General features: G+C 71.3%; 53 protein-coding genes and 2 pseudogenes (1 of these 55 cut by a window edge). 15 read left to right on the top strand and 40 right to left on the bottom strand.

Annotated elements, in window-relative coordinates:
• Positions 1-101 precede the first annotated feature (101 nt).
• Together ABZU91_RS02055 and ABZU91_RS02050 are read right to left on the bottom strand one after the other, a co-directional pair.
• Positions 102-941 (bottom strand): GNAT family N-acetyltransferase, encoded by an 840-nt coding sequence (locus ABZU91_RS02055; RefSeq protein WP_355233072.1) that lies wholly within the window; start codon positions 939-941, stop codon positions 102-104.
• A gap of 57 nt (positions 942-998) precedes the next feature.
• Complete coding sequence (locus ABZU91_RS02050; protein ID WP_355233071.1) at positions 999-2,222, bottom strand: MFS transporter; 1,224 nt, start codon at positions 2,220-2,222, stop codon at positions 999-1,001.
• A gap of 112 nt (positions 2,223-2,334) precedes the next feature.
• On the opposite strand from ABZU91_RS02050, the gene ABZU91_RS02045 reads away from it, so the two are divergent.
• On the top strand, positions 2,335-2,922 hold the full coding sequence (locus tag ABZU91_RS02045) for a PadR family transcriptional regulator (RefSeq protein ID WP_355233070.1): 588 nt from the start codon (positions 2,335-2,337) through the stop codon (positions 2,920-2,922).
• Between the two features lie 63 nt (positions 2,923-2,985).
• Here ABZU91_RS02045 and ispG read toward each other — a convergent pair whose 3' ends face one another.
• The 7 genes from ispG to ABZU91_RS02010 form a co-directional block, all read right to left on the bottom strand.
• On the bottom strand, positions 2,986-4,158 hold the full coding sequence (gene ispG / locus ABZU91_RS02040; RefSeq protein WP_355233069.1) for a flavodoxin-dependent (E)-4-hydroxy-3-methylbut-2-enyl-diphosphate synthase: 1,173 nt from the start codon (positions 4,156-4,158) through the stop codon (positions 2,986-2,988).
• Between the two features lie 8 nt (positions 4,159-4,166).
• Positions 4,167-5,417, bottom strand: coding sequence for a site-2 protease family protein (locus ABZU91_RS02035; RefSeq protein ID WP_355233068.1), 1,251 nt, complete (start codon positions 5,415-5,417; stop codon positions 4,167-4,169).
• A complete protein-coding gene (dxr, locus tag ABZU91_RS02030) occupies positions 5,417-6,628 on the bottom strand; it encodes a 1-deoxy-D-xylulose-5-phosphate reductoisomerase (RefSeq protein ID WP_355233067.1) in 1,212 nt (403 codons plus the stop codon). Before dxr ends, ABZU91_RS02035 begins: the two co-directional genes overlap by 1 nt.
• A 147-nt stretch (positions 6,629-6,775) precedes the next feature.
• Positions 6,776-7,417, bottom strand: a complete 642-nt coding sequence (locus tag ABZU91_RS02025) for a Uma2 family endonuclease (protein WP_355233066.1) — start codon at positions 7,415-7,417, stop codon at positions 6,776-6,778.
• 179 nt (positions 7,418-7,596) lie between these two features.
• Positions 7,597-9,573, bottom strand: coding sequence for a PQQ-binding-like beta-propeller repeat protein (locus tag ABZU91_RS02020; RefSeq protein ID WP_355233065.1), 1,977 nt, complete (start codon positions 9,571-9,573; stop codon positions 7,597-7,599).
• 111 nt (positions 9,574-9,684) lie between these two features.
• Entirely contained in the window at positions 9,685-9,882 is a 198-nt protein-coding gene (locus ABZU91_RS02015) for a DUF397 domain-containing protein (protein WP_355233064.1), read from the bottom strand.
• Positions 9,872-10,753 (bottom strand): helix-turn-helix transcriptional regulator, encoded by an 882-nt coding sequence (locus ABZU91_RS02010; RefSeq protein ID WP_355233063.1) that lies wholly within the window; start codon positions 10,751-10,753, stop codon positions 9,872-9,874. Before ABZU91_RS02010 ends, ABZU91_RS02015 begins: the two co-directional genes overlap by 11 nt.
• Before the next feature lie 136 nt (positions 10,754-10,889).
• Here ABZU91_RS02010 and ABZU91_RS02005 point away from each other — a divergent pair, with 136 nt between their 5' ends.
• Positions 10,890-11,132, top strand: a complete 243-nt coding sequence (locus ABZU91_RS02005) for a hypothetical protein (protein WP_355233062.1) — start codon at positions 10,890-10,892, stop codon at positions 11,130-11,132.
• A complete protein-coding gene (locus ABZU91_RS02000; protein ID WP_355233061.1) occupies positions 11,129-11,452 on the top strand; it encodes a hypothetical protein in 324 nt (107 codons plus the stop codon). Before ABZU91_RS02005 ends, ABZU91_RS02000 begins: the two co-directional genes overlap by 4 nt.
• A 19-nt stretch (positions 11,453-11,471) precedes the next feature.
• Here the strand turns inward: ABZU91_RS02000 and ABZU91_RS01995 are convergent, their stop codons facing one another.
• Both ABZU91_RS01995 and ABZU91_RS01990 read right to left on the bottom strand, forming a co-directional pair.
• Complete coding sequence (locus tag ABZU91_RS01995; RefSeq protein ID WP_355233060.1) at positions 11,472-15,128, bottom strand: CARDB domain-containing protein; 3,657 nt, start codon at positions 15,126-15,128, stop codon at positions 11,472-11,474.
• A 242-nt stretch (positions 15,129-15,370) separates the two neighbouring features.
• A complete protein-coding gene (locus ABZU91_RS01990; RefSeq protein ID WP_355233059.1) occupies positions 15,371-15,922 on the bottom strand; it encodes a GNAT family N-acetyltransferase in 552 nt (183 codons plus the stop codon).
• A gap of 51 nt (positions 15,923-15,973) precedes the next feature.
• Here ABZU91_RS01990 and ABZU91_RS01985 point away from each other — a divergent pair, with 51 nt between their 5' ends.
• The gene (locus ABZU91_RS01985; RefSeq protein WP_355233058.1) at positions 15,974-16,804 is read left to right on the top strand and encodes a YhjD/YihY/BrkB family envelope integrity protein; all 831 of its coding nucleotides are present in this window, start codon (positions 15,974-15,976) and stop codon (positions 16,802-16,804) included.
• Here ABZU91_RS01985 and ABZU91_RS01980 read toward each other — a convergent pair whose 3' ends face one another.
• From ABZU91_RS01980 to ABZU91_RS01965, 4 genes are read right to left on the bottom strand one after another with little or no spacing between them, the layout of a single operon-like run.
• Positions 16,805-18,022 (bottom strand): ABC transporter permease, encoded by a 1,218-nt coding sequence (locus tag ABZU91_RS01980; RefSeq protein ID WP_355233057.1) that lies wholly within the window; start codon positions 18,020-18,022, stop codon positions 16,805-16,807. It abuts the gene before it with no gap.
• The gene (locus ABZU91_RS01975; RefSeq protein ID WP_355233093.1) at positions 18,019-18,717 is read right to left on the bottom strand and encodes an ABC transporter ATP-binding protein; all 699 of its coding nucleotides are present in this window, start codon (positions 18,715-18,717) and stop codon (positions 18,019-18,021) included. Before ABZU91_RS01975 ends, ABZU91_RS01980 begins: the two co-directional genes overlap by 4 nt.
• Before the next feature lie 44 nt (positions 18,718-18,761).
• On the bottom strand, positions 18,762-19,859 hold the full coding sequence (locus ABZU91_RS01970) for an efflux RND transporter periplasmic adaptor subunit (protein WP_355233056.1): 1,098 nt from the start codon (positions 19,857-19,859) through the stop codon (positions 18,762-18,764).
• Positions 19,846-20,445: a hypothetical protein gene (locus ABZU91_RS01965; RefSeq protein ID WP_355233055.1), complete on the bottom strand. Its 600-nt coding sequence runs from the start codon at positions 20,443-20,445 to the stop codon at positions 19,846-19,848. Before ABZU91_RS01965 ends, ABZU91_RS01970 begins: the two co-directional genes overlap by 14 nt.
• Before the next feature lie 112 nt (positions 20,446-20,557).
• Here ABZU91_RS01965 and ABZU91_RS01960 point away from each other — a divergent pair, with 112 nt between their 5' ends.
• The 3 genes from ABZU91_RS01960 to ABZU91_RS01950 all read left to right on the top strand — a co-directional run bounded on the left by ABZU91_RS01960 (position 20,558) and on the right by ABZU91_RS01950 (position 24,768).
• On the top strand, positions 20,558-21,259 hold the full coding sequence (locus ABZU91_RS01960) for a response regulator transcription factor (protein ID WP_355233054.1): 702 nt from the start codon (positions 20,558-20,560) through the stop codon (positions 21,257-21,259).
• On the top strand, positions 21,249-23,078 hold the full coding sequence (locus ABZU91_RS01955; protein ID WP_355233053.1) for a HAMP domain-containing sensor histidine kinase: 1,830 nt from the start codon (positions 21,249-21,251) through the stop codon (positions 23,076-23,078). Before ABZU91_RS01960 ends, ABZU91_RS01955 begins: the two co-directional genes overlap by 11 nt.
• A 94-nt stretch (positions 23,079-23,172) precedes the next feature.
• Complete coding sequence (locus ABZU91_RS01950) at positions 23,173-24,768, top strand: NAD(P)/FAD-dependent oxidoreductase (RefSeq protein ID WP_355233052.1); 1,596 nt, start codon at positions 23,173-23,175, stop codon at positions 24,766-24,768.
• A 156-nt stretch (positions 24,769-24,924) separates the two neighbouring features.
• On the opposite strand, the gene ABZU91_RS01945 is transcribed toward ABZU91_RS01950, so the two are convergent.
• Positions 24,925-26,514, bottom strand: coding sequence for a Rieske 2Fe-2S domain-containing protein (locus tag ABZU91_RS01945; RefSeq protein WP_355233051.1), 1,590 nt, complete (start codon positions 26,512-26,514; stop codon positions 24,925-24,927).
• A gap of 198 nt (positions 26,515-26,712) precedes the next feature.
• Here ABZU91_RS01945 and ABZU91_RS01940 point away from each other — a divergent pair, with 198 nt between their 5' ends.
• Entirely contained in the window at positions 26,713-26,937 is a 225-nt protein-coding gene (locus tag ABZU91_RS01940) for a DUF2631 domain-containing protein (protein WP_234584241.1), read from the top strand.
• 88 nt (positions 26,938-27,025) lie between these two features.
• Here the strand turns inward: ABZU91_RS01940 and ABZU91_RS01935 are convergent, their stop codons facing one another.
• The 8 genes and pseudogenes from ABZU91_RS01935 to ABZU91_RS01900 all read right to left on the bottom strand — a co-directional run bounded on the left by ABZU91_RS01935 (position 27,026) and on the right by ABZU91_RS01900 (position 36,167).
• A complete protein-coding gene (locus ABZU91_RS01935) occupies positions 27,026-28,351 on the bottom strand; it encodes a DivIVA domain-containing protein (RefSeq protein WP_355233050.1) in 1,326 nt (441 codons plus the stop codon).
• Positions 28,352-28,382: 31 nt separating this feature from the next.
• A complete protein-coding gene (gene rlmN / locus ABZU91_RS01930) occupies positions 28,383-29,540 on the bottom strand; it encodes a 23S rRNA (adenine(2503)-C(2))-methyltransferase RlmN (RefSeq protein ID WP_355233049.1) in 1,158 nt (385 codons plus the stop codon).
• 104 nt (positions 29,541-29,644) lie between these two features.
• Positions 29,645-30,901, bottom strand: a complete 1,257-nt coding sequence (locus ABZU91_RS01925; RefSeq protein WP_355233048.1) for a phosphatidate cytidylyltransferase — start codon at positions 30,899-30,901, stop codon at positions 29,645-29,647.
• A gap of 436 nt (positions 30,902-31,337) precedes the next feature.
• Entirely contained in the window at positions 31,338-31,895 is a 558-nt protein-coding gene (gene frr, locus ABZU91_RS01920) for a ribosome recycling factor (protein ID WP_355233047.1), read from the bottom strand.
• Between the two features lie 55 nt (positions 31,896-31,950).
• Positions 31,951-32,718, bottom strand: a complete 768-nt coding sequence (gene pyrH / locus ABZU91_RS01915) for a UMP kinase (RefSeq protein WP_355233046.1) — start codon at positions 32,716-32,718, stop codon at positions 31,951-31,953.
• Between the two features lie 163 nt (positions 32,719-32,881).
• Positions 32,882-33,709, bottom strand: coding sequence for a translation elongation factor Ts (gene tsf / locus ABZU91_RS01910; protein ID WP_355233045.1), 828 nt, complete (start codon positions 33,707-33,709; stop codon positions 32,882-32,884).
• Between the two features lie 134 nt (positions 33,710-33,843).
• Positions 33,844-34,764: a 30S ribosomal protein S2 gene (rpsB, locus tag ABZU91_RS01905; protein ID WP_355233044.1), complete on the bottom strand. Its 921-nt coding sequence runs from the start codon at positions 34,762-34,764 to the stop codon at positions 33,844-33,846.
• 229 nt (positions 34,765-34,993) lie between these two features.
• A pseudogene (locus tag ABZU91_RS01900) lies at positions 34,994-36,167 on the bottom strand (hypothetical protein).
• Positions 36,168-36,321: 154 nt separating this feature from the next.
• Between ABZU91_RS01900 and ABZU91_RS01895 the strand changes: the two are divergent.
• From ABZU91_RS01895 to ABZU91_RS01875, 5 genes are all read left to right on the top strand, one after another.
• Positions 36,322-36,681 carry a YraN family protein gene (locus ABZU91_RS01895; RefSeq protein WP_355233043.1) on the top strand — a complete coding sequence of 120 codons (360 nt, stop codon included), beginning with the start codon at positions 36,322-36,324 and terminating at the stop codon, positions 36,679-36,681.
• A 30-nt stretch (positions 36,682-36,711) separates the two neighbouring features.
• Positions 36,712-38,232, top strand: coding sequence for a YifB family Mg chelatase-like AAA ATPase (locus ABZU91_RS01890; RefSeq protein WP_355233042.1), 1,521 nt, complete (start codon positions 36,712-36,714; stop codon positions 38,230-38,232).
• Complete coding sequence (locus tag ABZU91_RS01885; protein ID WP_355233041.1) at positions 38,229-39,425, top strand: DNA-protecting protein DprA; 1,197 nt, start codon at positions 38,229-38,231, stop codon at positions 39,423-39,425. Before ABZU91_RS01890 ends, ABZU91_RS01885 begins: the two co-directional genes overlap by 4 nt.
• Positions 39,426-39,498: 73 nt before the next feature.
• A complete protein-coding gene (locus ABZU91_RS01880; RefSeq protein ID WP_355233040.1) occupies positions 39,499-40,512 on the top strand; it encodes a tyrosine recombinase XerC in 1,014 nt (337 codons plus the stop codon).
• 44 nt (positions 40,513-40,556) lie between these two features.
• Positions 40,557-41,738, top strand: a complete 1,182-nt coding sequence (locus ABZU91_RS01875) for an aminotransferase class V-fold PLP-dependent enzyme (RefSeq protein ID WP_355233039.1) — start codon at positions 40,557-40,559, stop codon at positions 41,736-41,738.
• Between the two features lie 30 nt (positions 41,739-41,768).
• Here the strand turns inward: ABZU91_RS01875 and ABZU91_RS01870 are convergent.
• Both ABZU91_RS01870 and ABZU91_RS01865 read right to left on the bottom strand, forming a co-directional pair.
• Positions 41,769-42,362: pseudogene (locus ABZU91_RS01870) on the bottom strand (peptidoglycan DD-metalloendopeptidase family protein); the annotation flags it as partial.
• Between the two features lie 204 nt (positions 42,363-42,566).
• Positions 42,567-43,013, bottom strand: a complete 447-nt coding sequence (locus tag ABZU91_RS01865) for a DUF4240 domain-containing protein (protein WP_355233038.1) — start codon at positions 43,011-43,013, stop codon at positions 42,567-42,569.
• A gap of 128 nt (positions 43,014-43,141) precedes the next feature.
• On the opposite strand from ABZU91_RS01865, the gene ABZU91_RS01860 reads away from it, so the two are divergent.
• Positions 43,142-44,302 carry a sulfite oxidase gene (locus ABZU91_RS01860; RefSeq protein ID WP_355233037.1) on the top strand — a complete coding sequence of 387 codons (1,161 nt, stop codon included), beginning with the start codon at positions 43,142-43,144 and terminating at the stop codon, positions 44,300-44,302.
• Between the two features lie 45 nt (positions 44,303-44,347).
• Here the strand turns inward: ABZU91_RS01860 and ABZU91_RS01855 are convergent, their stop codons facing one another.
• The 12 genes from ABZU91_RS01855 to proS all read right to left on the bottom strand — a co-directional run bounded on the left by ABZU91_RS01855 (position 44,348) and on the right by proS (position 52,611).
• Positions 44,348-44,671, bottom strand: coding sequence for a DUF2469 domain-containing protein (locus tag ABZU91_RS01855; protein WP_018218957.1), 324 nt, complete (start codon positions 44,669-44,671; stop codon positions 44,348-44,350).
• The gene (locus ABZU91_RS01850) at positions 44,668-45,480 is read right to left on the bottom strand and encodes a ribonuclease HII (RefSeq protein WP_355233036.1); all 813 of its coding nucleotides are present in this window, start codon (positions 45,478-45,480) and stop codon (positions 44,668-44,670) included. Before ABZU91_RS01850 ends, ABZU91_RS01855 begins: the two co-directional genes overlap by 4 nt.
• Positions 45,474-46,031: an NUDIX domain-containing protein gene (locus ABZU91_RS01845; protein WP_355233035.1), complete on the bottom strand. Its 558-nt coding sequence runs from the start codon at positions 46,029-46,031 to the stop codon at positions 45,474-45,476. The genes ABZU91_RS01850 and ABZU91_RS01845 overlap by 7 nt, the downstream gene beginning before the upstream one ends.
• 14 nt (positions 46,032-46,045) lie before the next feature.
• Positions 46,046-46,681: a signal peptidase I gene (gene lepB / locus ABZU91_RS01840; RefSeq protein WP_355233034.1), complete on the bottom strand. Its 636-nt coding sequence runs from the start codon at positions 46,679-46,681 to the stop codon at positions 46,046-46,048.
• Between the two features lie 10 nt (positions 46,682-46,691).
• On the bottom strand, positions 46,692-47,561 hold the full coding sequence (gene lepB / locus ABZU91_RS01835) for a signal peptidase I (protein WP_355233033.1): 870 nt from the start codon (positions 47,559-47,561) through the stop codon (positions 46,692-46,694).
• A gap of 184 nt (positions 47,562-47,745) precedes the next feature.
• Positions 47,746-48,102 (bottom strand): 50S ribosomal protein L19, encoded by a 357-nt coding sequence (rplS, locus tag ABZU91_RS01830; RefSeq protein WP_007456548.1) that lies wholly within the window; start codon positions 48,100-48,102, stop codon positions 47,746-47,748.
• A gap of 143 nt (positions 48,103-48,245) precedes the next feature.
• Positions 48,246-49,019 carry a tRNA (guanosine(37)-N1)-methyltransferase TrmD gene (gene trmD, locus ABZU91_RS01825; protein WP_355233032.1) on the bottom strand — a complete coding sequence of 258 codons (774 nt, stop codon included), beginning with the start codon at positions 49,017-49,019 and terminating at the stop codon, positions 48,246-48,248.
• A gap of 11 nt (positions 49,020-49,030) precedes the next feature.
• Positions 49,031-49,585 (bottom strand): ribosome maturation factor RimM, encoded by a 555-nt coding sequence (gene rimM, locus ABZU91_RS01820; protein ID WP_355233031.1) that lies wholly within the window; start codon positions 49,583-49,585, stop codon positions 49,031-49,033.
• A complete protein-coding gene (locus ABZU91_RS01815; protein WP_186718042.1) occupies positions 49,585-49,845 on the bottom strand; it encodes an RNA-binding protein in 261 nt (86 codons plus the stop codon). Before ABZU91_RS01815 ends, rimM begins: the two co-directional genes overlap by 1 nt.
• Positions 49,820-50,317 (bottom strand): 30S ribosomal protein S16, encoded by a 498-nt coding sequence (gene rpsP, locus ABZU91_RS01810; protein WP_355233030.1) that lies wholly within the window; start codon positions 50,315-50,317, stop codon positions 49,820-49,822. The genes ABZU91_RS01815 and rpsP overlap by 26 nt, the downstream gene beginning before the upstream one ends.
• A gap of 229 nt (positions 50,318-50,546) precedes the next feature.
• Positions 50,547-51,167, bottom strand: a complete 621-nt coding sequence (locus ABZU91_RS01805) for a DUF402 domain-containing protein (RefSeq protein ID WP_355233092.1) — start codon at positions 51,165-51,167, stop codon at positions 50,547-50,549.
• Between the two features lie 37 nt (positions 51,168-51,204).
• Positions 51,205-52,611 carry a proline--tRNA ligase gene (gene proS / locus ABZU91_RS01800; RefSeq protein WP_355233029.1) on the bottom strand — a complete coding sequence of 469 codons (1,407 nt, stop codon included), beginning with the start codon at positions 52,609-52,611 and terminating at the stop codon, positions 51,205-51,207.
• A gap of 187 nt (positions 52,612-52,798) precedes the next feature.
• Between proS and ABZU91_RS01795 the strand changes: the two genes are divergently transcribed.
• Positions 52,799-53,401, top strand: coding sequence for a TetR family transcriptional regulator (locus ABZU91_RS01795; protein ID WP_355233028.1), 603 nt, complete (start codon positions 52,799-52,801; stop codon positions 53,399-53,401).
• 310 nt (positions 53,402-53,711) lie between these two features.
• Here the strand turns inward: ABZU91_RS01795 and ABZU91_RS01790 are convergent, their stop codons facing one another.
• The gene (locus tag ABZU91_RS01790) at positions 53,712-54,791 is read right to left on the bottom strand and encodes an amidohydrolase family protein (RefSeq protein WP_355233027.1); all 1,080 of its coding nucleotides are present in this window, start codon (positions 54,789-54,791) and stop codon (positions 53,712-53,714) included.
• Between the two features lie 79 nt (positions 54,792-54,870).
• Positions 54,871-55,954, bottom strand: the 3' portion of a protein-coding gene (gene ffh, locus ABZU91_RS01785) for a signal recognition particle protein (protein ID WP_355233026.1). It continues 470 nt past the right edge of the window; 1,084 of the gene's 1,554 nt are visible here — the last part of the coding sequence; its start codon lies off the right edge, out of view — the gene reads right to left on this strand; the stop codon is at positions 54,871-54,873.

Here is a 55,954-nt window from a genome sequence, read left to right as displayed (position 1 = left end):
CAGCAGGCCACCGACCTGGTTGGCCAGCACTGGAACAGCTGAGAACCACCGATGGCCGGCACCCCACACGGGGTGCCGGCCATCGTCGTACCCGCGACCGTTCAGAAGAGGACCGTGGCGAGCGTGCCGACCGGCTGGAAGCCGCAGCGTTCGTACACCCGGCGGGCCGGCAGGTTGAAGTCGTTGACGTACAGGCTGACCGTCGGGGCGACCCGGGCCAGCGCGTCGCGTACCACCGCGGCCATGGCACCGGCGGCGATGCCCCGGCCCCGCCACTCCGGCGCGACCCAGACGCCCTGGACCTGGGCGGTCCGCTTGGTCACGACGGCCAACTCGGCCTTGAACACGACCTTGCCGTCGACGAACCGGGCGTACGCACGGCCGGCGCGGACCAGGTCGTTGACCCGACGGCGGTAGCTGCGGCCGGCGTCCTCGGCGAGTGGGGAGACGCCGACCTCCTCGGTGTACATGGCGACGGCCGCCGGGAAGAGTCGGTCGACCTCGCCGGAGCGGACGCGGCGTACCTCTGGGTCGGCCGGCACGGCCGGCGTCGTGTCGGTGGCCAGCAGCGGCTGGTTGGGGCGGACGTCGCGGGCCGGACCCCAGGTGCCGGAGAGCCGTTCCCAGAGGGCGAGGACGGCGTCCGCGCGGCCGACGATCGAGGAGCACAGCCTCTCCTCGCCGGCGAGCAGGTCGGCGAAGGCGGAAACGGCGGCGTCGTTGGCGAGCACCGGCGTCAGGTTGCCGCCGAGCCAGCACAGTGATTCGAGGTTGCGTCGGGCGCCGTACCCCAGGATTCGCCCTTCGGCCCGCCACCAGGACAGCCCGCGCGCGGCGATGCGCTCGGCGACCTGCGCACCCGCGAAAGGGTCACGGTCGAGCAGGCGCTCGACCGCGCGGCGCTCCGATTCCCCCAGTTGCCGTACCGGCACCGTCAGCACGCCTACCAGCCTGCCAGATCGACCCCCCACCCCGCCGGCCGAGTGGCGAGCCCGGTCTCAGACGTGTGCCGGTTCGGTGACCGCGCTGGTCGGTCGGGTTCGGCCCGCCCACCGGACGACCGGGGGCACCAGGGCACCGAGCAGGAGAAAAAGCCCGGCCAGCACGAGCCATCCCGGTACGCCCCAACCGAGGGCGAGGCTGGTCACCACGACGGGTGCGAGCATCTTGCCCAGTTCGTAACCCATGCCGTACGTCCCCTGGTACTGCCCGTGCGCGTCGGCCGGTGCCAGCCCGAAGGAGATCCCCCAGCCGGCGGCGGAGTGCCACAGCTCCCCGATGACGTGCGCCAGCGATCCGACGCAGAGCAGGCCGATGGCGCCCGGTGTGGGCAGTGCGCCGCTGGCGGCGAAGAGTACGCAGGCCAGGGCGATGACCGCCCCCGCCCGGCGCGACGCGCGGGCGGCTCCCGGCAGGGTGACGGCGCCGCGCGCCGCCCGTACCTGGAGGAGCACCACCATCGCGGTGTTGACCAGCGTCAACACCGAGATCATCCAGACCGGAGCGGTGGTGTGCCCGGCGATCCACAGCGGCAGGGCGAGGGTGAGCAGGCTGAAGTGCATGGACATCAGCCCGTCGAGCAGGGTGAAGGCGAGGAACGGGCGGTCCCGCAGGGCGACCAGTCGGGGTCCGCGCGTGGGAGCGGCGACGGGCGCGACGGTGGGCAGTCGGACGGAGATCGCCGCTGCGGCCAGCGACGCCGCCGCCGTGGTCAGGATCAGGGTGAGGTAGCCGGCGCGGGTGTCGGCGGCGATGGCGAAACCGCCGAGGACGGCCCCGACGGAGATTCCGACGTTGGTGGTGGCCCGCAGGTAGGCGCGGGTGTGTACCCGCTGGTCGGCCGGGATCGCGCCGGCGATGAGGGCTCCCCGGGCACCGCGCTCGACGGCGTCGGCGAGCGCGGTGGCGGCACCGACCAGCACGAACGCGGGGAACGATCGGACGGTGATCAGACCGGCGGTCAGGAGGCCGGCCGCGATCAGCCCGCCCACCTGCACCCCACGCGGGCCCATGCGGTCGGCCAGGTAGCCGCTCGGCGTACTCGCGAGCACGCCGACGAGCGCCGAGATGGTGAGCCCGACGCCAACCTGGGTCGCCGAGAGACCGACCGAGCGAGTGAGGAAGAGCGCGCTGGCAACCAGCCAGAGACCCCGCCCGATGGTCTTGACCAGGGTGCCGAGTGTGAGGGTCCGGGCCGGGCCGGGCGGTGGGATCAGGCGCATGTCAGCACCTTAGCAAGACGTACGTACGGTTTGGTAGATCAAGGCTTGTCGGCGATGCATTGCCGATATATCGTTGATGCATCAGCGACAGTACGAAGAGAAGGAGAACCCGATGAGGTTCCATCGACAGCACCACCCGATGCACGAGGCCCGGATGCGTGGATTCGGCTTCCCGCCGGTTCCGCCCGGCCCGCACGGCCACGGCCACGAGCACGGCGGCCCCTGGGGCGGACGCGGTCGCGGACGAGGCAGGGGCCGCCGCCCCAACGTCCGTGGCGCGGTGTTGGCCCTGCTCACCGAGCGGCCGATGCACGGCTACGAGATGATCCAGGAGATCGACTCCCGCACCGGCGGGGCCTGGCGGCCCAGCCCGGGGTCGATCTATCCCACGCTCCAGCTCCTGGAGGACGAGGGTGTGATCGCCGCCAGCACCGAGGAGTCCAGCGGCGGACGCAAGCGGTTCACCGTCACCGAGGCCGGTCAGGCCGAGGCCACCGCCGCCGCGCAGGCGCCCGCCTGGGCGGACGTCGCCCAGGGCACCGTGAGCAGCTGGCACGACATCCGCGACTCCGGCGCGCAGGCGATGAACGCCCTGCGTCAGGTGATGATGAACGGCACCGACGACCAGCGTGAGCGGGCCGCCCAGGTGCTCGACGAGACCCGGCGCAAGCTGTACGCGATCCTCGCCGAATCTGAGTGAGACGCGCCAGAACGAATGCGGGCCGCTCCCCGAGGGGGAACGGCCCGCATTCTTCGAACTGACTCAGTGCACGGTGACCGTCGGGCCGGTGACCAGCCCGCGCAGCTCCTCGGGCAGCTCGGCGCCCATCTCGTCGGCGATGCGCAGCGCCTCCTCGATCAGCGTCTCCACGATCTGCGCCTCGGGCACCGTCTTGACGACCTGACCCTTGACGAAGATCTGGCCCTTGCCGTTGCCGGACGCGACGCCGAGGTCGGCCTCGCGGGCCTCGCCCGGACCGTTGACGACGCAGCCCATGACGGCCACCCGCAGCGGCACGGGCAGCCCTTCGAGGCCGGCGGTGACCTCCTCGGCGAGCTTGTAGACGTCCACCTGGGCACGCCCGCAGGACGGGCACGAGACGATCTCCAGGCCCCGTTCGCGCAGGCCCAGCGACTCCAGGATCTGGTTGCCGACCTTGATCTCCTCGACCGGCGGGGCGGAGAGCGACACCCGGATGGTGTCGCCGATGCCCTCGGCCAGCAGGGCGCCGAAGGCGACCGCGGACTTGATGGTGCCCTGGAAGGCCGGCCCGGCCTCGGTGACGCCGAGGTGCAGCGGGTAGTCGCACTGCTCGGCCAACTGCCGGTACGCCCGGATCATCACGACCGGGTCGTTGTGCTTGACCGAGATCTTGATGTCGCGGAAGCCGTGCTCCTCGAACAGCGAGCACTCCCACAGCGCCGACTCGACGAGCGCCTCGGCGGTGGCCTTGCCGTACTTGGCCAGCAACCGCTTGTCGAGCGAGCCCGCGTTGACGCCGATCCGGATCGGCGTACCGGCGGCGGAGGCCGCTGCGGCGATCTCCTTGACCTTGTCGTCGAACTGCCGGATGTTGCCCGGGTTGACCCGGACGGCCGCGCAGCCGGCGTCGATAGCGGCGAAGACGTACTTGGGCTGGAAGTGGATGTCGGCGATCACCGGGATTTGCGACTTCTTGGCGATCGCGGGCAGCGCCTCGACGTCGTCCTGGGACGGCACCGCCACCCGGACGATCTGGCAGCCGGACGCGGTCAGCTCGGCGATCTGCTGAAGGGTCGCGTTGACGTCGGAGGTGAGGGTCGTGGTCATCGACTGCACGGACACCGGCGCGCCGCCACCGACCGGCACCGAGCCGACCATGATCTGGCGGCTGGCCCGGCGGGGTGCGAGCGGCGGGGGCGGCACTGCGGGCATGCCGAGACTGATAGCGGTCACTTCAGCACTCACCTTGGGAAGAGCGTGATCGGGTTGACGACGTCCGCGGTGATGGTCAGCAGCGTGAACACGCCACCGATCAGGATCACCGCGTACGTGAAGGGCATCAGCTTGAGGTAGTCCACCCGACCCGGGTCGGCACGGCCGATCCGCGCGTAGAGCCAGGAGCGGGCCCGCTCGAACCAGGCGATGGCAATGTGGCCGCCGTCCAGGGGGAGCAGCGGGAGCAGGTTGAACACGCCGATGAAGAAGTTCAGCGAGATGAAGAGCAGGACGAACATCAGCCAGGCCCCGTGGGCGAACGCCTCGCCGCCGAGGCGGCTGGCCCCGACCACGCTGATCGGGGTGTCCACGTCACGTTCGCCGCCGGTGATGGCGGTCCACAGCGCGGGGACCTTCTGCGGCAGCCGCTGCAACGCCTCGACGGTGCCGACGGCCAGCCCGCGGGTGAAGTCGCCGGTGGCGCCGAAGGCGGCGACCGGACCGTACGTGACGAGGTTCGGGGTGCTGATGGTGAGCCCGACGCCGAGCGCAGCGACCGGACCGATGGTGCCCTTCGGGTTGTCGAGCGGCGGACGCTCCGTCTGGGCCAGCACGGTGCTGGTCTCGGCGGCCTGGCCGTCGCGGACGTACCCGATCTTCACGGTCTCGCCCGGCTTCAACGCGCGCAGGCCGGTGAGCATCTCACCGTAGTTGTTCACCGGCTTGCCGTTGAGTGAGGTGATCCGGTCGCCGTCGCGAAGCTGGGCCTGGGCCGCCGGGCTGGCCGGGTCACCGGGGGCGCAGGCGCGCTGGTCGATCTTCGGCATCACGCAGTCGGAGAGCGAGATCACCGCCGGCTCCTGCCGGACCTGCGCGTCGTTCGTGGGGAACTTGGGATTGGGCAGGCCGAGGGTGACGGCGGCAAGCCAGATGGTGACGAGCGCCAGCGCGAAGTGGGTGATCGAGCCCGCGGACATGACGATCGTGCGCTTCCACACCGGAAAGCGCCACATCGCACGCGGCTCGTCGGCCGGGTCGACATCGTCGTCGTGCGGCGTCATCCCGACGATCTTGCAGAAGCCACCGAGGGGGATGCCCTTGATGCCGTACTCGGTCTCGCCCCGCTGGAACGACCAGATGGTGGGGCCGAAACCGACGAAGTACTTCGTGACCTTCATCCCGAACGCCTTGGCGGTCAGCATGTGACCCGCCTCGTGCAGGCTGACCGAGATGAGGATGGCCAGGGCGAAGAGGACCACCCCGAGCAGGTTAGACATCAAGCTCCTTCCACCGAACCCGCGATGATCTCCTGCGCGTGCGCGCGCGCCCACGACTCGGCCGCGAGCACGTCCTCGACGGTACCTGGTTCGCCGAAGTCCGGAGCCTCCTCCAACACCCGTCCGAGGGTGTCGACGATGCCGAGGAACGGCAGCCGCCCGGCCACGAACGCCGCCACGCACTCCTCGTTCGCCGCGTTGTAGATCGCCGGGCGACACCGCCCAGCCTCCCCGGCGGCCTTGGCCAGCGCGACGGCCGGGAACGCCTCGTCGTCGAGCGGCGCGAACTCCCAGGTGTGCGCGGCCGTCCAGTCGACGGCGGTGGCGGCCTCGGGCACCCGGTCCGGCCAGCCGATGCCCAGCGCGATCGGCAGCCGCATGTCCGGTGGGCTGGCCTGCGCGATCGTCGACCCGTCCACGAACTCGACCATCGAGTGGATCACCGACTGCGGGTGCACCATCACGGTGATGTCGGCGTACGGCACGTCGAACAGCTCGTGTGCCTCGATCACCTCGAGCGCCTTGTTGACCATGGTCGCCGAGTTGATCGTGACGACCGGTCCCATGTTCCAGGTGGGGTGCGCGAGCGCCTGCTCCGGTGTGACCTGCGTCAACTCGTCACGCTGCCGCCCCCGGAACGGGCCGCCGCTGGCCGTGACGATCAGCCGCCGCACCTCACCGCGCGACCCGGAGCGCAGACACTGGGCCAGCGCCGAGTGCTCCGAGTCGACCGGCACGATCTGCCCCGGCCGCGTCACCGCGGCCTTGACCAGCGGGCCGCCGGCCACGAGCGACTCCTTGTTGGCCAACGCGAGAGTACGACCACCGCGCAGAGCGGCCAGCGTAGGAGCGAGGCCCAGCGAGCCGACCACCCCGTTGAGCACGATGTCGCAGGGCCACTGCGCCAGCTCGGTCATGGCGTCCGGCCCGGCCACGATCTTGGGAAGCTTGAAGTCGCCGGTGGCCCAGCCCCGACGGCTCGCCTCGGCGTAGAACGCCAGTTGCAGGTCCTGCGCGGCGGACGCCCTGGCCACCCCGACCGCCTCGACGGCCAGTTCGAGGGCCTGCGCGGCGAGCAGCTCGACGTTGCCCCCACCGGCCCCGATGGCCACCACCCGGAACCGGTCCGGGTTGCGCCGGACGATGTCGATGGCCTGCGTGCCGATCGAACCGGTGGACCCGAGCAGGACAAGATCACGGGGGGAAGTCACGACGCCATTCTCTCCCACCGCCGCTGTACGCCCGCTGGGAGCCTCAGCCCTCCCCGCCGGCCTCTGGCGCCCCTTGATCGACACCACATCGCCGACCTGGGGATATCCCGACACCAGGACACCCCCACCTCGCCGAACTCGTGTCGATCAAGGGGTGCCGGGCTCCTCTGGGACCGCCTCCTCGCCGAGCAGGTCGGCCGGATCGATGGAGAACTCGAACGGCTCCCGCATGACGAAGCGCGTCCCGGCCGCGGCGGCGGCCACCGGCCGGTACTCCCCCTCGGTCAGCTCGTACAAGGCGATCGTGGGCACCCGATTGCGCAGGTCGACCCGGAGGAAGAAGGGCACACCGGCGGCGGCGTACTCACGCGGCCGGTCGATGATGTCCTTGCGCCGGTTCCCGGGAGAGACGATCTCCCCGAGAAGCACGGCGTGGTTGATCTCCATGGTCGTTCGACCGCCGCCCGGAGCGTCGAGGATGACGATGTCCGGGATGAAAAGGTCCTGACCCGAGACGACGTTCGTCTCAAGATAGAGCCACAGCTTGGCCCGGCGGGCCGCCTGCTTGAGGTGGAACGCGAGGTCCAACTCCGCGTCCTGATGGTCGTACCCGGCGTGTGGTGTCACGATCACGCTTGGGCTCAGGACCTCAACCTTGGGGCCGTTGGTCTCCGGCAACAGCTCGAGGGCGAGCTGCGCGGTCCACGGCTCGTCGTGCCACCGCAGCACGTCGAACGACGGCTCGGTGTGCTGCGGCGCCGGCTCCGGCGCGAACGCTGCCTGGGCCATCCGGGCTCACCCCCTCAGCGGACCATCCTGCTCAGGTCAGCCTAGCCACCGCAGCCCGCGCAGCACGTCATCGCACACCGAGTCCGCCACCAATCAGCCGCAGATCTTGGACAGTTTCCGTTCGGCGCTGACGGAAACTGTCCAAGATCTGCACACCGCAGACGTGTCGGGTGCGATCGTCAGGTCAGGGTCAGCGGACCGATCGCCATTACATATCCGCTGGTGTGGACGACGACCTGGTCGGCGGTGACCGAGAGGATGCGGTGAACCTGCTCGGGTAGCGCTACCGACCAGATGAGGTTGCCGGTCCCGATATCCCACAGCCGCAGGACCCGGTCGGCGCACGCGGTGGCGACCACCGGGACGCCGTCGAGGACCACCGGCAGGATCGCGTCGACCGTGCCGGGATGCGCCAGGGCTGGGCCGACCGACTTCCCGGTCGCGATGTCGGCACAGGTGACCGTGCCGCCGACGACGCTGACCACGACTGATCCGAGGACGTGCAAGCGCCAGACGGCGGCTGGCCCCGGCCAGTCCCAACCCTCCGGGGCGGTTCGGCCGGTCCGCTCGGCGAACAGGCCCGGCGGTTCCAGCTCGGTCAGGTCGGCACTGTCGAACCAGCGGAAGCCGCCCGCATCGGTGCCGGTCAGCACGACGGTGCGGCCGTGAAGGTCAACAAGCGTAATCGAGGTCGTCTCCCGTGATTCCAGTCGGACGGAGGCCCGCAAGGTCAGGGTGGCCGCGTCCCAGACGGCGAGGAGGCCGCCAAGGTTGATCGCGGCAATGACGCCACCGCGCGCGGCGACCGCGTGGAGCACGGCGGGTGTCAGCGGCGGCTCGGGCGCGGTGTGGATCTCGCCGGTGGCCGGGTCGACTGTCGTCGGCCTGAGGCGGTCCATCACGACCAGCAGGTCGCGGCCGGCAACGGTAGTGGAGACCAGTCGCGGATAGCGGCCCGGAGCCCGGTGGACGATCCGCCGCTCACCAGTCGCTCCTGCGAGTTCGTTGCCATCCGCGGCGTCGACGACCTCGAATACGCCCCCCTTGTCCACGGCGACGACCACGGGCCGTCCGCCGATCCTGGAAATCACGGCGTTTTGGTAGTAGGGCCGGTCCGAGTCGTCCTGTGGGAGTGGGTCGGCGAGTTCGAGAAGGTTGGTCCGCCCCTCGCTGCTGCCCGCCTGCGCCACGAAGAGCAACGAGCCGCGCACGGCGACCTGACCGACACGCTGGGTGAAGTCGGTCCGGATCGTGCCGTGCACGGTGCCGTCCCGCAGATCGATGATCTGCAGCGCACGCCACTCGCCGAGCACGACCCAGGCACCGCCGGCGAGAAACACCGGAGCGTCGTACGAGTTTGTGGTGGTGGTGGGAAACTGCGCTGTTGGCTCGACCGCGGTGGCGTCCCAGACGCTCAGGAGGCCATCGCCGACGGTCACCGCGCGCCGCTGACCGTCGAGCACCGTCCAGCCGCCGCACGTCGTCGGCCCGGCCACGGCCACCTCACCGGTGCGGCGCAGGCCGTCGAGGTCGTGGAAACACAGCGTCATGGAATCGGTGTCCTCGCCGCCGAGGCTCAGGACGGCCGGCGCATCGCCCGCACTGATCGCCACCTGGAAGACATCTCCACTGTGGGCGGCGGTCCTTGCCAGCTGCCGACCGTCGGTCAGATCCCACAGCAGCAGGTAACCGCCTTCGGTGCCGGTGACCGCGACTCCGACGCCGACCGCGAGGCTGACGAGGCGGCCCGCTCGGCGAGGAATGTCGTCCGGGTCGGTGGCGAGCAACAGCTTCCCGCTAGCAAGGTCCCATACGCACAGCCGCTCATCCTCCACGGCGACGACGGTGGCACCGTCGAAAACCGCCTCCGGGTAAAAGGCCTCGTCGCTGCCTTCCAGACGCACGCGCTGCGTCTCGCCTCCGGCGAGTGGGATGCGATGCACGCTGCCACCTGCCATCGCCCAGGCGTACGTGTCGTCGAGGCGAACCGCCTCGATCGAGGATTCGAGCTGACGTACCTGCCGCAGCGCCGGACTTGTCGGCTCGCCAGCCGTCCACCGGGGCAGGAGCGCATCGGGCGCCTCTGCCCGTAGCTGATCGGCACCGGCCGTCTGTCCACTGCGTAACAGCGCCACCATGCGCTCGAACCGGTCCACCCGCAGCCTCCTAGAGATCGTGGCGAGGCTAACCCGGCCCTGCGACAGATCTTGGAGGGGAGGTGCCCTCCAAGGGGCGAGTCCTTTGACATACCGGGTGGCGCGGGCGGCTCAGCGGTGCGCGTCCAACTGCCGTCCACGGGCTGCCGCGACGAAGTCGGACCAGGCCGATTCGGTGAAGGTCAGCACGGGCCCCTGCCGGTCCTTGCTGTCGCGTACGCCGACCGCGTCGGCGAACCCCGCCACCTCGACGCAGTTGCCCTCGCCGCCGGATCGGGTCGACGTGCGCCAGACTCCGTCACGCTCCATCGGTCATCTCCTTCGCTATGGCCGCGATCAGCTCGCGGGACTCGTCGGCGTCGAGCGCCCGCTCACCAAGGGAGCGCCACGCGTCCTCATAGATGGCAATCTCGTGGGTCTTGTCAAGGTAGACCGCGCCACACGGCCCGTCCATGTAGATCGTGGTCGGCTCCGGCTCGCGCACCTCGGCCGGGAAGTCGAGCATGGTGAAGGTGCCGGCCTGCGCCCAGCGGACCAGGCCGGCGTCGAGCGGCAGCACCCGGATACCGATGTTGTGCTGTCGCGACGACACCACAAGTGACTCCAGTTGCCGTGCCATCGCGGCGCGATCACGTAGCGGGCGGCGCAGTACCGCCTCGCCCAGGATGACGTCGAGGCGCGGAGCGCGCGGTATGGCCCGCGCCAGCAACCGTTGCCGGCGCAGCCGCACGTCCACCTTCGCCTGACGCTCCGCCTCACTCATCTGCGGGTGGTCGGTGGCGATCACCTCGGTCATGTAGTCGACCGTCTGCAACAGACCGGGGACGAGGTTCACCTCATAGTGGCGAATGCGAGTCGCGGCAGCTTCCAGGCCGACGTAGAGCTTGAACCAGTCCTTGATCGCCTCGCCGTAGCTGTGCCACCAGCCGTGCGCCTTGGTCTCCCGCGCGAGTGCCCGCATCGTCTCGATCGTCTCGGGGGACGCGCCGTAGACGCGGCACATGGCCGCCACGTCGTTCGGGTGCATGGAGACCTGGCCGGTCTCGTACCGCCAGATCCGGGGTGCCGACCATTCCAATTCCTTAGCCGCGGCGGAAACGGTCACGTACGCGTTTTCGCGAAGCTCTCTCAGATATCTGCCGAGCTGCCTCCGTGGGACCGTGCTGCCGGAATCGTCCACGTCATCTCCCTGACTGTCGGCGCGTAGGACACCTCATCCCTTGGTCCGGATTCTGCTCCGAAATATTGTGCTGGGCCATCGTCGGGATGACTCTCGTTGATGACGGCAACCGCGAAAATCCCACCGGAGGACGGCCATGGAACCAACCGACGAACTGCCATTGCCGCCCTACGTGACCAAAGAGGACGTCGTGTTCGCGCTGCGGGCGGTCAGCGTGCACGCCCCCGTGCAGCGACCGGACGGCGAGCACTGCCGCAAGGACGACTCTCGGCACCCGTGCCGACTGCACCGTTGGGGCCGCCGCGTCCTTAGCGAGCGCGGTCTGACCGACGGGCAGATCCAGACGTTGGTGGACGGAGGAACGGTGGTCCTGCCATGAGCATCGCAACCGGGCCCCGCTGGATCATTCATCTGCCGACCACGCTGACCAGCCTCGACGAGGTCACCGCCCTGGCCGTGGCACTGCGCGACTCGCTCGGTCACCTCACCGTCGTCGACTTCGGCGAGACGACGCTCAGCGAGGAGGACGCGCAGTTTCTTCGTACCCGAGTGTTCTGTGACGCCCGGCTCGACGACGCCGGCCGGTGCCGGCGGCCCGACGCCCACGACGGACCCTGCGCGGCGACGATCGACTCGGGTTCGTGGAAATCGGGGTGTCCGCAGTCCGCGGACACCCCGATTTCGGCGAAAACGTGTTGATCAAGCGGCGAGCGGCAGGTCAGCCGCCGTTGATGACGAACTGTGAGCCCGGCTGGACGACGATGTTGCCGTCGGCCGAGTTGGTGATTGTCACGTTGGTCAGGTTGGCGTTGCCGCGTGCGCCGCTCATCGCGAGAATGCCGGCACCGTTGTTGGACTTGTCGATCCGCACGTTGGTGATGGCGACGTTCGGCATGTTGCCGCCGCCGTTCTTGAACTGGATGCCGTCGTACGTCGAATCGATGATGTCGGTGTCGCGGATGGTGACCCCGGTGATGTCCCGGGTGGAGGGGAACAGCGTGATGGCGCCGAACTCCTGGTCCTCGTTCCAGAACGCGCCACCGGTGCGGTAGAGCCCGTTGTTGGCGATCAGCGTCGTCCCGGAGAACGGCAGCGGGTCGTGGTCGGTCGCCAGCATGATGCCCGGGTAGTTGGCGGTGTCGTAGACCAGGTTGTTCTCGATCGAGTTGTCGTAGCCGCCGTAGATGGCGATGCCGTTCGCCCGCCAGGGCAACTGGATGGTGTTGTTGACGAAGTGGTTGTCGTGGGCGATGTCGACGGTGCGGTCCTTGACGTACGGGTTGGCCCAGACGGCGAGCGCGTCGTCGCCGGTGGTGCGGAACGACGAGTTGAACACCCGCGAGTTACGCGTGCCGTTGCTGAAGTTGATGCCGTCGGCGTACGTGTCGCGGATGCGCATGCCGCTGAACTCCAGCCCGTCGGCCGGCCCCCACAGGTCGGGGATGTTGTCGTAGTCGCGGCCCACCCAGACGCCCACGTTGGCGTGCTCGATCCAGACGTTGCTGATCTTCGTCCCGGTGCCGAAGCGACCGTTCAGACCGACGCCACCCTCGCCGTTGCCGTCACCGCCACGGATCCGGCCGGAGCCGAAGATGGCGATGTCGGAGATCTGGGTGTTCTTGTCGATGTCGAAGCCGAAGTTGCCCTCGTGCGGGTGGTTGATGCCGCCCACCACGTTCTGCGGCTCGGTCAACGTGTAGAGCTGCGAGTGCCACATGCCGGCGCCCCGGATCGTGACGTTGCTGATGCCGACCTGGTTGTGCGTACCCCGGTTCAGCGGGTCGTCGGTCAGGATCTTCTGCTCCTGCCGCCACTGCCCGGCGGGGATCCAGACGCAGCTGATCACGCCGTTCTGGTCGTCGGTCACCGCCCGCTGGATGGCTGCGGTGTCGTCGATCCCGTCGTTCGGGACCGCGCCGTACGCGGTGATCGAGGTGCAGCCGGCCGGCTGGCTCGCCGGCGGTGCCACCTGCTCCAGGTCGATCATGTCGATGACGTAGAACGAGGCGGTGTCACCCGAGTCGCGCTGCAACTTGAAGCGGGTGCCCGCCGGGTACGACTGCGCCAGCAGAGCGTTCGACTCGTCGAACAGCCGTCGGGCGTCGGCCTGCGGGGTGTTGGTCAGCGCCTCCGGCCCGTCGGTGTTGCCGTAGAGCCAGCTGTGCCTGGACGACAGGGTCAGCTTGCGGGAGAACACGTCGTTGACGTAGAGGCTGATGGTCGCCTCGATGCCGCCACCGCCGGGCGCGTCCGGGATCGAGTTCCGCACCACGATCGCGTTGGCCTGGTTGGCCGAGGTGAACTCGACGAACTGGCCGGTGCCGGTGAGGCGTACCGACTTGCGGCCCGAGGACTCGCTGGCGAAGTTGGTGTGCCCGAAGGTGCGCAGCGGGTCGGCCTCCAGCAGCGTGCCCGAGTAACGACCGGCCTCCGCCTCGTACGAGACGTACGGGACGGCTGCCCCACGTCCGACCACGATGGCCTGGCTGAACGCGTTGTTGCCCTCGTTGGTCTCGGCGACCACGTTCGTCGCGTCGGCGGTGGCGGTGATGGTGGCGCCGCCGCTGGTGGCGGTCCAACTACCGCTGACGGCCACGGTGACCGTCGCGCCGGCCGCGATCGAGGCGGTGTTGGTGTTGAGCGTGGTGCCGCCCACCACCAGCCGGGTGACAGTGGTCGCGCCGGTCGCGGCGGTGCCCCGGTTGCGTACCGACACGGTGAACGTGACGGACGCCCCGACGGCCGGGTTCGGCGGGTTCGAGGCGATGCCCAGCACCTGGAGGTCGGGGCCGGGGGCCTGCGTGACGACAAGCGGCGACGCCGCCGTGAGGCTGTTGTTGCCGTTGTTCTGCTCGACGATCGTGTTGGTCGGGTCGACCACCGCCGAGACGGCGTAACTGCCCATCGGCCGCGTACCGGCGTTGTAGGACACGGTGGTCGAGGCGCCGGCGGCGAGCGCGCCCACCGTGGCGCTGCCGACGACCGCGCCGGCCAGGCTGAAGTTGACGGTGGTCGCCCCGGCCGCCGCCGAGCCGATGTTCTGCACGACGGCCGAGAGGGTGACCGCGCTGGCCTCGCTGGGCGACGACGGCGACCAGGTCACCGAGCTGACGACCAGGTCCGGGTTGGGGGCCGGGGTGCCGCACACCTCCAGTTCGGCCACCTGGCCGGACGGCGCGCCGGTGTTGCCGGTGAACCGCAACTGCACGTCCGCCGTGGTCGCGCTGACCGGGATGGTCACCGTGTTGACACCCTGGACGAACTGGTAGGACGCCGCCGACACCAGGCTGGTGTACGACGACGACGCCTGGTCGCGGCCGAGGACCTGGATGGTCTGGGTACGGGTGCCCCAGGACGAGTCGGGGTTGAGCTTGACGGTGACGCCGGAGATCGAGTGGTTCGCGCCCAGCGCCACGGTCAGGTTCTGCGGGTAGCTGGCCGCGCCCTCCCAGTAGGTGGCGAGCTGCCCGTCGTTAGCCTTGTCGGGGGTGAAGGTGAACGTCGAGCCGCTCGCCGTCATGGTCTTGCCCTGCGCCACGTTCGTGCAGGCCGGGGGGTTGCTGCCGGTCCGGGTGACGGTGTTGCTGATGCCCGACAGGTTGCCGGCGCCGTCGCGGGCCCGGACGTAGTAGGAGACGGTCGCCGTCGCCGGCTGGGTGTCCTGGTACGTCAGGACGGTGCCCAGCGTGGCGACGAGGTTGCCGCCCCGGTAGACGTTGTAGCCGGCCAGGCCGCTGCCACCCGAGTCGGTGGACGCGCCCCAGTTGAGGGTGATCGTGCTGCCCGACGTGCTCTGCGACAGAGTTCCCGGGACGCTCGGCGCGGTGGTGTCGCCGGGGGTGCCGCCGCTGCCGTACACCTCCAGCTCGGAGAGCTGCCCGGCCGGCCAGCCGCTGTTGGCGGTGATGGTGATCCGGACGTAGCGGGTGGAGGTGGCGCTGAAGTTGATCGTGGCGGTGCTACCGCTCGCCGGGTTGAAGGTGTACGTCTGCGACCCGACCAGGTCGGTGAACGAGGAGCCGTCGGCGCTGCCGCGCACGCTCAGCGCCTGCGTCCGGGTGCCCCAGCCCGAGGTCGGCAACTTCAGGACGACCTGGTTGACGGACTGCGACGAGCCGAGGTCGACCTGCACCCACTGGGGGAACGAGTTGTTGACGCTCTCCCAGTAGCTGCCCACGTCGCCGTCGACGACCCTCGACGAGCCGTAGACGTCGGCGTGGCCGCTCTCCTGGGTGGGACGGCCCAGGGCGAGGTTGGTGGCCGCCGCGGCGAAGGCGCTGCTCGACGCGGCCGCCGTGTCGGCGGGGCGGGCGGCGAGGGCGGGGTTCGCGAGGGGGGTCGCGATCAGCGTGGTCGCGACTGTCGCCGCCACCATCCTGAACAGTGTCGCTCGTCGTCTCATGACTGTCCTGTCGTCGGGGGACGGTTGCCGCGGGCGGGGGTGACCACGGGTGGGGGTGAGCGGTGGCACGCAGATTTCCGAGGTGATGCTTCAAATCAAGCATCTCTTTGTCGAAATCTTGCATGAGTTTGGCCAAAGGTTACTGACGTGCTACGGGAGCGTCAACACTTCGACCCACGTGACTATTGATGGGCTTGCTCGCGAACCGGCGGGGGTCAGCCGCCCGGCGCGGTCAGGACGAACGTCTCCAACTGCTCGCCGCCGTACCAGTCCGTGCGCCGGCCCACGTGCGCCATGCCGAGTCGTCGGCAGACCGCCATCGACGGCTCGTTGCCCGGCGACACGACCGCGTAGATCTCCGGGGTACCGGTGGCGAACTCCCGGGCGAGAAGCGCCCGGGCCGCCTCGGTGGCGTAGCCACGCCCCCACGAGTCGGGGTGCAGGTGCCAGCCCACCTCGATGTCGTCGGTACGCCGTGTCTCGTCGCGCCCCGGCAGCGGCTTGAGCAGGATCGTTCCGGCCACCTGCCCGGTGTCGCGTACCTCGATCGCCCAGGTGCCGTACCGTCCCTGGTCGCCGGCGTGCCGGTCCCGCCACATCTGCAGCCGTTCGGCGGCCTGACCCGGCTCCACCATCGGCAGACCCGGTGCAACGCCCAACCAACGCGTGATCTCCGGGCGCGAGTAGATGTCGTAGATCCGGGCCAGGTCCGCCGGTTCGTCGGTCCAGTCGCGCAGGATGAGGCGTTCGGTGGTGACAACAGTCATGACCGGCGATCTTAAGGAGTGACCGCCCCGACGACAGGGAAGGAGAAGCCGATGGGCAACGGATGGCAGCGCGCGAAACGGATCATCAGTGCCGCGTTCCGTCCCGTGCGCGGGCGCGACCTGTCGCTGCACGCCGCCGCGATCACCTTCTACGGGGCGATCGCCGTGGTCCCGGTGGCGCTGCTGGCCCTCTGGCTCACCTCGCTGCTCGCGGGCGCCGATCGGGTACGCCGGCTCACCTCGTACGCCGTGGACGCCCTGCCGACGGCGATCGGCGCGCCCCGGGCGGTGGCCGCGCTCGTCGACGCCGGGGTGCAGTTGACCCCGCTGCTGGCGCTCGCCGCACTGCTGCCGGCGTCGCTCTACGGCGAGGGGCTGCGCCGGGCGTTCGTGTCGGTGGCGGCGCCGCGGAGCGACGAGCACCTGGTGGGCTGGCGGGGCCGGCTGCTGCTGCTGCCGCTGCTCGCGCCGGCTCCCGCCCTGCTCCTGTCGATCCTGCTGGCGTTGCCGCTCACCACCCGCCTGGTCCGTCAGGGTGGCTGGGTCGGAGTGCTGGGTGTGGTGCTCTCGTTCCTGGCGGTCTGGCTGGTGCTCACACCGGTGCTGGTGTGGGTGTTCCGGGTGGTCGGGCCGGCGTCGCCGGACTGGCTCTCCACCCTCGGGATCGGGTCGTTCACGGCCGCGAACCTGTCCGGGTTCCTGCACGGCTTCGTGCTGTTCGCGTCCCTGCCGCTGGACCTGGGCACACCGTTCGGGGGTTTCGACCCGATCGGCGCGGGCGTGGCGGTGCTCCTGTGGCTGTACCTGTTCCACGTGATCGTCCTGGCCGGTTACTCGGCGACCCTGGCCCTCTCCCGCTGGCGCGCCCAGCGGCAGCGCTGATCACGGGGCGGCGAGCGCTTCGGTGGGAGTGAGCCGGGCGGCCCGGATCGACGGGTAGACCCCCGCCGCCATCCCGACCAGCAGGGCACCGGCGATGCCGCCGGCCACCGACGTCATCGGGATCGTCGGCGGCCAGCCCTGGTAGCCGGCGTACCCGACCGTCGCAAGCACGCCGAGAACCGCGCCGGCGGCCCCGCCGAGCACGGACAGCAGCACCGACTCGGTGAGGAACTGCACCCGGATCTGGCCACGGTTCGCGCCGAGCGCCCGGCGCAGACCGATCTCCCGGCGGCGTTCCAGCACCGAGATGACCATGGTGTTGGCCACCCCGATCCCGCCGACCAGCAGCGCCACCGCGGCCAGACCGAGGAACAGCGCGGAGAACGTGTCCTCGGTGGCACGTTTCGCGGCGAGCGCGTCCGAGGGACGACTGACCTGGACCAGGCCGGGCAGCTGCGCGTTCAGGGTGGCCGGCAGCACGGCCCGGACGTCCTCCAACGCGTTCTCGCGGGCCCGCACGTACACCACTGTGGGATGCCCGTCGAAGCCGAGCAGGTCCCGGGCCGCGTCCCAGCCGACCAGCACCGACCGGTCCAGGTCGGGGGCGATGGGCAGCGGATCGAGTACGCCGATCACGGTGAACCACCGCTCGCCGATGAACACCTGCGGTGGCTGGGCCGGGTCCACGGTGGCGAACCCGAGCCGGCTCGCGGCCACGTAGCCGAGGACGACCGTCGGCAGCCGAGCCGTGCCGTCGTCGAGGAACCGGCCGGCGCGGACCCGGCCGTTGACGGTGTCCAGCAGGTCCGGTCGGGTCGCCAGGGTGCTGAGCCCCGAGGTGTCGTACCGGTCCATCATGTCGCTGCGGCGGACCATCACGTGGGTGTTCGCGACGGCGCTCACCGTCTCGACGGGCCCGATCCGCTGCACCATCGCGACGGAGTCCTCCGGCAGCAGCACGGGCGGGTCCTGATCCGGTACCGGTTCGGCGCGCAGCAGGTTGGTGCCGAGCGCGGAGAGCTGGTCCATGAGGTCGCGCTGGCTGGACGCGGGGATGCCCACCACGACGATCATCGTGGCGATGCCGATGGAGATGCCCAGGGCGGACAGGACCGCCCGCATCCGCCGGCTGGTCAGCCCGAGCAGACCGAGCCGGAGTACGTCCCCCGGGGCGAGCCTGGGCGGACGGCCGCCGGGTGCCGCTGTCGGTGTGCTCATGCGGGAGTCCTGTCACGGGTGTCGGAGACGATCCGCCCATCGCGGATGTCCACCTGTCGAGGGGTACGGGCGGCGAGATCCCGGTCGTGGGTGATGACGGCGATGGTCGTGCCCTCCGCGTGCAGACTCAGCAGCAGCGCCAGGACCGCCTCGCCGTTGGCGGTGTCCAGGGCCCCGGTCGGCTCGTCGGCCAGGACCAGCGCCGGTTCGTTGACAAGCGCCCGCGCTATCGCCACCCGCTGGCGTTCTCCGCCGGAGAGCTGGTGCGGCAGATGGTCGACCCGATGCGCCAGGCCGACCCGAGCCAACGCGTCGACGGCCGTACGGCGACGGCGACGACGGGGTACGCCGGCGTAGAGCAGCCCGGTGGCGACGTTCTCGGCGGCGTCGAGCCCGCCGACGAGGTGGAACTGCTGGAACACGAAGCCGAGCCACCGACCCCGTAGCGCCGAGAGCCGCCGGTCGGACAGGTCGGTGACCTCCTGCCCGGCGACGCGTACCCGCCCGCTGCTGGGCAGGTCGAGGGTGCCCATGATGTTCAGCAGGGTCGACTTGCCGGAACCGGACGGTCCGACGATGGCGAGCAGTTCTCCGGCGCAAACAGTCAGCGAGACGTCGTCCAGGGCGGTGACGCCACCCGGGTACGTCCGGCTCACCCCGTCGAGCTGCAGGACCGGTTCGGCGTACGCCGGGATCACCTCGGTCGGCGCGTTCCGGGCCGGGAACGGGATGACGGTGCTCACGCGGCGGTCACCACCGTGAGTCCCTCGGTGACGCCGTTACCGCTGACCTCGACCAGCCCCCGGGAGAACATCCCGGTCTCCACGGCCACCAGCCCACCCTCGGGCAGTTGCAGGGCGTGTCCGCCCTCGCGGAGCGCCACCAGCGCGCCGACCGGTACGGCCAGCACGCCCTTGCGGGTGCTCGTGGTGAACGTGACCCGGACCGACGCCGCGTCCAGCTTCGCCACGTCCGCCGCCTTGGTCGGTGTGACGAGGACGTTCACCTTCGGCGGGCTGGCCTGGCCACCCCCGGCGTCCGGGCCGCCGCCGTCGACGGTGTGCGAGATCGAGGCGACCCGGCCGGGACTCTCGGTCGTGTCGGGCAGCGTGATCGTGACCGTGGCACCCACCCGGATACTGCTGACCTCGGTCGCCTCCACCGCGACGGTCACCAGCTTGACCTTCTCGGTGACAGCCAGGAGTTCGCCGGCGGCGGGGTCACCGGTCACGGCCTTGACCGCGCTGATCCGGACCGGTCCCGGCAACACCGTGGCCCGCCCGACCTCGATCCGGCCGGTGGGTTGCAGGTCGAGCGCCTGCTGCCACTTCTTGATCGCGCCCACCAGGGTGTCGGTCAGCAGGGACTGCCCCGCGGGGATCTTCGTCCCGTCCTTGGCCCGGGTCGGCCGCGTGCCGGTCTGGTAGCCGAGCGCGGCCAGATTGTCCGACACGACGCGCACGTCGCTGCCCACGAGACCGGGCTTGTCGAGCGTGCGGAACAGCGGGACGCTGCCGAAGAGCACCGGTACCGGCTGGTCGTTGACCCAGTAGAGCGGCTTGCCCCGGGCCACCGTGTCACCGACCTTCGGCAGGCGGGTGACGACACCCTCGCCCGTGCCCTTGACCACGCGCTCCGGGCCGAACCCCAACGTGCCGTCGAGCGACCGGCTGTCCGACAGGTCGGTGCGGGTGACCGTCGTCGTCGTCAACGGCGGCGGGGCGCTCGCCGCGTCGTCCGCGCCGGCACGCCCCAGCGTCAGCACAGTGACGCCGGCGCCGGCGACGGCCAGCGTCACCGTCACCAGGGCCGCCATCGCCAGCTTATTTCTTGCCACGGAACGCCTCCATCGTGCATTCCTTGTCCGCCTTGTCGTACGCGGCGCCCACCAGACCGCCCGTCGCGTCCTCCACGTCGTCGTACGTCCAGCCGGAGCCGTCCGGCAGTGAGTGGATCTTCATGCCGCGCCCGCGCAGGCACTGCACGTAGTCGTTCCACTGGATCACGTAGTTCGGGTTCTTCTCCTCGTCCAGCTCGGGCGGCTGGAGGGGGAGCTTGTCCGCGCACGCCACGTACGCCGCCTTCGGCTCACCGCTCTGGTCGAGGGAGATGATGCCGCTTCCCTTGGGTGCCCCGGCCGAACGTTCCTTGTTCTCCTTGACCCCGTGGTCGCGCAGGCAGTAGTTGTACGTGTTCCAGAGCCGCTGCTTCTCGTCCTCGTTCATGTCCAGGCGCAACTGCGGGCGCCCGGCCGCCGCCGCAGCCGCAGCACTGGCGGACGCGCTCGGCGCGGCGGAGCCGGTGGCGAGGGAAGCGACGTCGGCCGTGCCCCCGGCGTCGGACTTCTCACCGCCGCAACCGGCGAGAACCGTGGCGAGGAGGGTGAGCGCCGCGAACCCGACGCGTCGTGGTGCGTTCGTCATGCCGGCAGCCTCACGGGAAGTTGTCAGAGACCTGTCAGGAACCGATGCTCATTCCGTAGCCCCAGGTCACGGGCAGCACCTGCGGGGGCCGGCGACCCGTACAGTCGCTGCCGTGACCGCGCGGGTGCTGATAGCCGAGGACGACGAGAAGCAGGCCGAACTGGTCCGCCGCTACCTGGAACGCGAGGGGCACACGGTCGTCGTCGTCGGCGACGGGCGGGCCGCCCTGGAGGAGGTTCGCCAGCACCCACCGGAGTTGCTGATCCTCGACGTGATGATGCCGAAGGTCGACGGCCTGGACGTGTGCCGCATCCTGCGGCGGGAGTCCGACCTGCCCGTGCTCATGCTGACCGCCCGCACGACCGAGGAAGACCTGTTGCTCGGCCTCGACCTCGGCGCCGACGACTACATGACGAAGCCGTACAGCCCTCGCGAGCTGGTGGCCCGGGTGCGGACACTGCTGCGCCGCAGCCAACGGGCGGCCCGCGCGGCCGATCCGGTGCTGCGGGTCGGCGCGCTGCACGTCGACCCGGTCCGCCACGAGGTACGCGCCGACGGACGACAGGTCGACTGCACGCCCGGCGAGTTCCAACTGCTCCAGGCGATGGCCGCCCAGCCGGGACGGGCGTTCACCCGGGACCAGCTCCTGGGCTACCTGCACGGTTTCGACAGGTACATCACCGGCCGGACCGTCGACGTCCACGTGATGAACCTGCGCCGCAAGATCGAGGCGAACCCGCGTCGACCCACCCGGCTGCTGACCGTGTACGGCGTCGGCTACAAACTCGTCGAGGAGAGCCACCATGCGGCGTGAGGTGCCGCTGCACCGAAGCCTGCTGCTCCGGCTGCTCGCGCTGGCCGTCCTCATCGCCGTGGGCTCGATCGCGGCCACCGCCTGGCTGGCCGTGCGCACCACGACCGGGGCGATCCGGCAGGAACAGGGGCAGGCCCTTGCCGACGATGCGCGCATCTACGACACCCTGGTCGGTTACGCGGCGACCCACCCGAGTTGGGACGGCGTCGACGCCACCCTCCGACCACTCGCCGAGCAGGTCGGCCGGCGCATCACCCTGACCACCGAGTCGGGTACGCCGCTCGCCGACTCGGCACCGCAGGCCGGCCCGCTGCCCACGAAGCCGTCCGCGACCATCGACGCGCTCGCCGTCGACACCGCCCTGACCCCGGGCCCCCCCGCAACCGTCGACGCCGGGCGTATCGACCCCCGCGCCGCCGGCCCGTACCTGCTACCGGCCAACGAGCGCCGGACGCTGCTCGACCGGGCGGACCAGGCCGTCCTGTGCCTGCGGGTGCGGGCGAGGATCGCGGCCGTGGCCGAGCAGGGGGCCACCGGCCGACCACGGATCGCCACCCCCGGCACCGACCCCAACGACTCCAGCTGCGGCCCGCTTCGCGAGGAGTTGGCGACCCCGACGGCCACCGAACGCAAGGCGCTGGCACAGCTCAACGCGCTGGTGAACACCTGCCTGGCCCGGCGCAAGGTCGCGCCCGTGAACGTCGACCTGGACTGGACCTGGACGACGCGGTCCGCCCCCGCGGCGAACAGCCGTCGGGACGTCATCGAGGTCGACCAGGACCAGAGCCAAGCGGTCAGCGCCTGCGTGGGCACCAGCCGGCGGGAGCAACTCCTCCCGTACGTCGCCCCGGCGGCGACCCTGTTCGTCAGCGACCCGGGCGGTCGCCCCACCACGACCTTCGACCTGTCCCGGGCCAACCAGGCCCGCATCGTGGCGGTCGCCGGACTCGTGCTGCTGGTGACCGTCGGCATCACCGTTCTGGCCGGTGTCCGGCTGACCCGGCCGCTGCACGCGCTGACCGGCGCCGCCCAGCGGATGCGCGACGGTGACGGTGCCGCCCGCGTCCGCGTCACCGGCCGCGACGAGATCGCCCGGCTGGCCGAGGCGTTCAACGACATGTCCGAGCGGCGCGAACACCTCGAACAGCTCCGCCGCGCCATGGTCAGCGACATCGCCCACGAGCTACGGACGCCGGTCACCACCATCCGGGGTTGGCTGGAGGCCGCCGAGGACGGCGTCGCCCCGATGGACCGGAGGTTGGTGTCCTCGCTGCTGGAGGAGGCGACACTGCTGCAACACGTGATCGCCGATCTCCAGGACCTCGCCGAGGCGGACGCGGGCGCGCTGCGGCTGCACCCCGAGACGGTCTACCTCGCCGACCTGCTGGGTCAGGTCGCGGAGGCGTACCGCGTCCAGGCCGGTCGCGCCGGCGTCGCGCTCGCGCTGCGGGTCGACGACGACCCGCAGGTGTACGCGGACCCGGTGCGGCTGCGTCAGGCCGTCGGCAACCTGGTCGGCAACGCGGTACGCCACACACCGGCCGGCGGCAGCGTCACGATCAGCGCCCAGGCGGCCGACGGCAAGGTGATGATCGCCGTCGCCGACACGGGCAGCGGCATCAGCCCCGAGCATCTGCCCCGGGTGTTCGACCGCTTCTGGCGGGCGGAGAGGTCCCGCAGCAGGCAGACCGGCGGTAGCGGCCTGGGCCTGGCGATAGTCCGCAAACTGGTAGAGGCCCACCAGGGCACGGTCCACGTCCAGAGCCAACCCACAAAGGGCTCGACCTTCACCGTCCACCTCCCCACCCACCCCCGGTGAGCAAGAGGTTCGCGTCATCCGGGCAGCGTTTCCTGGCGCGAACCTCTTGATCAACGGGTCACAGGGGGCGGTGGGGGGACTAGGCTGCGGCGGCATGAGTGGTGAGATTCCGGCTCGGGCCGATGTCGTGATCGTCGGTGCCGGGCACAACGGTCTGGTCTCCGCAGTCCTGCTGGCCCGCGCCGGCCTGGACGTCCTCGTGCTGGAAGCCGCCGACGTGATCGGCGGCGCGACCCGCACCGAGAACCCGTTTCCGAAGGTGCCCGGGCTGCGCCACTCCACCGGGTCGTACCTGCTCGGGCTCATGCCACCCGAACTGCTCGCCACGCTCGACGTACGCATCCCGGTGCTGCGCCGCGACCCCCACTACTTCCTGCCCACGCCGGGTGGCCTCGGCTCGCCGTACCTGCTCTTCGGCAGTGACACCGCCGCCACCCGGGCGCAGCTCGCCGAATTCTTCTCTCCCGCCGACGTGGCCGCCGACGACGCCATGCAGGCCGAGCTGGCCGCGCTGCGCGACGACCTCGCTCCCGCCTGGCTGGCCGAGCCCCTGACCGCTGAGGAGACCGCGGAACGGCACGTCCGCCCGGCGCTGCGGCAGATCTTCGTCGACCTCGTGCGGGGGTCCGTCGCCGACTACCTGGCCCGCTTCGAGTTCCGCTCCGAACTGCTGGTCAGCATGTACGCCGTCACCGACGGCCTGTCCGGCCTCAACGCCGGCCCGGACGACCCGGGAACGGGTCACAACTTCCTGGTGCACAACATGTGCAGACTGCCGGGATCGGGCGGCACCTGGATGATCGCCGAGGGCGGCATGGGCACCGTCTCACGGACGTTCGCCGACGCCGCACGCGCCGCCGGAGCCACCATCACAACGGGTACGCCGGTCAGCGCGGTGACCCTCGACGGCGGCGCGGCCAGCGGTGTCGTACTCGCCGACGGTCGGCAGGTCGCGGCACGGGTGGTGCTCGGCGCGTGTGACCCGTACAGCCTGATGGAGCTGTTGCCCGACGGCGCGCTCCCGGCGCGACTCGGCGCACGGATGGCGGCGGTCCGCCGGCCCGGCACCACCCTCAAGCTCAACCTGGCGCTCAGCGGCCTGCCGCGCTTCTCCTGCCTGCCGCCCGACGCGCCGAGCCCGTTCGGGTCGACCATCCACCTGCTGCCCGGCTCCGCGTCGCTGGTCGGCGGCGACACCACCTCGCCGATGACCGCGCTACGCGCGATGTGGGCGGACGTGCAGGCCGGACGGCTGCCCGCGGAGCCGACCATCGAGTGGTACCTGCACACCACAGTCGACCCGTCGCTCTCCGACGCCGCCGGGCACCACTCGTCGGCGCTGTTCGTGCAGTCGGTCCCCTACGAGCTGACCGGCACCACCTGGGACGCGGAACTGCCCGGCTACGTCGACCGGCTCGTCGAGATCGTCGAGCGGTACGCCCCCGGCACCGCCGACCTGATCGCCGACGCGGTGCCGCTGCCTCCGCCGGGCATCGAGGCGCACTTCGGCATCAGCGGCGGCCACATCCACCACGTCGACAACACCGTCTCGTTCACCGACCGGATGCCGTACTCCACCGGCGTCGACGGCGTGTACGCGGGCAGCGCCGGCTGCCACCCGGCCGGTAGCGTCATCGGCGCCGCCGGCCACAACGCCGCCCGCCGGATCCTCGCGGACCTGGGTAGTTGAGGCGTCCTCGGCCCGGTGCACGTACGGCCACAGGTCACCCGCTCTCGGTGGCACGTCGCGCGCACCCCTGTCGCGATCTTGCAGTTTCGGTCGCCGTTCTGGGGCGATTGCGGGGCTTTGCCCCCACGGAAAGTGCAAGATCGCGGGCGGAAGAGGTCAGGTTAGGGCCTCCCCGGCCGGGGCCGGGGTCTCCGCGTCGACGCGGTGGGCGCGGACCTTGTGGCCGACGCTGGTCAGGCAGCGGCCGCTGGGCAGGTCGAAGCGCCAGCCGTGCAGCTGGCACGTGAGCTGGTCACCCTCGACGATGCCGAAGCGGGTCAGGTCCGCCTTCAGGTGCGGGCAACGGCGCTGCACCACCCAGTCGCCCAACGTGATGTCCTCGGCGTCGGTGGAACGCTCGTGCTCGTCGTACCAGCCCTCGGCGTACTGGAGGCGCTCCTCGGAGAGGCACTTGAAGAACGCGTAGACGAACTCGTTGTACTGGCCGATCCGGGCCGCCGAGAACCGGCAGGAGAGGAAGAGCGAGTTGACCCAGTCCACCTCGTCGATGAAGAGCAGGTGTTCGATCAGCGACCGTTCGGTCCGGAAGCGGTAGCGAACCTTCTCGTCCGCGTACGGCCGGACCTCCTTACCCGGGAAGTCCACAACGATGGATTCGAGGGTCTCCCCGCCTGAGCTGTCGGTGCCGACCAGGTCGAAGCGGACCGGGCCGCCGACCCCCTTGGCCAGATAGATCGACTCGTCGAGCAGCGGCTCGATCCGACGCTTCATCTCGCCGAGGACGTCCACCTCGGGGTGCCGCCAGGACGCCTTCTCCGCCTCGATGACCGGGCGCTTGCGCTCCCGCATCTCCTCCAGGTGGGCGACCTTGTTCGCGAAGAACTCCTCCACCGGCACCGGGTGGGTGGTGCTCGCGCCCTCGGTGGTGACCTCGGCGACGCTGCCCGGCAGCAGCACGATCCCGTTGGTGCCGCCGACCTTCGCGTACTCCGACAGGAAGACGGACTGGTCGGGGAAGATGTTGCCCTCGTCGCCGTGGATGTCGTTGAACTGCCACAGCTCGTCGTCAAGGAAGCAGGGCGGGCCGGCGATCGGGAAGACGTGGTCGGCCTTCAGGTCGTCGATGTAGCGCCACGTCCGGTCGAACTGCCGGTCACGCTTCTGCTTGCCGAACGCGGTCTTCGCCGCCTGCGGCAGCTCGTAGACCATCGGGTACCAGATCGCGCCGGAGAACTGGAGCAGGTGCGCGTGCACGTGCCCCAGCTCGGCGAACACGCTGAGGTCGGTCGGGCGGGCGTCGTTCTGGTTGAGCAGCCGCACACCGTCGTACTCGACCCAGAGCGAGGAGTCGCCGATCGGGCCGTCGGTGGGGCTGGTCAGCGCCTGGATCATGATCTTCAGGCCGCCGTCCAACTCGACGACCTGCTCGTTCGGGGCCTTGAGGAACTTCGTGAAACCCAGCGCCCGGAACTCGTCCGCCATCTCCGAGGTGGGGAACTCGGGGAGCAGGACGGTGGCGTCCTTGGAGATGTGGTCCCGCAGGTGCTTCGCGTCGAAGTGGTCCCGGTGCAGGTGGGAGACGTACAGGTAGTCGACCTGACCCAGGGTCTCCCAGTCGAGCAGGGAATTGTCCGGGAAGGGGAACCACGAGGCGAAGTAGGCCGGGTTGACCCACGGGTCGCACAGGATGCTGCCCGCGGCCGTGTCGATCCGCATGCTGGCGTGCCCGGTTCCGGTCACTCGCACCGCACAGTCCCCCTCAAACAGACAATCAGGTGTACGCCAAACGCTACCGGAGGGAGTCTGACCGCCACCCCGCGACGCCCGTAGTGCCGTCCGGCCTGGGCGGGCAGGGCCGAAGGGCCGGTAAACCCCCACCGCACCGCCCCGCGCGGGAGGCGTGCCAGACTAACCAAAGATCCGATCGCGAGGGAAGGACCGACAGTGGCAGGAAGCGAGCCGGTAACGTCGCCGGACCAGCACAAGCCCGGGCACCGCAAGTCGGGGCGCATCGGCGCCGTGCTGTCCGCGCTGGCGCTGGTCGTCATGGCGTTCTGCGGCAACCACGAAGGCAGGGTCGAGGACATCTGGCTGATCGGCCTCGCCGCGCTGCTGCTGGTCATCGTGATCGGCGATGCCGTACTGCGGCGCAACGGCCTGCGCTCCTGAATCGACCGGCCGCCGGGCGACCGGCCAGGACACGCCGAGGGCCCGCCCCCACCCGGGGACGGGCCCTCGTTTCGTGTACGCGTCGGGCTCAGCGCCCGAACAGGATGTCCTGTACGTCCTTGAGCGCGGCGTCGACCTCGGCCTCGAAGTAGCCGCCGGGCACCAGGCCGAACCGGAGCGTGTCCAGGTCCTTCGGGTCGACCGGCATCGGGTTGCGCCGCTGCATGCCGCCGAGCAGGGAATCGAAGAACTGGTCCACCTGGTCCGGGTCGTACCCACTGCCGAACCGACGTACCTGGAACCTACGACGGATCTGGTCGACCCGGTACAGGTCGCTGCCGGGCGGGCCGGCCATCGGCGGGCCACCCATCGGCGGACCGGCCACGGCGGGCGGGCCTGCCATCGGCGGACCCCCGATGCCCTGCTGCGGCATCGGGGGCGGGCCGGCCGGGCCACGACGCAGGTCACGCAGGTCACGCTCGGGCATCCGGATCTCGGCCGTCATGTCGGCGCGAGCACGTCGACCGGCCTCGAAGCCGTCGAAGCGGGGCTCCTCCGGAGGCGGGTAGCCGCCGGGCGTCCGCGGGCCGTCGGGCGGGCCGTACCCGCCGGGCGTGCGCTGGTCATCCGGCGGACCGTAACCGCCCGGCCTGCGCTGATCATCCGGCGGACCGTAACCGCCCGGCATGCGCTGGTCATCCGGCGGACCGTAGCCACCCGGCATGCGCTGATCATCCGGCGGACCGTAGCCACCCGGCATGCGCTGATCATCCGGCGGACCGTAACCGCCCGGCATGCGCTGATCATCCGGCGGACCGTAGCCACCCGGGCCGGCCGGCAGGCCACGCGGCGGAAGGCCGTGTCCGCCCATCGGCCCGCCGGGCCCCATCGGGCCGGGACCACCCGGGCCCGGGCCGGGGCCACCGGGGCCGGGGCCGCGCTGCGCGTCGTAGCCGCCTCGAGGCGCGTCGTACCCGCCGGCGAAGGCACCGGTGGGCTCGTCGTACCGGCCGTAACGGTCGGCTGGCGGGCCGGCCTGGGCGGGCATCGGCCGGGGCGGCATCGGCTGCGGAACCATGCCGCCACGGTCGTCGCGCATCGGCGGACCCATCCGGTCCGGAGGGCCCATCCGGTCACCCATCCGAGGATCGCCGCCGCGGCCGGCGCTGTTGCGCTCCTCCAACTCGGCCAGCTGTCGCTCGACCCGGTCCAGGTGCAGGTCGACCTGCCACTCGTCGTAGCCGTTGAACCGCACCCGGAAGACGACGTCGTGGACCTCCTGGGAAGCCACGGGCGCGCCGACCTGCCGGCCGTCGAGCGTCGCCTCGACCCGGTCGAGGAAGGCATCCACCTCGTCGACCTTGTATCCCCGGCGAACCGCCTTGCGCCGGAAACGCTGACCCTGACTCGCCACTATGTCTCCTGGTGTCGTTCGCCACGCCCGGTCACGCCGGTGCCTCTCCGGCGCGGTCGGTGAAGGTGTCGGTGTCCTCGGCGGCGGCGAGCTGGCCACACGCGCCGTCGATCTCGCGACCCCGGGTGTCCCGTACGGTGGTGGAGACTCCCGCATCGCGCAAGCGCCGGACGAACTCCCGCTCGACCGGCTTCGGGCTCGCGTCCCAGCGGCTGCCCGGCGTCGGATTGAGCGGGATGAGATTCACATGTGTCAACTTGCCGGCCAACAGCCGCCCGAGCAGGTCAGCTCGCCACGGCTGGTCGTTCACGTCCTTGATCATTGCGTACTCGATGGACACGCGACGGCCCGTCCGGGCGGCATAGTCCCACGCTGCGTCCAGCACCTCGGCTACCTTCCAGCGCTGGTTTACCGGCACGAGTTCGTCGCGCAGATCATCATCGGGCGCGTGCAACGACAACGCAAGGGTCACAGAGAGGTCTTCGCTGGCCAGTCGGCGGATGGCCGGAACCAGGCCGACCGTGGAAACGGTGATGTGCCGCTGGGAGAGGCCCAGCCCCTCGGGGGCGGGGCTGACCAGTCGACGGATCGCCGCGATGACCCGGTTGTAGTTGGCCAGCGGTTCGCCCATGCCCATGAACACGACGTGCGACAGGCGCGGCGGTGAACCGGCGACGGCGCCGGAGGCCGCCACCCCCGCCAGGTAGACCGCCTGGTCGACGATCTCGGCCGTGGACAGGTTGCGGGTCAGCCCGGCCTGGCCGGTGGCGCAGAACGGGCAGGCCATGCCGCAGCCCGCCTGGCTGGAGATGCAGACCGTGACCCGGTCCGGGTAGCCCATCAGCACGCTCTCCACCAACGCGCCGTCGTGCAGCTTCCAGAGCGCCTTGCGGGTCGCGCCGTCGTCGCAGGCCAGCTCGCGCACCGGGGTGAGCAGCGTGGGCAGCAACTCGTCGGCCAGCCGCGCACGGGTCGCGGCGGGCAGATCGGTCATCGCCTGCGGGTCGCGTACCAGCCGCCCGAAGTAGTGGTTGGAGATCTGCTTGGCGCGGAACTGGGGCTCACCCAGCCCGGCGACCAGCGCCTGGCGGCCGGCCAGGTCCAGGTCGGCCAGGTGTTGCGGCGGCATGGAGGCCCGGCGTGCGGTCGGGGCGTCCGAGATGGCGGGGATCAGCGGCAGACTCGTCATGGCTGGTCCAGTGTGTCACGCCTCCGGTGGTCGGCACCTGTCCGGAGGTGTCGAACCGGCCCCCGCCGTGGGTCGGCACTGCTCGGGCCATGGTGTTGCATGCCTCACCCCGCCACCGGCACGAAGATCACCAGCAACAGGTACGCGGTGGGCACGGCGAACAGGATCGAGTCCAGCCGGTCCATCAGGCCACCGTGCCCGGGCAGCAGGTTGCTCATGTCCTTGATCCCGAGGTCCCGCTTGATCATCGACTCGGCGAGGTCGCCGAGGACCGCCGCGCAGGAGATGGCCACCCCGAACACCGCCCCCCACCAGGGAGCCAGATCGAACATCAACCACAACAGCAGGGCACTTCCCAGAGCCGCCGCGGTGACCGAGCCGGCGAAACCCTCCCAGGACTTCTTCGGGCTGATCGACGGCGCCATCGGGTGCCGGCCGAAGCGGACACCGGCCGCGTACCCACCGGTGTCGGAGAGGACCACCGCGATCAGCGTGGCCAGGATGCGCAGCCGGCCGTCGTCGGGCGCCGCCGCCAGCATCGCCGCGAAACCGGCGAGGAACGGCACGTAGACAGCGATCAGGGTGGCGGCGGTGAGATCCCGTTGGAAGCCGGCCGGGCCGTCACCCAACCGCCAGATCATCGTGCCGAGCACCGTCACCAACAACCCGAGGCTGAGCGCGTCCGGGCCCGCGAACCAGGCCAGACCCACGGTCAGGACACCACCGGCGATCAGCGGCACCAGTGGCGGGTGGGCGCCGCTGCGGCGCACCGCCCGGGCCATCTCCCAGATCCCGATGGCGACGGCGACGGCGATCACCGGCAGGAACGCCGGCGGGTACACGGCCAGCGGCACCACGATCAGCGCGCCGAGGGCGAGGCCCACACCGATGGCCGCCGGCAGGTTGCGACCGGCCCGCCCGGTACCCACCTGCTGGGTCGCCGGTCGGTCGATGCTGGCCCTACGGCGGCCCTTCGGCCGCCGACCCGTCGGCGGCTCCGGGTCGTCCACCGGCTCGTCGTCCGGCAGGATCTCGGCGCCGATGGGCGCGAGCTGCGCAGTCGGGTAACCGGCATCGTCGTCGTAGCGCGGCGCGACATCGCGGTCGTCGTAGCGGTCGCGGTCGTCGTAGCGGTCGCGGTCGCCCGGGCGGACGGTACGGCCCCGCTCGTCGTACGGGTCCACTGGCTGCGGCTCGGCGTACGCCCGGGCGCGAGGCTCGGCGTACAGCTCAGGCCCGACGGCCGGACGGCGGCTCCACTGGCCGGCCTCCAACTCCTGCTCGGGCCAGGGCAGGGCGACCGGGTGTTCCGGCCGGTCCCAGCCGCGCGGCTCGCCACTGTAGGGGTCGGGGTGGGACATCACGCACCGTGTTGGAGCGCGAGTGCCACCACATGACGCAAGACCACAAGCATCCCCTACAAGCGCGACTGTGTTCCTCGGGCCCGACCGCCGCGACGGTCGGTGGATCCCCGGTGTGCACCACCCGGTGGCCGGGAATCCTGCCGAGCCTACTGCACACGCCGCCGGGGCGAGGCGGACGATGGCCCGGCCCCTTCGGCGTACCTGTCCGGGAGCCGACCCCCTCGTGCGCGCCCTTTGCACTGCTTCAGCGGAGGCGACAGTCGATGTCCGGATACCGGACACGAGGTGTTGCCCCGGTTGAAGCAGAGCAAAGCGCCGAGACGAGGTGGGCTGCCCCGCCACGCGCTGGCTCAGCGCGACGCGACCGACCGGGAAAGGGGGCGAGGCCCGCCCCGCTGATCGGGTCGGGCCTCGTCGTGGTGAGCGGTGGCGGTCAGACCTCCAGCAGCTCGGTCTCCTTGTGCTTGACCAGGTCGTCGATGCTGGCGACGTAGCGCTGCGTCAGGTCGTCGAGTTCCTTCTCGGCGCGGCGGCCGTCGTCCTCGCCGGCCTCGCCGTCCTTGACGATCCGGTCCAGCTCCTCCTTGGCGCGGCGGCGGACGTTCCGGATGGCCACCTTGGCCTCCTCGCCCTTGTGCCGAACCACCTTGATCATGTCGCGGCGACGCTCCTCGGTCATCTGCGGGAGCAGGATGCGCAACTGGTTGCCCTCGTTGTTCGGGTTGACCCCGAGGTCCGAGTCGCGGATCGCCTTCTCCATCGCGTTGATCTGCGAGTTGTCGTAAGGCTTGATGATGGCCATCCGCGGCTCGGGGACCGCGATGGACGCCATCTGGGTCAACGGCGTCGGAGTGCCGTAGTAGTCGATGATGACCTTGGAGAACATGGCGGCGTTGGCGCGACCGGTACGGATCGCGCCGAACTCCTCCTTGGCGTGCTCAACCGCACGCTCCATCTTCTCCTCGGCCTCGAGGAGGGTGTCGTCGATCACCGGTCTCCTCGCCTCCTTCTGTGCTCGTGGTGGGCTCTGCTGAAAGTCGTCCGGCTCACGCGGTGATCAGGGTGCCGATCTTCTCGCCACCCACCGCGCGGATGATGGTGTCGTCACCCTGCGCACCGAAGACCAGCATCGGCAGGCCGTTCTCCATGCAGAGACTGAACGCCGCCGCGTCGGCCACCCGCAGGTTGCGGCGCAGCACCTCGGAGAAGGTGATCGAGTCGAGCTTGCTGGCGGTGGGGTCGATCCGCGGGTCTGCGGTGTAGACGCCGTCGACGCCGTTCTTGCTCATGAGCACCACGTCGGCCCGGATCTCCAGCGCCCGCTGCGCGGCCACCGTGTCGGTGGAGAAGTACGGCATGCCGGCACCGGCGCCGAAGATGACCACGCGGCCCTTCTCCAGGTGCCGGATCGCCCGCAGCGGAATGTAGGGCTCGGCGACCTGGGCCATCGTGATGGCGCTCTGCACCCGCGTCTCGATGCCCTCCTTCTCCAGGAAGTCCTGCAACGCGAGGCAGTTCATCACGGTGCCGAGCATGCCCATGTAGTCGGCGCGAGCGCGGTCCATGCCGCGCTTTTGCAGCTCCGCGCCGCGGAAGAAGTTCCCCCCGCCGACAACCACCGAGACCTGCACGCCGCGGCGGACCACGGTGGCGATCTGGCGGGCGATGGCCTGTACGACGTCCGGGTCGACGCCGATCGCGCCGCCACCGAACACCTCACCGGAGAGCTTCAGCACCACCCGGCGGGCCCGCCCGGGCGGCGGTGCCGTCGGATCGTCCATCGCCAGAGTCCGGTCACTCACAACCTGCGTCATCCGCCCCGCCTTCCCCACGCGCACGCCCTCGGGCGACGCGATACCGCGAACCTGCCGCTGCCGACCCTATGTGACGAGGAGGCCGCGGTGCCTGTCACGTACACCGGCGGCCTCCTCGTCGACGTCTTGCGCCCACGGGCGCGCGCGGCGCCCGGGTGGCGGCTCAGGCCTGGCCGACCTCGAACCGCACGAAGCTGGTGACCTCGATGCCGGCCTCGGCCAGCACCTGCTTCACCGACTTCTTGTTGTCGGCAACCGACGCCTGCTCGACGAGGACGTAGTCCTTGAAGAAGGCGTTCACCCGACCGTCGACGATCTTCGGCAGCGCCGCCGCGGGCTTGTTCTCCTCGCGGGCGGTCTGCTCGGCGATGCGCCGCTCGGACTCGACGACCTCGGCCGGAACCTCGTCCCGGCTGAGGTACTTCGGCCGCATCGCGGCGATCTGCATCGCGACGCCGCGGGCGTCGGCGTCGCCCGCCTCGTCGGACTTGCCGGTGTACGACACCAGCACGCCGACGGCCGGCGGCAGGTCCTGCGCCTTGCGGTGCAGGTAGACCGCGGTGGTGCCCTCGACCTTGGCGAAGCGGTTGAGGACCAGCTTCTCGCCGATCTTGGCGGACTGCTCCTGGATCAGGTCCGCGACGACCTTGCCGTCGAGCTCGCTGGCGAGCAGCTCCTCGGCGTTGTTCACGCCGGAACGCTCACCGTGCTCGACCAGCTGCTGGGCCAGCGCGATGAACGACTCGGTCTTGGCGACGAAGTCGGTCTCGCAGTTGACCTCGAGCAGCGCCTTGCCGGAGTGTGCGACCAGACCGTTGGCGGCCGTACGGCCAGCCCGCTTGCCGACGTCCTTCGCGCCCTTGACGCGCAGGATCTCGACGGCCTTGTCGAAGTCGCCCTCGGCCTCGGTCAACGCCTTCTTGCTGTCCATCATGCCGGCGCCGGTGAGGTCGCGGAGCTTCTTGACGTCCGCGGCGGTGATTTGGGACATGGCTCTCTCTTCGATGTTGAGTCGGCGTGTGGATGGTCAGAGGTGCCGGTTACCCGGATTCGGGCGGAACCTGCCCGTCGTACCGTCGCCGCCCGCCGTTCGTGAAAACGGACGGCGGGCGGGCGACGGTGCGGTCACTCTGCGGTGGCGGCCGCCGGCTGCTCGGTGGCGGCCTGCGCCGGCTCCTCGGTGGCGGCGGGCTGCTCGGTGGCGGCGGCCTGCTCGGTGGCGGCAGCGGCCGGCTGCTCGGCCGGGGCGGCCGACTCGTCAGCCTTCTTCGGCTCGAGCAGCTCGCGCTCCCACTCGGTCAGCGGCTCGTCGCTCGCGACACCCTCGGGCTTCTCGTCGTTGCCCCGGCGACGGCCGGAACGAGCGATCAGACCGTCCGCGACGGCGGCGGCGACGACCTTGGTCAGCAGCTCGGCCGAGCGGATGGCGTCGTCGTTACCCGGGATCGGGAAGTCGACCTCGTCCGGGTCGCAGTTGGTGTCGAGGACGGCGATCACCGGGATGCCCAGCTTGCGGGCCTCGTCGACAGCGATGTGCTCCTTCTTGGTGTCGACGATCCAGACGGCGGCCGGCAGCTTCTGCATGTCCCGCAGACCACCCAGCGTGCGGGTCAGCTTGATCTTCTCGCGGGAGAGCTGCAGGGTCTCCTTCTTGGTGTAACCGGCGGCGGTGCCGCTGAGGTCACCCAGGCCCTCCAGCTCCTTCATCCGCTGGAGCCGCTTGTACACGGTCTGGAAGTTGGTCAGCATGCCACCGAGCCAGCGGTGGTTGACGTACGGCTGACCGACCCGCGTCGCCTGCTCGGCGATGGCCTCCTGGGCCTGCTTCTTGGTGCCGACGAAGAGGATGCTGCCACCCTCGGCGACGGTCCCACGCACGAACTCGTACGCCTTCTCGATGTACTCGAGGGTCTGGCGCAGGTCGATGATGTAGATGCCGTTGCGCTCGGTCATGATGAAGCGCTTCATCTTCGGGTTCCAGCGCCGGGTCTGGTGCCCGAAGTGGACACCGCTCTCCAGCAGCTGGCGCATGGTCACGACGGCCATGGTTGGGGTACTCCTCAAGATCCCTGGTTGTCACGCCCGGCCGGTGGCCGGGCGTCCTGGCGCCTGGTCGCCGGCCCATGGTGGACCCGATCAAGATCGGGACCAGGGAGGCCGTCGCTACACGACGATTCGTGAAGAGGGCGCGCGAGGTCGACCGCGCAAGGCGGTCGCCAGTTGGCCAGTGTACGCCCCTCCCCGGTTGCACCGTGCCGGGGTGCCGCGCGGCGGGTCAGCCGGCGGCGAGCGCCGCGGCGACGAAGAGCACGAGACCGACAGTCAGGTACGCCGTGGGAGGACGCAGCCAACCCCGGCCACTGTCGGAGAGCGCGAGTCCGCCCGTCCTGAGCCCGTACAGCCCGGTTGCGAAGATCGGCAGTCCGGCGACCAGGCAGATGCCCACCACGACGTTGCCCGCGTCCACCGGGTCGCCCGTCACACCGGCCAGCAACACCCGCAGCGCGGGGATCTCGAAGATCAACGCCAGCAGGGCGAAGAGGGCCGCCAACGCCGGCCGGCGGGTCCGGTAGACACCGTCCGGTGCCGGGGGGTACGCCGGAGCGTCGCCCCCGGTCGGGTCGGGGCGGGGGCCGATCCCCGGCATCGGGCCGGTCGGCATCTCCAGCGGATGCGGGTGCTCCCCGCTGCCGCCCCGGGTCGGCTCGACGATCGGGTATCCGGCGAGCGGGGCGGGCCGGCTCTGCTCGGCCAGCGGGACAGGCTGGCTCTGCTCCCCGGCCAGGCCCGGCCCACCGAGCAGGGCGACCGCCGGCCCGACGTCCGCGGTGGGGGCCGGGCCGACGTTGCCGCCGGTCACCAGCCCGGTGTCCCGGGCGGTGGTCGACACGGCGTCTCGGGCGGTGTCCGGCGTCGTCATGGTCAGTGACTCTCGGGCGGCCCGGCGGCCGGGCAGCTCACCGGAGATCTCCGAGGACTCCCGATCCGCCCTGCGTGAGCGCGTCGTCCGGTAACCGTCCGCGTCCGCGCGGGCGTCACCCAGCGGGTCGGGGACGCGCCCGAAATCTGCCTCGCCGACGCCGAACCGCCCCGGCTGCGCCTCGACGGCACCGAACCGCCCGGAGTCCGTTTCCGGGGCACCGCCGAAGCGACCCGCGTCCACCGCGCCGAAACGACCCGAGTCGGGTTCTGACGCACCACCGAAGCGGGTGGGGTCCGGCTCGCGGCGTCGGCCGACACCGGTGTCCTCGACGGAGCGACCGTCCTCGATGCCACGCTGCTCGGGGATATCGCCGTCGCGGTATCGCGGTTCACCCGTACCGCGCCACTCGGGCTCGCCGTAACCGCGGCCCCGTTCGTCGGGGTACCAGCGCGGCTCCTGATCTTCCGGAAAGCTCCGTCGTCCGTCCACGTCAGGCACCGTATGCGACGGGCCGTGCCCGCGCCATTTCGGCCCGGCGGGGTTGGTCGACCCCCACCGCCCACTCCGCGTCGTAGCACAGCAGGGGCTTGATCGTCCGGTTGTCCACAGAGCGACCGTCATCCACAGGCGGGCCGCGGCGGGGTCGCGGCGTGCGCACTCGACCGGGCACCGTCGCGGCCATGACGAAGCGGAACCAGGCGGTCGGCGCGTACGGCGAGCGGTGCGCCGCCCGGCACCTGAGCGAGGCGGGACTAGACCCGATCGTCCGGAACTGGCGGTGCCCGGACGGGGAGATCGACATCATCGCCTGGGACGGGCCGGTGCTCGCGTTCTGCGAGGTGAAGACCCGTCGGGGCGACACCTTCGGCACGCCGGCCGAGGCTGTCGTACCCGCCAAGGCCCGCCGCCTGCGCGGTCTCGCCGCGCGGTGGCTCGCCGAGACCGGCACGAGCGCCGACGAGGTGCGGTTCGACGTGCTGTCGGTGCGGCTGCCCACCGCCGGTCCCGCGCAGGTCGACCACGTCAAGGGCGCGTTCTGAGATGCGCCACCGACGCATCGGCGACGCGCCGTGAGCTACGCGAAGGTCCTCTGCGTGGGGTTGGTCGGCGTCACCGGCCACCTCGTCGAGGTCGAGGCGGACCTGGCCGCCGGCCTGCCGGCGGTGGTGATCTCCGGTCTGCCGGACACGGCTCTGCACGAGGCCCGCGACCGGGTCCGGGCCGCCGTGGTCAACTCCGGCCAACGCTGGCCGAACCGGCGCATCACGTTGAACCTGCTGCCGGCCACGCTGCCGAAGTTCGGCTCGGCGTTCGATCTGGCCATCGCCGCCGCGCTGCTGGGCGGCTCGGGCGAACTGCCGCTGCTTCCGCTGGAGGGGGTCGTGGTTCTCGGCGAGTTGGGCCTCGACGGGACGGTCCGGCCGGTGCGCGGTGTGCTGCCGATGGTCGCCGCCGCGGCCAGGGCCGGCATCGAACGGGTCATCGTGCCGACCGGCAACGCCGCCGAGGCAGCGGTCATCCCCGGCGTACGGGTGCGGGCCGTGGACACGCTGCACCGACTGGTCGCCTTCGTGCGCGACGGCAGCCCGCTCATCGAACCACCGCCGGACGCCCCGGCACCGGTTCTCGGCGGCCCCGACCTCGCCGAGGTCGCCGGGCAGGAGTTGGGTCGGCGGGCGCTGGAGGTCGCCGCCGCAGGTGGGCACCACATCGCGCTGCTCGGCCCTCCGGGTGCCGGCAAGACGATGCTTGCCGAGCGGCTGCCGTCACTCCTGCCCGAGTTGGACGACGACGCTGCGCTGGAGGTGACCGCGCTGCACTCGGTCGCCGGGCTGCTGCCGCCGGGCGGTCGACTCCTGCGCCGCCCGCCGTTCCAGGCGCCTCACCACACGGCGACGATCCCGTCCCTCGTCGGCGGCGGTTCCGGGTTGGCCCGCCCCGGAGCGGTGTCCCTGGCGCACCGCGGGGTGCTGTTCCTGGACGAGGCGCCGGAGTTCAGCAAGGGCGCGCTGGAGGCGCTGCGCCAGCCGCTGGAGAACGGTCGCATCCTGTTGAGCCGGAGCGGGGGCGGCACCGAGTACCCGGCCCGGACCCAACTGGTGCTGGCCGCCAACCCGTGTCCCTGCGCCAAGCCGTCCGGCGACGCGTACTGCGAGTGCTCTCCGCTGGTCCGCCGCCGCTACCTGGGCCGACTCTCCGGGCCGCTGCTCGACCGGATCGACGTGCAGGTGCGGTTGATGCCCGTACGTGCGGCGGAGCTGATGGCATCCGGTGGCGACGCGGAGTGCTCGGCCGCGGTCGCCGCCCGGGTCGCGGCGGCCCGCAGCGCGGCGGCCACCCGCTGGGCCGGCCTCGGACGACGCCTCAACGCCGAGGTGGACGGTCCGCTCCTGCGCCGCCCGCCATGGCGGCTACCGGCACTGGTCACCGCCGATCTGCGCGGCCGGCTCGACTCCGGCTCGCTCTCGGCCCGGGGCTTCGACCGGGTGATCCGAATGGCCTGGACCATCGCGGATCTGGACGGCCGGGACCGGCCGGATCGCGACGACGTACGAGAGGCGACCCAGCTACGGACAGGAGAGACGGCATGAGCGCCGACGAGGAGAGCAGGCTGGCCCGCGTGGCGTTGACCTGGCTGGCCGAGCCGGGCACGAGAACGGTGTACCGGTTGGTCGAACGGCTGGGGCCGGTGGCGACGCTGGATCTGTTGCTCGACGGCGGCAGCCCCGACCGGCGGTTGTCCGCCGCCGTGGCCGCTCGGATGTCCGCCGGTGACGCTCGTGCCGTGGCGGCCGAGGCCCTGGACCGGACAGATCGGCTCGGCGCACGTCTGGTCACACCGGACGACGACGAGTGGCCGGCCCGGGTCGCCGATCTCACCAGCCTGCGACTTCCGGACCTGAGCCGCCGGGTGGACGCGGAGACCGCCCCACCGCTGTGCTTCTGGGTACGTGGCGCATGGCCGCTCGGCGAGGCGCTGGACCGCTCGGTGGCGGTGGTCGGCGCGCGGGCTGCCACCGGCTACGGCCAACACGTGGCCACCGATCTGGGGTACGGGCTGGCCGAGCGGGACTGGACGGTCGTCTCCGGTGGCGCCTTCGGGATCGACGCCGCCGCCCACCGGGGCGCCCTGAACGCCGACGGGCTGACGGTGGCGGTGCTGGCCTGCGGGGTGGACCGGCCGTACCCGATGGGCAACACGGCCCTCTTCGACCGGATCGCCGACACGGGCCTGCTGGTCAGTGAGTGGCCGCCCGGCGCCGAGCCGCTGCGGCCCAGGTTCCTGATCCGCAACCGGGTGATCGCGGGCGGCACGCTGGGCACCGTCCTGGTGGAGGCGTCGGCGCGCAGCGGCGCGACGCAGACGGCCCGGCGTGCCATCTTCACCGGCCGGGTGGCCATGGTGGTGCCCGGGCCGGTGACCTCGGCGATGTCCGTCGGCGCGCACGAGCTGCTGCGCGAGAATCCCAGGGCTCGGCTGGTCACCGGGGTCGCACACGTACTCGAGGAGGTGGGTCGCATCGGTGCGGACCTGGCTCCGCTGGCCCGTGGCCCGCAGCGGCCGACCGACGCGTTGGACGACGACGCCCGGTCGGTGCTGGAGGCGTTGCCCCGCCGGGGCGTACGGGGTGTGGACGCGCTCGCCGCCCGAGCGGGCCTGGACGTACGCACCGCCCTCCGCAAGCTCTCGCTACTCGAAGAGCTGTCCATGGTGGTACGACGTGACGACGGCTACGCCCTCGCTCCTCTCGACAAGCCCAAGGGTCCGGCCGATCGCCGGTAGAGCCGTACGCTGGTGCCGTGCCAACTGTCCGTGGGGGTGCAGCCACCGCAACGCCGCCATCGGCGCGGCGGCCGTGAGCCGGGCCTCCCGGGGCACCCGGGCCACCCACCAGGAGTTGCCGCCCACGTTCCGCGACGCGGTCGACGACTTTGCCGCGCACCTGTCCCAGGTCCGCAACCGGTCGGCGCACACCGTCCGCGCGTACGTCACCGACGTGGTCGCGTTGCTCGACCACGCCGTCCGGATGGGTTGCCGAGAACTGTGCGAGGTGGACCTGTCGGTGCTGCGGAGCTGGTTGGCCCGACAGCGGACCACCGGCGCCGCCCGTACGTCACTGGCACGCAGAGCCGCCTCGGCACGGGCGTTCAGCGCGTGGGCACACCGCGCCGGGCTGCTCCCCACCGACGTGGGCGCGGCACTGGCCAGCCCTCGCGCGCACCGGGAACTGCCCAGCGTCCTGCGCGCCGACCAGGCCGCCGCGCTGCTCGATGCACCACCCCGGCACCCGGCGGCCGCAACCGGCACGCCCACGACGGAGTCCACCCCGGGCGGAGACCCCACGACGACAGGGGTGGCCGACGCGGCGGTGGTCCTGCGCGACCGGGCGCTGCTGGAACTGCTCTACGCCACCGGCGCACGGGTCAGCGAGGTGTGCGGGCTGGACGTCGAGGACGTCGACCACGGCCGACGGGTGGTCCGGGTCTTCGGCAAGGGCGGTCGGGAGCGGTCGGTGCCGTACGGGGTGCCGGCGCAGCGTGCGCTCGACGAGTGGTTGCGGCAGGGCCGTCCCGCGCTGGTCGCCCCGCGTTCGGGTGGCGCGCTGCTGCTCGGTGCCCGTGGCGGTCGGCTGAATCCGACCAGCGCCCGTCAGATCGTCGGCAGGTACGCCGAGGCCGCCGGCCTGCCCCGCACCAGCCCGCACGGGCTGCGCCACTCCGCCGCCACCCACCTGCTGGAGGGCGGGGCCGACCTGCGCGCCGTGCAGGAACTGCTCGGCCACTCGTCGCTGGCCAGTACGCAGATCTACACGCACGTCTCGGTGGAGCGGCTGCGCGCCGCCTACCGGCAGGCCCATCCCCGCGCCTGATCAAGGACCGAAGGCCGGGACGACTCGACGGTTACGATCATCGGGTGACTGCCCCGCAGCCCCCCGAGCCGATTCCGGGCGCCCGCCTGCTCTTCTCCCTGGACCCGGCGGTCAGCCATCTCAACCACGGGTCGTTCGGCGCGGTGCCGATCGGCGTGCAGCGGGTCCAGCAGCGGCTGCGCGACGAGATGGAGGCCAACCCGCTGCGCTTCTTCACCCAGGGGCTCGTCGACCGGATCGCGCACACCAGGCGGCACCTCGCCGGGTTCCTCGGCGCGGACCCGGAGGGCAGCGCGCTGATCGGCAACACCACCACGGGCGTCGCCCTGGTGCTTCAGTCGGTGGGCCTACGCCCCGGCGACGAGATCCTCAGTACCGACCACGGGTACGGGGCGGTCAGTCTGGCCATCGCGCGGGAGTGCCGCCGCACCGGCGCGGTGAGCCGGGTCCTGCCGATCCCGTTGGACGCCAGCGACGAGCAGATCGTGCAGACCATCCGGGCCGGCCTGCGCCCGGGGAGGACCCGGCTGCTCGTCGTCGACCAGCTCACCTCCGCCACCGCGAAGCTCTTCCCGACCGCCGCCATCGTGGCAGTGGCCCACGAGAGCGGCGTGCCGGTCCTGGTCGACGCCGCACACGCCCCCGGCATGCTCTCCACCACGGTCGCCAGCATCGGCGCCGACTTCTGGGCGGGCAACCTGCACAAGTGGGGGTACGCCCCGCGCGGCACCGCCCTGCTGACGGTCGCCCCGCCGTGGCGGGAGCGGATCGAACCGCTGGTGGTGTCGTGGGAGCAGGAGACGGGCTTTCCGACTCGGATCGAATGGCAGGCCACCCTCGACTACACCTCGTGGCTCGCCGCCCCGGCAGGACTGTTCACGCTGCGCAGCCTCGGCGTCGACCGGGTGCGTCGGCACAACGCCGCGCTCGCCGCGTACGGCCAGCGGGTGGTGGGGGACGCGCTCGGCGTGCCCCCCGCCGATCTGCCCGACCCCGGCGGACCGGGGGTTGCCCTGCGCCTCATCCCGCTGCCGGCCGGCACGGCGACCACCATCGACGCGGCGCGGGCGTTGCAGACGCGCATCGGCGAGCGGCTCGCCGCCGAGGTCGCGGTGATGAGCTGGGACGGTCGCGGCTGGCTGCGGCTCACCGGTCAGGTCTACAACAGCGCCGACGAGTACGAGCGGCTGGCTGTGCGGCTGCCGGCGCTGCTCGCCCAGCGCTGACCCCGCTCCCCCGATCGAGCGGACCGGGCGCACCGGGAGCAGCCGCACCGGGCCGAGGCCGAGCAGGGCCAGCGGGTCCAGATATTCGTCGCCCCGGCGCAGGCCCCAGTGCAGGCACGCGCCGGCCGGGCAACCCGGGTGGCCGGGCAGCAGTTCGCCCAGCGGCGCGCCTGTGGCGACTGCCTGACCGGGGCGTACCGCAGGTTGGACCGGCTCGTGGGTGGTCCGCAGCCCGTCGGCGTGCCCCACGGTGACCACCTGTCGACCGGCCACCAGGCCGGCGAAGAGCACGGTGCCCGGCCCGGCACTGCGGACCATGGTTCCCGCCGAGGCGGCCAGGTCGACGCCCCGGTGGCCGGACAGCCACGGCTGGGGTGGCGGGTCGAAGCGGCGCACCAGTCGCGGTGGCCCGTCGAGCGGCCAGCGGAAGCGCTCGGTGGGATCGGGCGCAGAGGCGGAAGCCTGGAACGCGATCGGCACGGTCGGCGTCGGTGGCTGGCCGGGCACCGACGCGACAAGCACCGCCAGACCGCAGAGCTGCACGATCAGAGCGAGGGGGAACGCCGCGCAGAGCAGCACGGTACGGCGGATCGAGCCGAGGCGGGTGGTGACTGGCGCGCGCATGCCGGCAGCCTCGGCCCGGGGCCCGGTCGTTCGCCAGCCCGGCCGCCGAAGCTGTGGACAACAGTCCGCTCTGTGGACGACCACCCGGAGGAGTCGACGATCTGCTATGCCACGCTGAGGAGATGCGGTCCGCTCCGGGCTCGCCGAGGCATCACGTAGGCCCTTCCACCCTGGCCGACGTCCCTTGGACGAGCCCGGGTCAGATCACCACCACTGCTCGTTGGAACCGGTTTCGTAGTCGTACTCCTCGACGTGGTCCCACTTAGCCCCGGTCAGCTTCTGATAGGCGTTCGAGGGGACGTCGAGGATCGAATCCGCGTGTGCGGCCTCGACGGTGGTGAAGCGTGCGAACGCCGCCGGATCGGCGAGCACAGCATCGAATGCCGCAGGCCCCGCCACCACCACCGCGCAGCGCGCATAAAGGAAGCCGTCCTCAGTCAGTTGATCAGCGCCCGGTGGGACCGCCTGAGCGAGCACCCGACGGTCCAACTGATGGAGCTTGACTGCAAGCGTCTCGGCGAAATCGATGATCCGCTCCACCGGCTCGTCCGCCAACACGGCGGTCAACCGCTCGTACGGACGGTCGTCCTGGACCTCCGGCTGACCGCCGAGCACGGCGACGAGCCGCCAGAATTCCTCATCTACGAGCATCGAATCCTCAACCCGTCATCGGTACGACCAGATCAGTGCCAATTCTTGCGTCGGTTCTCCGGCGCTGGCCGAAGGCCTAGGCTGGGCCGCGTACGGCGGGTGCCGCCGGGTGTACCGGGGAGGCCAGCATGACCACTCTCGACGATCGGACGACGTCCCGTCCGGACGGCGCCGAAGCTTCCGGCCCGACGCTGGCCGACGTCAGCGGCCCGTCGCGGCTCGCCGCACCGGACGAGGCGATCAGCGCCGACGAGTTGCAGCTCGCCGCCCGCAACCACGGCCTTCCGCTGGAGGCGCTGCGCTACGACGTCACCCCGGCCGGGCTGCACTACCTGCTGATCCACTACGACATCCCGGAGCTGGATCCGGCGACGCACGCGCTGACCATCGGCGGCGCGGTCGAACGGCCGTCGACCGTCACCCTGGCCGACCTGCGCGAACGGCCCAGCGTCACCCACCGGGTCACCCTGGAGTGCGCCGGCAACGGTCGGGCCCTGCTGCACCCCCGGCCGGTGAGTCAGCCGTGGCTGGTCGAGGCGGTCGGCAACGCCGAGTGGACCGGCACTCCACTCGCGCCGCTGCTGCGCGAGGCGGGCCTGGGCGCGGACGCGGTCGACGTGGTCTTCACGGGCGCCGATCACGGTGTCGAGCGGGGTGTCGAGCAGGACTACCAGCGGGCGCTGCCGATCGCCGACGCGCTACGCGAGGAGGTGCTGCTGGCGTACGAGATGAACGGGGCTCCCCTGCTGCCGCAGCACGGCGCGCCACTGCGGCTGATCGTGCCGGGCTGGTACGGCATGGCGCACGTCAAGTGGCTGCAGTCGATCGACGTCCGGACGACGCCGTTCGACGGCTACCAGAACGCGGTCGCCTACCGGCTGCGCCAGAACGCCGACGACCCGGGCGAGGCGGTCACCCGGATCGAGCCGCGCGCACTGGTCCGCCCGCCGGGCTTTCCGGACTTCATGACGCGCCGTCGGGTGCTGCGGGCGGGACCGTGCACGGTGGACGGTCGGGCCTGGTCGGGGCACGCGCCGGTGGTGACGGTGGAGGTGAGCGTCGACGACGGGGCGAGCTGGGCGCTGGCCGAGCTGGACCCGCCGGCGGGCGGCGAGTTCGCCTGGCGGCGGTGGCGGTACGAGTGGACGGCGACGCCGGGCCGGTACGTGCTCAGCGCGCGGGCGACCGACGCGTCCGGGCGGACCCAGCCGGTCGAGCAGCCGTGGAACCGTGGCGGTTTCGCCAACAATCTGGTGCAGCGCGTCGAGGTCGTGGTGCCGGCCGGGTGACCGGTGGGTCAGCCGCGGGTGGGGGCCCGTGGTGCGACCGGTCGGTCAGTTGCCGAAGCCGGAGTCGGCGGGCAGGGAGATGTCCGGCTTCTCCAACTCCTCGACGTTGACGTCCTTGAAGGTCATCACGCGGACGTTCTTCACGAAGCGGGCAGGACGGTACATGTCCCACACCCAGGCGTCGTGCATCTCGACCTCGAAGTAGACCTCGCCGTCGGAGTTGCGCACGTGCAGGTCGACCTGGTTGGCCAGGTAGAACCGGCGCTCGGTCTCCACCACGTAGGAGAACTGGCGGACAATGTCGCGGTACTCCCGGTAGAGCTGCAGCTCCATCTCGGTCTCGTACTTTTCGAGATCTTCCGCGCTCATCGCACTCCGCCTTCCATGACCACATCTTCCCCCACCGGCGCCGAAGGCCGAAGCTGCTCGCCCAACGCCACGCCGACGGTACCCCCTGACGCGCGGGAGTGCCCCATCGGCTCGTCCGAGCCCGGGTCGACGGGCCGCCGGGCGCGCGGCGGCCGGCCGTCGCGGCCGGAGACCGTGGCGACATTGACGTACGAGAAGCGGTGTTCCCGGCACGGCCCGTGCTCGCGCAGCGTCGCGCTGTGCTCCGGGGTGATGTAGCCCTTGTGTTCGGCGAAGCCGTACGCCGGGTACACCCCGTCCAACTCCACCATGATCCGGTCCCGGGTCACCTTCGCGAGAACGCTGGCCGCGGCCACACAGGCGGCCACCCGGTCGCCCTTCCACACCGCGAGCCCCGGCACACCGAGGCCGTCCACGCCGAAGCCGTCGGTCAGCACGTACTCCGGTCGGGTGGTGAGCGAGGCGAGGGCCCGACGCATCGCGGCCAGATTGCACACGTGCAACCCCCGGGCGTCGACCTCCTCCGCCGGGATGATCACCACGGCGTACGCGAGTGCGCGGTCGACGACCTCGGCGTACACCCGCTCCCGGCTGGCCGGGGTGAGGAGCTTGGAGTCGGCAAGTCCGTCGATCTCGCCGCGTCGCCCCTCGGGGAGCACGGCGGCGGCGGCGACCAGCGGCCCGGCGCACGCCCCTCGGCCGGCCTCGTCGGCGCCGGCCACGTGCCGGAAGCCGCGCCGTTGCAGTGCGCGCTCCAACGCGTACAGACCGGCCTCCCGGCGCACGACGGTACGCGGCGGGGTCAGCACGACGCCTCGCCAGCCGGCGGCAGGAGACGGGCCAGCAGGTCGGGCAACTCGGGCGGGTAGTACCGCTCGCCGCTGGCGGCCAGTTCGGCCGGCGCCCACCAGCGGTGACCCGCGATGCTGCGCTGCTCGATGTCCGTGAAACCGATGGTGTCGACCTGCCACCCGGGCACCCTGAGCAGGAAGAAGTCCTGCTTCTGGCGGTACCAGCCGCCGTCGAACGGAAACTCGGTCTCGTCCGACCAGACGGGCTCGCCCAGGTCGGCGGGCTCGACCCGTAGCCCGGTCTCCTCGGCCAACTCACGGGCCGCCCCGCGCGCCGGGGACTCCCCCTCGTCGAGCCCGCCGCCCGGGGTGAACCAGTAGCGGTGCTCCGGGCGGACCGGGTCGAAGCCGTGGAACATCAAAACCCGGCCGGCCGCGTCGACGAGCAGCACTCGGGCCGCGCGTCGAGGGGTGCAGACACGGAGGGCGCTGTTCGCGGCCTCCGGGCCCGTGCTCTCACTCCTCACGGTCACCGCACCAGCCTGCCAGACGGGCGGCCGATCGCCCATGCCCCCGTCCGCTTCTACGGCTTGGGAATGCCGTCGAACTGGTCGGGCACGGTCAGCCAGGTGGCCCGGTTGAAGGGCCAGAAGACGGTGAACGCCCGCCCGACCACCTCGCCCTCGGGGATGGTGGCCTCGGTGATGTTCTGCCCGGACTGTTGCCAGTGCTCCAGCGAGTCACCGGAGGCCGAGCGGTGGTCACCCATCACCCACAGCCGACCCTTCGGCACGGTGATGTCGAACTCCTGGTCGGCGGCCTTGTCCTGGACACCGTCGATCGAGAAGATGTACGGCTCGTCGAGCGACTTGCCGTTGATCATCAGACGTTCCTGCGGGTCGCAGCAGACCACGTGGTCGCCGCCGACGCCGATCACCCGCTTGATGAAGTCCTCGCCGTCGGGGTTGCCGCTCCACTCGGTGGGTGCCTTGAACACGATCACCTCACCGCGGTGCGGTGACCGGAAGTCGTAGACCAGCTTGTTGACCAAAACCCGGTCATCGATCTTGAGAGTGTTCTCCATGGACGGGGACGGGATGAAGAAGGTCTGCAGCACGAAGGCGCGGACCAACACCGCGACCAGGATCGCCACACCCAGCAGGATCGGCAGCTCCTTCCAGAAGGAGCTACGGGGCTTGTCGGTCTGCTCGTCAATCACGCCAAGGAGCCTACGTTGCCGGGCCGGACGTCACCGTCCGGAACGCGCGGGAACCCCTCAGCGCGGCCGCCAGCGGGAGGATCAGCAGCACACCGCCCTGCGGGGACGGGCGGACCGGCGGCGCATCGGAGGAGGCCGTGGCCGGCGCGGCCACGTCGTCGAACGTCGCCGGCACCGACAGCGCCGCCCAGCGCGACGACGGCCAGACCACCATGAACGCCCGGCCGACGACGTTGTCGATCGGCACCGGCCCCTGACAGCGCGCGTCCTGGGAGACCTCGCGGTGGTCGCCCATCACGAAGATCTGACCCGGCGGTACGACCACCTCGTCGAAGCGCCGGGACCGGCACTCCTGCGGGTTCGGGGGCAGATCCAGTGGCGAGTCGCGCAGCACGTACGGCTCGTCGAGCGGGGTGCCGTTCACGGTGACCCGCCCCTGCGAGTCGCAGCACTTCACCCGGTCACCGGGCAGGCCGATCACCCGCTTGATGAAGTCCTTCTCGCCGGGACGGCTCACCCCGACCAGGTCGCCGACGGTCCGGCCGAGCTTTCCGGCGAACCCGGGCTCCGGCTGCGCGTCGACCTGGGGCGCCCAGCGGTCGGTGCCCCGGAACACCACCACCTCGCCGCGCACCGGGTCACGGACGTCGTAGACGACCTTGTTGACCAGCACCCGGTCGCCGATCAGGAGGGTGTCCTCCATCGAACCGGACGGGATGAAGAACGCCTGGAGCAGGAACGTGCGGATCAGCACCGCGAGGCAGAAGGCCACCACCAGCAGCAGCGGAAGCTCCTGCCAGAGGGGCATCTGGCGGCGGCCACGGCGGACCCGCCGGCGCCACGGATCGACGGTGCCGTCCTCGTCAAGCGTCTGCACCACGTCACCACTCCCCGGTCCGCAGAAACACCACCGCCCGGGAGCCTCGTCGAGGCTCCACGGGCGGTTGTGGACGGCTGCCCGCCTCGTGGGCGGGGCCACCGCCTGGCTGCGCCCGTACGACCAGGGTAGTGCGGTCCGGTCGGTACGGCATACGCGCAGCTCAGGCGGCGTGGCGAGCGGGAAGTCAGCTGGGCTGCTTCTCCCGCTTCTCCTTGATCTTGGCCTTCTTGCCGCGCAGCTCGCGCAGGTAGTAGAGCTTGGCGCGACGCACGTCACCGCGGGTCACGATCTCGATCCGGTCGATGCCCGGGCCGTTGAGCGGGTAGGTCCGCTCGACGCCGACGCCGAAGCTGACCTTGCGGACCGAGAAGGTCTCGCGCAGACCGTCACCCTGGCGGCGGATCACGACGCCCTGGAAGATCTGGACACGGGACCGGTTGCCCTCGACGACCCGCGCGTGCACCTTGACGGTGTCACCGGCACGGAAGTCGGGAAGGTCGGTCCGCTTCGACTGGGCGTCAAGGGCGTCCAGGATGTTCATCGCTGCGTCCTCGTAAGGCTCACGGCGCACCGTCACTCGGTGCGCGGGTGGGTGATTCTGATCCCTGGGTGGCGGTCGGCGGGCCGACCCCGGTCGGGGATCCTCGCAGCCGCCCACGGGCGTGGACGGATGCGGCAACCCCCCTACTTTGCCACATCCCCCGGCGCTGGCTGAAATCCGGCTCGTTCCAGCGCCGCGATGTCCCGTTTGTCGAGCCGGTCGGCAGGCAGCGCGGCCAGCAGGTCCGGACGCCGGTCCGCCGTCCGCAGCAGCCCTTCCTCCCGCCGCCAGCGCGCGATCCTGCCGTGGTCCCCGGAGCGGAGCACCTCCGGCACGTCATGCCCACGCCAGCTCGGCGGCTTCGTGTAGATCGGCGCCTCGAGCAGGCCGTGCGCGTGCGACTCCTCGTCCAGCGAGCCGGCGTTGCCCAGCACCCCGGGCAGCAGCCGGGTGATCGCCTCCAGGACGACGAGCACCGCCACCTCGCCGCCGAAGAGCACGTAGTCACCGAGCGACACCTCGGTGACCGGCATCCGGGTGGCGGCGTGCGTCAGGACCCGCTGGTCGATGCCCTCGTACCGGCCACAGGCGAAGAGCAGATGCGGCTCGGCGGCCAGCTCGTGGGCCATGGCCTGGGTGAACGGCACACCCGCTGGCGACGGCACCAGCAGCCGAGGTGGAGCGGCCCCGTCCGGGGCGAGCGCGTCGAGCGCCGCGCCCCACGGCTCGGGCTTCATCACCATCCCCGGGCCGCCGCCGTAGGGGGTGTCGTCGACCGTGCGGTGCACGTCGTGGGTCCAGGTCCGCAGGTCGTGCACGGCCAGCTGGAGTACGCCGTTGGCCCGGGCACGACCGATCAGTGACAGGTCGAGCGGGGCGAAGTACTCCGGAAAGATCGACACGACGTCGACGCGCATGCGGGGCGGTCCTAAAGATCGAGCAGGCCGGCCGGCGGGTCGACGATGACGCGTCCACCGGCCAGGTCGACCTCCGGGACGATCGCCCGGACGAACGGGATCAGCGCGGTACGACCCTCGGGACGCCGCAGAACCAGCAGGTCGGACGACGGCGCGTGGTCGATCCGGGCGACCTCGCCCAACCGCTCGCCGGCCGGGGTGACCACGGCCAGACCCACCAGCTGGTGGTCGTGGAACTCCTCCGGGTCGTCCGGAGGCTCGACGTCGGCGCTGTCCACCACGAGCAGCGTCCCGCGCAGAGCCTCGGCGGTGTTGCGGTCCAGGACGCCCTCGAACGCGATCAGCACCCGACCCTGGTGGAAGCGGGCTTCCTCGATGGTCAGCTCCGCGGGAACCTGGAACGGCACCCCGGACTCATCGATGGTGGGAGGGGGTGTCGCCCCCGGCTCGGTGCGCAGCACCGTACCGGGGGCGAACCGCGCCTCGGGCTCGTCCGTCCGCACTTCCACGGTGACCTCACCGCGGACGCCGTGCGGCTTGCCGATCCTTCCGACGACGAGCTGCATCAGTACGAGTCGACGATGTCGACGCGTACTCCGCGCCCACCGATGGAGCCGATCACCTGACGCAGCGCCTTGGCAGTCCGGCCGGACCGCCCGATCACCGTGCCGAGGTCCTCGGGGTGCACGCGGACTTCCAGCCGCTTGCCCCGACGGGAATCGACCAGCCGGACCCGGACGTCGTCCGGGTGGTCGACGATGCCCTTGACCAGGTGCTCCAACGCGGGACGCAGAGGCATGTCAGGCCTGCTCACCGGCGTCGGCAGCGGGGGTCTCGGCGGGGGTCTCGGCGGGGGTCTCCGTCGCCGGAGCCTCCGTCGCCGGAGCCTCAGCCTTCGGAGCCTCGGCAGCCTTGGCGGCCTTCTTGGCCGGCTTGGCCGGGGTCTCCGGGGCGAGCCCGGCGGCAGCCTTCGCCTCGGCCTCGTACGCCGCCTTGCGGTCGGCCCGCTCGGGGGCGACCAGGAGCGGCGGCGGGGCCGGCAGGCCCTTGTACTTCTGCCAGTCACCGGTCAGCTCCAGCAGCCGCTGCACCGCCTCGCTCGGCTGGGCGCCGACGGACAGCCAGTACTGGACCCGCTCCGACTTGACCTCGATGATCGAGGGGTCTTCCTTGGGCTGGTACACCCCGACGAACTCGATCGCCCGGCCGTCACGCTTGGTGCGCGAGTCGGCGATGACGATGCGGTACTGCGGGTTGCGGATCTTGCCCATCCGCAGGAGCCGGATCTTTACGGCCACAGTTGTTTCGCTCCTGTTGCGATCTCACCGGCCCGTGCGGGCGGTGTGCATGGGTGAGCGCCGACCGGACCCGTGGGGTTGGGCCGGAGACTACTCGGTGGACTAGCGACGTGCCCGGGTTAGAGGGCGCCGGACGCGCGCCGGATACCAGCGACCCATTCTGCCAGATCCGCCGCCGATCGTTCGCATCGGACCCGGACACCACGTCACCGGTGATCCGGAACACCTCTCAGCGCACCGGCGGGCGGTCCCACCCCGGGGGCAATTTATCCGGTACGTCCCAGTCTGCCGGCGGGGTGAAGTCACACCAGGTGCCATCGAACGGGAACTTCCCGCCCTCGGCGAGCGCGATCACCCTTTCGCCCTCGGCCCGGACGGCCTTCTCGTCGGTCACCCAGTAGTCGTCGCCGAAGGCGAGCCGCTCGACGAACTCGTCCTCGTCCTTCCACTGCCAGCTCAGGTCGGGACGTACCACCACGTCGAGGTCCTGGTCCACCACGTCGACGCCGGCCACCACACCGTCGTCCCAGCGGACCCCGGGCTCCTCCAGGTTGACGTACCAGTGGGCGAACCGGCCCTGCGCGTCCCGGAACCACCACACCGAATGCGCGGCCCCGGCGGGCAGGAACTTCAGCAGCGGCGGACCGTTCCACCGCCCGTGCGCCAACCGGTACGACGACGAGATCCACTGGGCGAACGGCACCGCCCGCATGTTGAGCCCCGCCTCGGTCACCTCGTGTGCCACCGGCGAGTCCCGGACGATCCACACCAGCAGACCACGCTCGTCGTCGCTGACCACCCGGCCCGGCCGGACCCAACCGATCCGGCCGTGCCGCACGTTGCGGTGCATGATCAGGCGACCCGGCTCGAACCGGTCGACGAGCACCTCAGTAGGCGCGGGCGAGGATGGCCACCAGGTCGGGCTCGTCCTCCGAGTCCGGCACCGAGCCGTCGGCCCGCAGCAGGCAGCGCACCGTGACGCCCTGCCCGTTCGCCTCGGCCTCGCCGGCCACCCCGACCGCCGACCACGGCACCCGCGCCCAGCCGTTCGCGGCCGCCTCGATCGCCTCGGCGAGGGTCGTGACCTCCACCGTCCGCGACTCACGGTTGGCCAGCGCCTGGTCGTGCAGCACCTGCTGGTCGGCCTCCAGCGCCGCCAGGACCGCGCCGACCACGTCGGCCATCGGCGTCGGGGACTTCGACCCGTCGGTACGACGAACCACCGTCGCGTTACCGACGGCCAGGTCGCGGGGACCGACCTCGACGCGTACCGGATAGCCGCGCAGCTCGGCGTCGACGGCCCGGCGGCCGAACGCGGTGTCGGTCCGATCGTCGAGCGCCACCCGGACACCGGCGTCACGCAGGCCGTCGCGCAGCTTGGCCGCCGCCTCCGCGACGCCCTCGCCGTCCTTGACGACCATGATGTACGCCTGGATGGGCGCGAGCCTCGGCGGCACCCGCAGGCCGTTGTCGTCGCCGTGCGCCATGATCAGGCCGCCGAGCATGCGGGTCGACGTGCCCCAGGAGGTCGTCCAGGCGTGCTCCCGGCCGCCCTCCTTGGCCGAGTAGCTGATGTCGAACGCCTTGGCGAAGTTCTGCCCCAGCTCGTGGCTGGTGCCCAGCTGAAGCGCCTTGCCGTCGCCCATCATGCCTTCGCAGGTGTACGTGGCCGTCGCCCCGGCGAACCGCTCGCGGGCCGTCTTCAGGCCGACCACCACCGGAATGCCCAGCACGTTGACCATCAGGTCCTCGTACGCCTCGTGCAGGATCCGCCGCGCGTACGCCCGCGCGTCCTCGCGGGTGGCGTGCGCGGTGTGCCCCTCCTGCCACAGGAACTCACTGGTCCGCAGGAAGATCCGCGGGCGCAGCTCCCACCGGACCACGTTCGCCCACTGGTTGAGCAGCAGGGGCAGATCCCGGTACGAGTCGATCCACTTGGCCATGAACTCGCCGATCACCGTCTCGCTGGTGGGACGCACCACGATCGGCTCGGCCAGGGGCTTGCCGCCACCGTGGGTGACGACCGCCAGCTCCGGCGAGAAACCCTCGACGTGCTCGGCCTCCCGCTTGAGGTAGCTCTCCGGGATGAACAGCGGGAAGTACGCGTTCTCCGCGCCGGCCGCCTTGATCCGGGCGTCCATCTCGGCCTGCATCCGCTCCCAGATGGCGTAGCCGGCCGGGCGGATGACCATGGTCCCCCGGACCGGGCCGTTGTCGGCCAGCTTCGCCTTGGCGATCAGGTCCTGGTACCAGCGGGGAAAGTCCTCCGCACGGGGAGTGAGCACGCGTGCCATGACCGCACATCCTATGCGCCACGCGACGCACCGCCGCGCCCGGGAGGCGTCGCGCCGTCCACGGACGTCGCCCACACCGACCCGGCCAGCGGATCGCGCTCAGCAGGCGGCACCTCGGCGGCCCGTGGGGTGCCGGCCGGCGGGCTGGCCGGGTGCGGTCCCGCGGCGCGGCTAGAATTCGACCACCATGACTGCGACGACCGACTCGCCGCGCCAGCGACCGCGGGACACGATCGTGGAGGCAGCCCGTGCGCTGACCATCGCCACCGGCTGGGACGCGGTACGGATGGGCGGCGTGGCCACCGCCGCCGGGGTGAGCCGACAGACCGTCTACAACGAGTTCGGCAGCAAGGCAGGCCTGGCCGAGGCGCTCGCCCGACACGAGGTGGACCGGTTCGTGGGCGACGTACGCGAGGCACTGCGCGCGCACGGCTCCGACATGCGGGCCGGCGCGTACGCGGCCATCGCGCACACCCTCACCAGCGCAGCGGACAATCCGCTGGTCAAGGCGATCCTGACCAGCGCACGGGGTGGCTCGGACGAGCTGCTGCCGTACCTCACCACCCGGGCCGAGGTGGTCCTCGACGAGGCGTCGGACGCGCTGCTCACCTGGGCCGGCGACCACCTGCCGGGCGCCGACGAGGCCGCGACGACGTTCGCCGCCGACGCCATCGTCCGCCTCGTGGTGAGCCACATCGTGCTCCCCCGCTCCCCGATCGACCAGACCGCCACGGCCCTGGCCGACCTGGCCGTCCACCTCTTCGCCGCCGCAATCCCCCAGCCCCGCTGAGCCCTCGGCCACCTGCCGACCGCGCCCCGCGCCCGCGCCCCGCGCCAAGATCCGCGCAACATCGGTGATGTTGCTGCTTCCGGCGTGCGTGAGGCAGCAACATCAGGGAAGTTGCGCGGATCGTTCCTCGTCGACCCCTCCATTCGGCAAGGTCGTGCTCGATCCTGGTTGTAGGTGGCATTCCCACGCCCCCGAGGCCACTACTTCCTGGATCGAGCACGATCTTGCGGGGCACCGCACGGGCGCGGCACCGCACGGGCGCGGCACCGCACGGGCGCGGCACCGCACGGGCCAGGGACAGCGCAGGGGATCAGCGCACCACTCGGCCGCGCAGGATGGTGCGGGACGGGGCGCGGACGACCCGCAGGTCGTCGCGGGGGTCCTCGGGGTAGACGGTCAGGTCGGCGAGACCGCCCTCGACCAGCCCGGGAAAGCCCAGCCACTCCCGGGCGCCCCAGGAGGCGGCGGCGAGCACGTCGATCGGGGCCATGCCGGCGCGCTCGTGCAGCAGCAGCATCTCCTCGGCGGCGAGCCCGTGGTCGATGCCGCCTCCGGCGTCGGTGCCCACGTAGATCGGCACGCCCGCCTCGTGGGCGGCCCGGACCACCTCGGGGAAGCGGTCGCGCAGCGCGAGCATGTGCTCGGCGTACCCGGGGAACTTGGCCCGCGCCTGCTCGGCGATCCCACCGAAGGTCGCGATGTTGATCATTGTGGGGACGAGCGCGGTGCCCCGGCGGGCCATCTCGTCGAGCAGGTCGAGGCTCAGGCCGGTGCCGTGCTCCACCGAGTCGACGCCGGCGCGCACCATGATCTCGACGGCCGACTCGGAGAAGCTGTGCACGGCGGCGCGTACCCCGGCGTCGTGCGCGGCCCGCACGGCGGCGGTCAGGGTGTCCGCGTCCCAGGCCGGCGCGAGGTCACCCACGCCCCGGTCGATCCAGTCGCCGACCAGCTTGACCCAGCCGTTGCCGGCCTTCGCCTGGGCGGCCACCGTCGCGGCGACCTCATTGGCGTCGACCTCCACGCCGATGTCGCGCAGGTAGCGCTTCGGGGGCGCGACGTGCCGGCCCGCACGGGCGAGTCGCGGCAGGTCCGGTTCGTCGTCCAACTCGGGGTACGGGTAAGGCGAGCCGGCGTCACGGATCGCCAGCACCCCGGCGTCCCGGTCGACGTGGGCCAGGTCGCGGGCCTGGTCGAGCGAGGTGATCGGGGCGCCACCCCGGGCGATGCCGATGTGGCAGTGCGCGTCGACCAGCCCCGGCAGGACGAACCCGCCGTCCACGACGGTCTCCGCGCCGGACACCGGGGTGAAGGTCACCCGGTCGCCGACCAGCCAGAGGTCCCGGACCTCGTCGTCGGGGAGCAGTACGCCGCGCACATGAAGAGCCATGCGCACAGTCCTACCGGATCACTCCCCGTCGGGGGCGGGCAGGTCGTTCTTCCGGGAGGTCAGCACGGGCAGGTCCGTGTCAGCGCGGGCCCTTGTCGCCGCCCTTGCCGAGCTTGTTGAAGTCGATCTTCGGGAGCTTGAAGCCGGGCGGAAGCCCCTGGCCACCGGCGAGGTCGTTCGGGTCCATCCCCGGCGGGAGCTGCGGCATGCCACCGGGGAAGCCGCCCGGCATCCCGGCGCCGGTACGCGGCCGACCGCCACCCTTGGTGCCCTTGCGCTTGTTCTTCGGCGACTTGGTGGCCTTGCGCCGACCGCCGCCGGGTAGGCCCATCATCCCGCCCATCTGCTTCATCATCTTCTGCGCGTCGGCGAAGCGGTTGAGCAGCTGGTTGACGTCCATCACGGTGACACCGGAACCGTTGGCGATACGCGCCCGGCGGGAGCCGTTGATGATCTTCGGGTTGTTGCGCTCGCCCGGGGTCATCGACCGGATGATCGCGGTGACCCGGTCGAAGTGGCTGTCGTCCAGGTCGGCGAGCTGGTCCTTCATCTGCCCCATGCCCGGCATCATGGCCAGCACATTGGCGATCGGACCCATCCGTCGTACCGCGATGAGCTGATCGAGGAAGTCGTCAAGCGTGAACTGCTCCCCGCCCATCAGCTTGGCGGTCATCTTCTCCTTCTGATCGGAGTCGAAGGCCTGTTCGGCCTGCTCGATCAGAGTGAGGACGTCGCCCATGCCGAGGATCCGGCTGGCCATCCGGTCGGGGTGGAAGACGTCGAAGTCCTCCAACTTCTCACCGGTGGAGGCGAACAGGATCGGCTGCCCGGTGACCTCGCGGACCGACAGCGCGGCACCACCACGGGCGTCGCCGTCGAGCTTGGAGAGCACCACGCCGGTGATGCCGACGCCGTCGCGGAACGCCTCGGCGGTACGGACGGCGTCCTGACCGACCATGGCGTCGATGACGAAGATGACCTCGTCCGGCGAGACGGCGTCGCGGATGTCGGCGGCCTGCTGCATCATCTCGGCGTCGATGCCGAGGCGACCGGCGGTGTCGACGATGACGATGTCGCGGGCGGCACGCTTGGCGTGCTCGATCGAGGCGCGCGCCACCTGGACCGGGTCACCGGTGCCGTTGCCGGGCTCCGGGGCGTACACC

The organism is Micromonospora sp. NPDC005174 (assembly GCF_040608495.1).
Classification (GTDB): domain Bacteria; phylum Actinomycetota; class Actinomycetes; order Mycobacteriales; family Micromonosporaceae; genus Micromonospora.
This window is presented reverse-complemented; position numbering and strand designations above follow the sequence as displayed.

Coding starts and splice junctions, on each gene's coding strand:
- ABZU91_RS02050 (WP_355233071.1), bottom strand. CDS start 2,222: ATGCGCCTGATCCCACCGCCCGGCCCGGCCCGGACCCTCACACTCGGC.
- ABZU91_RS02045 (WP_355233070.1), top strand. CDS start 2,335: ATGAGGTTCCATCGACAGCACCACCCGATGCACGAGGCCCGGATGCGT.
- ABZU91_RS02035 (WP_355233068.1), bottom strand. CDS start 5,417: ATGTCTAACCTGCTCGGGGTGGTCCTCTTCGCCCTGGCCATCCTCATC.
- ABZU91_RS02025 (WP_355233066.1), bottom strand. CDS start 7,417: ATGGCCCAGGCAGCGTTCGCGCCGGAGCCGGCGCCGCAGCACACCGAG.
- ABZU91_RS02015 (WP_355233064.1), bottom strand. CDS start 9,882: ATGGAGCGTGACGGAGTCTGGCGCACGTCGACCCGATCCGGCGGCGAG.
- ABZU91_RS02005 (WP_355233062.1), top strand. CDS start 10,890: ATGGAACCAACCGACGAACTGCCATTGCCGCCCTACGTGACCAAAGAG.
- ABZU91_RS02000 (WP_355233061.1), top strand. CDS start 11,129: ATGAGCATCGCAACCGGGCCCCGCTGGATCATTCATCTGCCGACCACG.
- ABZU91_RS01995 (WP_355233060.1), bottom strand. CDS start 15,128: ATGGTGGCGGCGACAGTCGCGACCACGCTGATCGCGACCCCCCTCGCG.
- ABZU91_RS01990 (WP_355233059.1), bottom strand. CDS start 15,922: ATGACTGTTGTCACCACCGAACGCCTCATCCTGCGCGACTGGACCGAC.
- ABZU91_RS01985 (WP_355233058.1), top strand. CDS start 15,974: ATGGGCAACGGATGGCAGCGCGCGAAACGGATCATCAGTGCCGCGTTC.
- ABZU91_RS01980 (WP_355233057.1), bottom strand. CDS start 18,022: ATGAGCACACCGACAGCGGCACCCGGCGGCCGTCCGCCCAGGCTCGCC.
- ABZU91_RS01965 (WP_355233055.1), bottom strand. CDS start 20,445: ATGACGAACGCACCACGACGCGTCGGGTTCGCGGCGCTCACCCTCCTC.
- ABZU91_RS01955 (WP_355233053.1), top strand. CDS start 21,249: ATGCGGCGTGAGGTGCCGCTGCACCGAAGCCTGCTGCTCCGGCTGCTC.
- ABZU91_RS01950 (WP_355233052.1), top strand. CDS start 23,173: ATGAGTGGTGAGATTCCGGCTCGGGCCGATGTCGTGATCGTCGGTGCC.
- rlmN (WP_355233049.1), bottom strand. CDS start 29,540: ATGACGAGTCTGCCGCTGATCCCCGCCATCTCGGACGCCCCGACCGCA.
- ABZU91_RS01925 (WP_355233048.1), bottom strand. CDS start 30,901: ATGTCCCACCCCGACCCCTACAGTGGCGAGCCGCGCGGCTGGGACCGG.
- pyrH (WP_355233046.1), bottom strand. CDS start 32,718: ATGACGCAGGTTGTGAGTGACCGGACTCTGGCGATGGACGATCCGACG.
- tsf (WP_355233045.1), bottom strand. CDS start 33,709: ATGTCCCAAATCACCGCCGCGGACGTCAAGAAGCTCCGCGACCTCACC.
- rpsB (WP_355233044.1), bottom strand. CDS start 34,764: ATGGCCGTCGTGACCATGCGCCAGCTGCTGGAGAGCGGTGTCCACTTC.
- ABZU91_RS01895 (WP_355233043.1), top strand. CDS start 36,322: ATGACGAAGCGGAACCAGGCGGTCGGCGCGTACGGCGAGCGGTGCGCC.
- ABZU91_RS01885 (WP_355233041.1), top strand. CDS start 38,229: ATGAGCGCCGACGAGGAGAGCAGGCTGGCCCGCGTGGCGTTGACCTGG.
- ABZU91_RS01865 (WP_355233038.1), bottom strand. CDS start 43,013: ATGCTCGTAGATGAGGAATTCTGGCGGCTCGTCGCCGTGCTCGGCGGT.
- ABZU91_RS01860 (WP_355233037.1), top strand. CDS start 43,142: ATGACCACTCTCGACGATCGGACGACGTCCCGTCCGGACGGCGCCGAA.
- ABZU91_RS01855 (WP_018218957.1), bottom strand. CDS start 44,671: ATGAGCGCGGAAGATCTCGAAAAGTACGAGACCGAGATGGAGCTGCAG.
- ABZU91_RS01845 (WP_355233035.1), bottom strand. CDS start 46,031: ATGGGCGATCGGCCGCCCGTCTGGCAGGCTGGTGCGGTGACCGTGAGG.
- rplS (WP_007456548.1), bottom strand. CDS start 48,102: ATGAACATCCTGGACGCCCTTGACGCCCAGTCGAAGCGGACCGACCTT.
- trmD (WP_355233032.1), bottom strand. CDS start 49,019: ATGCGCGTCGACGTCGTGTCGATCTTTCCGGAGTACTTCGCCCCGCTC.
- rimM (WP_355233031.1), bottom strand. CDS start 49,585: ATGCAGCTCGTCGTCGGAAGGATCGGCAAGCCGCACGGCGTCCGCGGT.
- ABZU91_RS01805 (WP_355233092.1), bottom strand. CDS start 51,167: ATGCACCGCAACGTGCGGCACGGCCGGATCGGTTGGGTCCGGCCGGGC.
- proS (WP_355233029.1), bottom strand. CDS start 52,611: ATGGCACGCGTGCTCACTCCCCGTGCGGAGGACTTTCCCCGCTGGTAC.
- ABZU91_RS01795 (WP_355233028.1), top strand. CDS start 52,799: ATGACTGCGACGACCGACTCGCCGCGCCAGCGACCGCGGGACACGATC.
- ABZU91_RS01790 (WP_355233027.1), bottom strand. CDS start 54,791: ATGGCTCTTCATGTGCGCGGCGTACTGCTCCCCGACGACGAGGTCCGG.